We start from the raw sequence: 57,671 nt of genomic DNA, 5'->3' as shown, positions 1-57,671 counted from the left end.
ATTAACGGCGTGGGCTTGCGCTCGATGAAGGCGCCGGGAACGGCCTATGACGACCCGCGGATCGGCAAGGACCCACAGCCTGCGTCGATGACCGACTACCAAGACCTGCCGCACGATGAGGAGCACGACAACGGCGGAGTGCACATCAACTCCGGCATCCCGAACCGTGCGTTCTATCTCGCAGCGACCGCGATCGGCGGACACGCATGGGAGCGCGCCGGCCAGATCTGGTACGACGTCCTGACCTCTCGAACTCTCCCCAAAGACTCCGACTTCGCCACCTTCGCTCGCGCCACCATCACCGCCGCTGGCGACCGCTTCGGGCAGGGAAGCACCGAGCAGCAGGCCGTCGAACAGGGTTGGGCCGGGGTTCAGGTCCTCTAACGCTCAGGGCTAGCGGCGCTTGCGGCGGGCGAGATCGGGATGCCGCCGGATCGCGAGGTAGCGCTCGTCGATCTCCTCGATGCCGAACGCGCCAACGGGGATCTCATCGACAATGCGGTCCTCGCCCAGGCCGTACGGCGTGATCCGGGTCTCCTCATCACGCACGACTTCACCGTCGCGCAGCACCTGGAACTGGTTGATGATCTCCACACGCCCGTCGCCAAGGGCGTGTGAGGCATACCAGCGTTGGTATTCGTGGCGACCGACCGTGCCAGAACTGACCAGTTTGCGTTCAACATCGACCTCGCCAGCACCGCCGTAGGACCGGCTCATCAGCACCGACGCGCCTGGCACGAGTACGTCGGCCATCCGATGCCAGAAACGCTCGCGCTCGCGTTCGCCAAGGAAGTAGATGACGTTGAACAGCAGTGCTCCCCCACACTCGGCCGGCAACCAAGTCTCCTGAATTACGCCAGGCAACACCGTAGTTCGCTCCCGAACGCCGGAGCGCTCGGCCAGCCGGGTCATGAGCAGCGACCGCATCAACAGGTCGGGCTCGACGGCCACGATCTCCGCGTCAGGGAAGGTCTCGGCCAGCACGACGGTCGTCACACCGCTGCCTGGTCCGACGTCGATCAACGGCAGGTGTGCTTGGAAGCCAGCCTGCTCCCACGGAATGGACGCAGCGACATCGCGTTCTGGGTCGATCGGTAGTCGCAGTACATCGCCGAACTCCGCCCATGCTTCATAGTCACGCATCAGAATCCCAACTTGCTCAACTGGTTCGGGTCGCGCTGCCAGTCTTTGGCGATCTTGACGTGTAGGTCGAGGTAGACCTTCTGGCCGAGGAGCTCTTCGATCTGCCGACGGGCATTGGTCCCGACTTCCCGCAGTCGCGACCCACCCCGACCGATGACGATGGCCTTCTGCGATGACCTCTCAACGAACACGTTGACTCGTACATCCAGAAGTGGCTTGTCTGCCGGTCGGTCCTCGCGTGGAACCATCTCCTCCACGACCACGGCCAAGCTGTGCGGCAACTCGTCTCGCACGCCTTCGAGCGCTGCCTCCCGCACCAACTCTGCGATGCGTACCGTGTCGGTTTCTTCGGTGAGCATGTCATCGGGGTAAAGCTTCGGTGAGGCCGGAAGATGCCCCGTGAGCACGCGCGCCACGACGTCAACTTGGACGTCTGCGGTCGCCGAGCACGGCACGATGTCGTCGAACGCCGCGAACTTGTTGCCGAGCTGGTCGATGGCCATGAGATGTTGGGCGACTCGATCTTTGGAGACCGTGTCGGTCTTCGTCGCGATCGCGACGATCGGGACCTTCTTGCCCTGCCTGATCTCGGCCAGTTCGGCGGCGATGAAGGCATCACCCGGGCCGATCTTCTGGTCCGCGGGAAGGCAGAATCCGACGACATCGACCTCGAGCAGGGTCTCGCGTACGAGGTGGTTGAGGCGTTCGCCTAGCAAGGTCCGCGGCTTGTGCAGCCCCGGCGTGTCCACCAGAACCAACTGGGACTCATCGTTGGTGATGATCGCTCGAATGGTGTGGCGGGTGGTCTGTGGCTTGCTTGAGGTAATCGCCACCTTGCTGCCGATGAGCGCGTTGGTCAGCGTCGACTTTCCGGCATTGGGTCGCCCCACCAAGCATGCGAATCCAGCACGGTAGTCACTCATTCCGATGTCTCATTTCTGGGTGTCCGAGTCCTCAGTATGGTCCTGCGGGTCCTCGCCTTCGAGTGCCTCGTCATCGAGGTCTCCGACTCGTTCCACGACCACGGTCGCCAACTGGTGTCGTCGTCCCGCGACACGGTCGGCGGTCAACCGCAGACCACTGATCTCCCCAGCGGCTCCGGGGATCGGGACTCGACCGACCAACTTGGACAGCAAGCCACCCACGGTCTCGACGTCTTCCTCTTCGATCGTGACGTCCAGCAGTTCGCACAGGTCATCGATCTCGAGGCGGGCAGGAACGCGCACAGAACCATCGTCAAGGTGCGCGACCTGCGGACTGATCGTGTCGTACTCGTCATCGATCTCGCCAACGATCTCTTCGACGATGTCTTCCATCGTCACTAGGCCCGCGGTACCGCCGTATTCGTCGATGACGACCGAGAAGTGTCGGCGCTCGACCTGCATCTCGCGCAACAAGTCGTCGGCAGGCTTGGTGTCGGGGATGAACGCGACCGGCCGCATCACGTCCGTCACCGGACGACTTTCGTTGCGATGGTCGGCGAACACTCGCCGAGACACATCCTTGAAATAGACCAAGCCCTCGACATCGTCCGGACCGCCGTCGACTACAGGGAGGCGCGAAAAGCCTGATCGCACAAAGAGATTCATGGCTTGTCGAAGGTTTTTGGTTCCGTCGATAAAGATCATGTCGGTACGCGGGACCATCACTTCACGCGCCAGCGTGTCGCCCAAGTCGAAGACCGAGTGCAGCATCTTGCGCTCGTCGTCCTCAATGAGCAGAGACTCACCGGCGAAATCAACGAACTCGCGCAGTTCGGCTTCGGTTTCGAATGGTCCGTCCCGGTAGCCACGGCCCGGGGTCACCGCATTGCCCACCAGCACCAGAAGGCGAACGACGGGAGCGAGCAACTTGCGCAAAGCCCCCACGGCTGGCGCTGCCGCCAGCGCCACGCTGTCAGCGTGCTGGCGCCCGAGCGTGCGCGGTGAGACGCCGACGAGCAGGAAGCTCGCGAGCCCCATGATGCTGATCGCGAGCAACAACTCAACCCAGAAACCATCCACGATCTGCTGGACCGCCAACGTGACGAGTACGGCGGTCGCAGCTTCCGATAGCACCCGCAAGAACGTCAGGACCATCACGACCGCGCTACGGTCGGCTACGACAGATTGCAGGGCCAGGCCTCCGCTTCGGCCGGACTCCGCGAGTTCTTCGGCGTGGCCGGTTCCGACCCGGGAAATCGCGGACTCGATCAACGCGAAGGCAAAGGCGATGACGACGCTGAGAACGGCGCACAACACGAGTAAAGTCATCGCCCGACCTCCCGCGTGCTCGAACGCGCCAGGCTAGTCATGAGCCGCTCGGTGGGTTGATGCGCGGCTGACCGTCGCCGCGGCGAGCAAGGAAACTCAGCAACAAGCGCCGTTGCAGATCAAACATTTCGTCCCGCTCCTGGGGCTCCGCATGGTCGTAGCCCAGCAGGTGCAGCACCCCGTGCACGGTGAGCAACAAGAGTTCTTCTTGGGTGGTGTGGCCTGCGGCAGCAGCCTGCGCCGCCGCGACGGTCGGACACAGCACGATGTCACCAAGAACGCCCTCCTCGGAGGGCTCGCCCTCGCTACCTGGCCGCAGTTCGTCCATGGGAAAACTCATGACGTCCGTCGGACCGGGAAGGTCCATCCACCGAACGTGCAGGATCTCCATCGCGGCTTCGTCGATGACCCGTACGCACAGATCAGCCTGCGGATGGACGTGCAGTTCGTCCATGGTGAAGCGCGCACACTCGTGGAGTTCTTCGAGGTCGACCTCGATCTCGGTCTCGTTCAGCACATCAATACTCATGGCGCATCACTGATCGAGGTGCCCGCGGCACGGCCCGTCGCCCGTGCATCCCATCGCCCATAAGCCTCGACGATGTCGCTCACCAATCGATGGCGGACAACATCCTGGGCGCTCAACCGGGCGAAGTGCACGTCCTCAACATCGCCCAGGATGTCCTGCACGATCCGCAGTCCTGAGGTGGTTCCGGTCGGCAGATCGACCTGGGTGGTATCACCGGTAACGACCATCTTCGAGCCGAACCCGAGCCGGGTGAGGAACATCTTCATCTGCTCGGGCGAGGTGTTCTGCGCTTCGTCGAGGATGACAAAGGAATCATTGAGGGAACGCCCTCGCATAAACGCCAACGGCGCCACTTCCACGGTGCCGGAGGCCATGAGGCGCGGGATCGAGTCGGGGTCGACCATGTCGTGCAGCGCGTCATACAGCGGGCGCAGATAGGGGTCGATCTTGTCGTTGAGTGAACCGGGCAGGAATCCCAATCGCTCTCCGGCCTCGACCGCCGGGCGCGTCAGGATGATCCGATTGACCTGCTTGGCCTGCAATGCGGCGACCGCCTTCGCCATCGCGAGGTAGGTCTTGCCCGTGCCGGCTGGTCCGATACCGAACACGATGGTGTGCCCATCAATCGAGTCGATGTATTGCTTCTGCCCCAACGTCTTTGGCCGGATGGTTCGCCCGCGGCTACTGATGATGTTGGTCGTCAGGACGTCCGCAGGGCGTTCGCGCGTGCTGGCCTGAAGCATGCCGATCGAGCGCTCGACCGCATCCCGATTAAGTGGGTGCCCGGCCTGGATGATGGTGAGCAATTCGGCGATCAGATCATCGAGAATGGCGAGGTCGGCGGCCGGGCCTTCGGCGCTGAACTCATTGCCCCGCACATGCAATTGAACGCGTGGAAGTGCCCTCTCCATGGTTCTCAGCAGTTCGTCGCGGGGGCCTAGCAGGGTCACCATCTGCACTTCAGGTGGAATCGTGAAGGTTCGACGGTCGCCGCCAGCAGGCGTAGAAGGAACGTGGGTGGCGCTTGCGCCTTGGGAGTCGTCTGTCATCTCGCCGTCCAGTGTACGGAGGTGCTGCGACAGTGCGAACGCGTTTACCAACGGGATCGCGACGCGAGGACGGCGAGCGCTGCCGGGCCAGCGGTAGAGGCCCGCAGCACGTTCGGCCCGAGCCCCACGCAATGGCCCCCTGCCGCCTGCAAGTCCGCCACCTCCTCGGGCGAGATCCCGCCCTCCGGCCCCACGATGACCACCACGTCGCCCGTGGCGGGGAGTTCAATGCCCGCCAGGGAAGTGTCGGCGTCCTCGTGAAGGATCAGGGTGAGCGCGGACTCGGCGACGCGTGCCAGTAGTTCCGTGCGTCGGGTCAATTCGGCGACCTGCGGAACTCGAGCCCGCCGGGACTGTTTTGCGGCGGCGCGAACCGTGCCCTCCCACTTGGCGTGCGCCTTGGTGGCGCGCTCTTCGCGCCACTGCACGATGGATCGCTGCGCCTGCCAGGGCACCACCACATCGACGCCCAGCTCGGTGGCCGATTCGATGGCCTGAAGGTCCCGTCCGTCCTTGGCCAGAGCCTGCACCAGGACGAAGCGCGGCTGTTCGACTGGGTGTTGAGTGAGCGCGTCGACCACGAAGGTGACCTCCGCCTTGGTCACCTCGGTCGCGGTGCAGTGCGCGAGGCGTCCTGACCCGTCGGCCAAGAGTGCGGGTTCACCGACCGTGAGGCGGCGTACCGCCGCGGCATGTCGCCCTTCCGGACCGTCCAGCAGAACCCGGGCGCCGACCGCGAGCCCTGCGAGCGCGTCCGGTGCAGTGTGAAAAAGCGGCGCGGTCACACCGGTTACCGTCCGGCGAAAGCGTCCCGCAGACGCCCGAAGATGCCCTGGTTCACAGGTTGGAGGCGCCCGTCGGGAGTTTCTTCACCGCGCTCCTTGGCCAATTGGCGCAGCAACTCTTCCTGTTGATGGTCGACCTTGGTCGGCGTCCGCACATTGGCGTGAACATGCAGGTCACCGCGCGCGGAGGAGCGCAGATGTGTCACGCCCTGCCCGCGCAGGGTCAGCACCTCACCGGGCTGGGTGCCCGCCTTGATCTCTAGTTCGCGCTCGCCGTCAAAGGTGTCAAGAGTAAGCGTGGTACCGAGCGCCGCCGCAGTCATGGGTACCTCGACCGAGCAATGCAGGTCATCAGCCTGGCGCTGGAAGACCGAGTGCTTGCGAACGTGGATCTCGACATAAAGGTCGCCGCTCGGGCCACCACCAGGGCCAGCCTCGCCCTCGCCGCCCAGCTGGATACGGGTGCCGGTGTCCACTCCTGCCGGAACCTTCAACGAGATCGTGCGGCGGTCGCGTACGCGCCCCTCACCCGAGCAGTCGAAGCACGGGTCGGTGATGACTTCGCCGAATCCACGGCATGATCCGCAGGGCCGCGTCGTGCGTACCTGGCCCAGGAAGGAGTTTTGAATCTCTTGCACCTGGCCCACGCCATTGCAGACACCACAGGTGCGCTTGCCCGTGCCCGGACGGGAGCCCTCACCGGAACAGACTTGACAGGTCACTGCGGTATCGAAGGTCAGGTCGGACTCGCCGCCAAAGACTGCGTCCCGCAGGTCGATCTCCAGCGGGACCAGGGCATCTTGGCCACGCTGCTCCCGGCTGCGCGGACCGCGCCCGCCGGTCGGTGAGCCGCCGCCGAAGAAGGCGTCCATGATGTCGGTGAAGGAGAAACCCTGACCCTGACCAGCGCCACCGCGGGCGCCGAACGGGTCCACGCCCATGTCGTACTGCTGGCGCTTCTGCGGGTCGGACAGCACTTCATAGGCCTGCGACAGCGCCTTGAACTGTTCGGCGGCTTCTTCGCTGGGGTTGACATCTGGGTGAAGCTTGCGCGCCTGCTTTCGGTAGGCCCGCTTGATCTCCTCCGCGCTTGCCTCACGGGAGACGCCGATCGTCGCGTAGTAGTCGTTCACTGGTCGAGGATCTCCGAAACATATCGGGCAACGGCACGTACCGCAGCCATGGTTGAGGGGTAGTCCATCCGGGTCGGTCCGAGCACTCCGAGTCCGGCGACGCCGCCGGCTCCGTAGGTCGTGGTGACGACGGATGAGTGATGAAGTCCTTCGTGGCTATTCTCGGCACCAATCCGGACCGCGATGTGGTCGTCACGGTCGACATTGAGTGATTCGAGCAACCGAAGCAGGACGACGTGTTGCTCCAGTGCATCAAGCACTGGGCCGAGGTTTGCGGTGTCGTGGTCAGTCCGCGCCAGATTGGCCGTGCCGGCCAGCACTACTCGTTCCTCGCGTTGCTCCTTGAGCATGTCGGTCAGCGAGGCGACGACGGCTTGCCCGGTCGAGCGGTCATCGGGGGCCAGCGCTTCAGGAACAGGCACGAGTTTGGCTGCGGCCTCGACAAGGGTCTGACCGTTGGCGAGCGCATTGATTCGCGCGCGCAGGTCGCCCATCACCGTTTGACCGTCATCGGTCGTGTGGTCCCGGCTTACGTCGATGACGCGCTGCTCAATGCGGCCGTTGGACAGGATGAGCACCACCATCAGACGGTCCGCCGACAAGGCCACCAGTTCGACGTGGCGCACCGTGGATCGGGTGAGCGATGGGTACTGCATCACAGCGACCTGGTTGGTCAGCGATGCGAGCAACTGGGCCGTACGGTCGACGACATCATCTAAGTCGACTGAGGCGTCCAAGAACCGCTGAATGGCGACTCTTTCGCTACGGCTGAGCGGTTTGATGCGGCTGATCTCATCGACAAACAAGCGGTAGCCGGCGTCCGTCGGAATACGACCGGCGGACGTATGCGGCGCCGCGATATATCCGTCCTCCTCGAGGGCGGCCATGTCATTGCGAACGGTCGCCGCGGACACCCCGAGTTGGTGGCGCTCCAGGAGCGCCTTGGACCCCACCGGCTCAGACGTTGCGACGTAGTCCTGCACGATGGCGCGCAGGACATGCAGCCTCCGCTCGTCGGACATCAGTCACCACCCTTCGTCAGCACGACCCAACCTTGGTTGTCACTTGGCACTCGTTTGGCACTCGTCAGGCCTGAGTGCCAGTCTACCGACGCTCCCGGGTGCGGCGAAAACGTGCGGCGGCCGCCCCCGTTGCCGAGGGCGGCCGCCGCACGTGCGAGTTCAGGTCGAACTAGAGCCCGCCGGTGAACAACAGCCGGTTGACGGTGCCTCCGGTGCCTCCGCCGTTGACTACGTCAGGGGTGGCAGTGTCTTCGATCCACTGCTTGACCTGCGCTGGAGTCGCGTTCGGGTTTTTCTCCAAGTAAAGCGCCGCCACCCCTGCCACGTGCGGCGATGCCATCGAGGTACCGGTCCTGGGCGCGGTACCGGCACCGTCATAGTCCAGGCTGGTGATGTCGGTGCCCGGCGCGTACACATCGACGCAGGCTCCGGTGCTGGAGAACGCGTTGCGGTCGTCGGTCTTCGTGGAGTTCCCCACGACAATCGGCAGCTCGCTGTGTCGCGGAGCTGTGCTGCAGTTGTCTCCGCCGGAGTTTCCCGACGCGGTCGCGTGGGTGATGCCGGCGGCGTTCATCCGCTCGGTGGCCGCCTTCAGCACACCGTCGGGGTCTTCGAACTGCCAGGAAGTGTTGACCACCGCGGGCTTCTGGGCATTCTCGGTCACCCAGTCCAAACTGCTGAGCAAGATCTCCAGCGACGTGTCGCCGGCGCAGGTGAACGCCTTCACGCCCACGATCTTCGCTGCCTTCGCAACGCCGTACGTCGTCGAACCGACTGTGCCACCGACGTGGGTGCCATGTCCGTTGCAATCCTTGTTGAGGCCATCCCCTGCGAAGTTGACCTTCTGCGTGGCGCGACCGCCGAAGTCCGGGTGCGCGGCGTTGACGCCGGTGTCGATGACATAGGCGGTCACCCCAGCGCCCTTGCTGGTCGTGGAGTAGGCGGAGTTCAAGGGGAGTTGTCGCTGGTCGATCCGGTCCAGGCCCCAGGTCGCGCCCGCAGCCGCCTTCCGTTGGCTGTCCCGCTTGGGCGGGGTCCCAATGACGTTCGCGCGGAAGTCGCTGCGCACCACCCGAACCACGTCGCTTCGCTGCTCTAACGCCGCCGCCTGCTGCGGAGTCATGGAGGCACTAAACCCGGACATCGCCGACCGGAAGGTCCGTCGCGGGGTCACTTCGAAGGTGGACCGCACCGCTTCAGCGCGCTCTGCCGAACGAGTGGACACGGCGGCACGGCTAGCCCCGGCGACCTCGACGACGTATACGTGCTTCGCATCACTGGTCGGCGCGGCATCGGCGGCACTCGCAAACGGCGCCATCGTGCCCGCGGCGGCAACGGCGAATGCTGCCGCAGCAGTTCGACGTGAACGGTGGTTCATGGCAACTCTCCTGGCCTTCGTGGATTGGTGGTGGCCGCGAAGGTAGCAACGCAAAGGCATGGTGTGGGTCTGGCGGCTCTATGGATTCGGTCAAAAATGAGCGCGCGTGTCCCCTAGCGCGTTGCGCACCGCCAGAACGGCTGACATTGCCTACCCTGGCGATCGTGACCGACCGCTACGGGCAGGATGTCCTGTCAACTGATTGGCGCGCGCCCAAGCGCGGCCGTTCCCGACCCGTCGAGGCCACCATCGACCTGGTCGTCGAAGAAGTGCAGACCGGATGGTGTGGCGCGGTCGTCAGTGTGGAGAAGGCTGGCGGTATGCACGTGGTCCACCTCGAGGACCGGCGCGGCAAGACCAAGGCCTTCCCCCTCGGCACGGGCTTCTTGCTCGAGGGCAAGCCGGTCGAGCTCACCGCGCCGACCGCCGCAGCCAAGGCCGCTCTCGCCGAGCAGCGGCAGGCCTCCTCGCGCACGGCGTCGGGCTCGGTCGCCGTCGCCAACGCACCGGCCCGAGTCGCCTTGGGCTCGCGCATCCTGGTCGAGGGGCGCCACGACGCCGAACTTGTCGAGAAGGTCTGGGGTGAGGATCTTCGCGTCGAAGGCGTCGTAGTCGAGATGTTGGACGGTGTCGATGACCTCTCGGCGGTCATCCGCGATTTCCATCCCGAGCCCGGCCGTCGACTCGGCATCCTGGTCGACCATCTGGTCCCCGGGACCAAGGAGACGCGGATCGTGGAGGAAGCCCGCCGCGCTGCGCGAAGTGAGCATGTCCTCATCGTGGGGCATCCCTACGTCGACGTCTGGCAATCGGTACGCCCCGAACGCCTCGGATGGACCCAATGGCCGGTCATCCCCCGCGGAACCTCCTGGAAGCACGGCATCTTGGCCGAGCTCGGGTGGCCGCATGCCCGCCAGGCCGACGTCGCGCACGGATGGAAGCGCATCCTGTCGACCGTTCGGACCTACGCCGACCTCGAGCCAGAGTTGCTCGGCCGAGTGGAGGAACTCATCGACTTCGTCACGGCGCCAACATGACCCTCACAGGCGAGACTGAGCTTGTCGCAGTGGTGATCACCGTCGATGACGGGGTGCCTGCCGTCCTGGCGTCCAGTACCCCGCGGCAACTTCCTGCAGGCCCGCTCGCGCCCACCGAACGCTCCCTCCAGACCGGAGTGCGCTCATTTGTCGCGGAGCAGACGGGCCACAGTCTCGGCTTCATCCAGCAGCTCTACACCTTCGCCGACCTGGGGCGCGGCGACGGCGAAGACCGCGTTGTGTCGATTTCGTACCTGGGGCTCACCCGCGCCGCGACCGACCCGGCTGGCTGGTTGGCGGCATACGAAGCTCTGCCGTGGGAGGACCGACGGCCAGGCGTGCCGGCGTGGAGTGAGTTGAGTGAACGCCTCGACCCGTGGATCGGGCGCGGGCCTGGATCCACGGAGCGCCGTGAGCGCCGTGACCACCTGTTCGGTCTCGGCGTTCATCGTTGGCAACCAGACCTTGCACTCCAACGCTATGAGTTGCTGTGGGAAGCAGGTCTGGTCGCGGAATCTCCACAGCACCAACCGATTTCGCCTGAACTGGGCACCTCGATGTTGCACGACCATCGGCGTATTGTCGCCACCGGGCTATCCCGACTCAGAGCGATGTTGCAATACCGTCCGGTGGTCTTCGAACTCATGCCGGAATCGTTCACACTCGGGCAATTGCAGGACGTTGCCGAGGCCCTCGCCGGACAAGAAGTCCACAAACAGAACTTCCGCCGACTCGTGGAGCACCAGCACCAACTCGTGGAGCCCACTGGCGAGAGCACCCATGCCACCGGCGGACGACCAGCCCGGCTCTACCGCTATCGCCGAGAGATTTTTGCCGAGCGCCAGCAAGTCGGCACCAAACTGCCGATCCCCCGCGCCCGCTAGCCGCCCTAACTGCGTTAGGTGCCCTTGACCGGGAAATTTTCGAGTCAAGGGCACCTAACGCAGTTAGACCCTGGGTATGGGTTATGCTCAGTGTTAGCATTTGCTCAATTTGAGCAGAAAGGATGGTCACGATGACGACCACCACTCGGCCTAGCGATCTGGCCTACGCCGCCGTCCGGCACGTCATTCCTGAGGTGGAGTGGGCCACCTTTGCCGATGACATCGATGCGATTCACGCGCTCAAGCGCGAGCACGACGCGGTGATCCTGGCCCACAACTACATGACTCCGGAGATCTTCCACGGCGTGGCCGACATCATGGGCGACTCGCTCGCCCTCGCCCGGGAGGCTCAAACGGTCGAGGCGGGCACCATCGTCCTCGCCGGGGTGCGCTTCATGGCCGAGACCGCCAAACTGCTCAACCCAGGCAAACGAGTGCTCCTTCCTGATCTGCGGTCAGGTTGTTCCCTCGCCGAGTCGATCACGCCGCAGCAGGTCCGCGATCTTCGCGCGGCGCACCCTGGCGCACCCGTGGTGACGTACGTCAACACCAGTGCCGCCATCAAGGCTGAGTCCGACATCTGCTGCACCAGTGGAAACGCACTGAAGGTGATCGAGGCGCTCGGCGTGCCTGAGGTCATCATGATTCCCGATCAGTACCTCGCACGAAACATCGCTGCGCAGACCGGAGTTCGGGTCATCACTCACCCTGGCGCATGTGAGGTGCACGAGCGCTTCACACCGCTCGACATTATTCAGATCCGGCAGGGTCACCCGGGTGTCACCATCCTCGCTCACCCCGAGTGCCCCCCAAACGTCGTGGCCGAAGCCGACTATGCCGGCTCGACTGCCCAGATGCAGGACTACGTCGAGCGCGAGAAACCAGCGCGCGTCGCCCTGATCACGGAGTGTTCGATGAGTGACAACGTCGCCGCGGCGCATCCCGATGTGGACTTCGTTCGCCCGTGCAATCTGTGCCCCCACATGAAACGCAACACTCTGCAGAGCATTCGGGCCGCGCTCGAACACGGACAGCACGAGGTGACCCTCGACCCGGCAACCTCCGACGCCGCACGCCGCAGCATCGAGCGCATGCTCGAGGTCTCCTGATGCGCCCGGTCGTGATCGGCTCCGGCCTTGCGGGGTTGACCGCTGCCTTGGACATCGCCGCCGAGCGCGACTGCGTCCTGGTCACGGCCGGCGACCTCACGGACGGCACCGCGAGCAAATGGGCTCAAGGCGGAATCGCTGCGGCACTCAGCGAGGAGGACTCCCCGGCCCATCACGCCCGCGACACGTGGCGCGCCGGTGCGGAGTACGGCGACCCCACCGCCATCGCTCGGATCACCGCAGCGGCGCCCGAGGTCGTCGCTTCACTCGCCGCGCTCGGAGTCGTCTTCGATCGACGGCCAAGCGGCGCCTATGACCTTGCCCTGGAAGGCGGCCACGGCCACCACCGCATCGCGCACGCCGGCGATCGCACGGGCGAGGCCATCACCCTGGCTGTCGCGCGCCATGTCGCGGACCACCCTCGGATCGAGGTCCACCCGCATGACAAGGCGACGCGCCTCCACCTTCGCGATGGACATATCTGCGGGGTGACCATCGAAGGCGCCTGCGGCAGCGTTCTGCTCGAGACGGACTCCGTGGTCCTGGCAACGGGCGGACTTGGCGCCCTCTACCCTCACACCACCAACCCTCTTGGCGCGGTGGGGTCCGGAATTGCGCTCGCGGCTCGCGTCGGGGCACGGATCGATGACCTGCACCTGGTGCAGTTCCACCCGACGGCCCTGGACGTCGGCGCCGACCCAGCACCTCTCCTCACCGAGGCCCTGCGCGGTGCCGGTGCATTGCTGCGGTCTGACGGCAAACGTTTCGTCGACGAACTCCAGCCGCGTGATGTCGTCGCAGCCGCCGTCTGGGATCAGTTGGAACGGGGCCGACAGGTGCACCTAGATGCAACTCAGATTCCCGAAGTCGAAAGCCGGTTCCCCGCTGTCACAGCGCTTCTCGCGTCCCACGGGTTGTCTTTACACCAACCACTACCGATCCGCCCCGCGGCCCACTACGCCATGGGTGGAGTGACCGTCGATGAGTCAGCGCGGTCGACAGTCCCCGGCCTGTACGCCGTCGGCGAGGTTGGCCGTACCGGTCTCCACGGCGCGAACCGGCTCGCGTCCAACTCCTTGCTGGAGGCGGTTGTCACGGGACGTGCGGCGGGCCGCTCGATCCGTTCCGGCGAGCGCTCCCAAGGCATCGACCTTCCAGCAGCCGACCCCGCCCAGATGACGGCCCACGGAACGGCCGCCATGGACCGCGCCGAAGTGCGTTCGATCCTGGGGAAGACGTGCGGCGTGCTTCGCGACCGAGACGGTCTCAGCAGTGCTGTTGCTCGCCTCGCTGCAGCGGTTGATCAGGATGACGCCTACGTCGCGTGGCTCCTTGCGCGCTCCGCGCTAGCCCATCCCATGAGCGTCGGCGCACACCGTCGAACAGACGAACCCGCCCTGCAGGAGGCAACATCGTGAGTTCCAGCCGTGCACTTCAACGAGTGGTGTCTACCGCACTGGCCGAGGACCTCGGGGAGGTTGGCGACCTCACCGGCATCACCGTCCTCCCCGACCGCGAGGGACAAGCCGAAGTCGTCTTCAGAGAACCCGGCGTCATCAGTGGAATTGACTGTGTCAGAGAGACGTTCGCACAACTCGACGACTCCGTGAACGTGACCGCCCGCCTGTCGGACGGTGACACGATCGCGCCCGGCTCCGTCGCCATCGAGCTGAGTGGACCGCTCCCCTCACTGCTGGCCGGCGAGCGCGTTGCGCTCAATCTTCTGGGAAGACTGTCAGGCGTGGCCACCGGCACCAGGCAGGCTGTGGAGCAAGTCGCCGGAACTGGCGTCCAGGTCACCGACACCCGCAAAACTACGCCAGGTCTGCGCGCGTTAGAGAAGCGCGCGGTGCTCGACGGCGGAGGGGTCAACCACCGATTCGGGCTGCACGACGCCATCATGGTGAAGGACAACCACATCGCGCTCGCTGGTGGACTGGATGCCGTTCACGAGCGGTTGGCACGTCGACGTCGCCACATGGTTGCCGTCGAGGTCGAGGTCGACACGTTGGCGCAACTCACCCGCCTGCTGACGTTGGAGCGCGACCATCCGTCCTGCCACGCAGTCTTGCTCGACAACTTCACCCCCGATCAAGTACGCGAAGCCGTATCCCTTGTTCGCAAACACCCGGCGCCACTGACCGTGGAGGTGTCCGGGGGTATCACCGCAGAGTCGATCCGCTCCTACGCCGAGGCTGGGCCAGACCTCATTTCTGTTGGCGCGCTCACCCACAGTGCGCGCTGCCTAGACGTGGGCCTCGATGCCCGCACTCTCCAGGGGTCACCCTGATTCGACCCTGAGAAGTCGAAATCGGGGAACGGGCACGCGACAACATTGGTTGTTCTGAGTACGTACCCATTGGGAGGAAACCATGTCCGCACCGCCGCCGTACTCACAGCAGCCACCCCTTTCCCAGCAGAACACCGGCAGCGACCGCAGCATCGCGATTCTGGCCCATCTCTCGGCTCCTATCGCTGCCCTCCTCAGCGTGGGCACCTTGAGCCTTTTAGGCCCGTTGGCGATGTGGGCCATCTACAAAGACAAGAGCTCGTATGTCCGTCGCGCGGCCGCGGGTGCGTTCAACTTCAACCTGTCCTTCTGGGTGTTGCTGGTCGTGTCTTTGCTGCTCACCTTCACCGTGATCGGCGCGATTATCGGCATCCCCCTGATGATCGTGATCTTCGTGGTCTCGCTGTGGTGCCACATCAAGGGCGCGATCCGTGCCAGCAACGGTGAAATCTACGACTATCCGTTCCAGATCAAGGTGTTGTCCTGACCCAGGTCACCAGCCCAGCAGTCGACGTACGACGGTGTCTGCGAGCAGGCGCCCACGCCGGGTGAGCACCACTCGCCCGCGCAACGCCATGGCACCGTCGATGAGTCCGTCTGCGATCAGCCCCGCCACCGCTCCGCGGCCGGCGGGGCTGAGCACGTCACGATCCAGGCCGTAAACACGACGGATTCCTAGGAGGACTTTCTCGTCATGGCGTTGCTCTTCGGTCAGCACCTCCCGCGCCTGGGCCGGCGACTCACCCGCTGCGAGTTTGGCGGCAAAAGCGTTGGGATGCTTGACATTCCACCACCGCACGCCCCCAATATGGCTGTGCGCTCCCGGGCCGATGCCCCACCAATCCGCGCCCTGCCAATAGAGCTCGTTGTGGTGGCAGCGTGACGCGTCGTCGCGGGACCAGTTGCTGATTTCGTACCACCCAAGGCCTGCGGCCGAGAGCAATTCATCGGCAAGTTCGTACTTATCGGCCTCGTCATCGTCGTCCGGCATCGTGACCTCACCACGACGCACCTGGGCGGCCAGTTTGGTGCCCTGCTCGACGACCAGCGCATAGGCGCTGACGTGATCAGGGTCCAGTGCCGTTGCCTCCTGAAGACTCCTCCGCCAATCCTCTAGTGCCTCCCCAGGAGTGCCATAGATCAAGTCCACGCTGACCTGCATCCCGGCCTCCCGCACACCCTCAACCGCCCGCGCCACGTTCGCTGGGTCATGCGTCCGGTCGAGGGTCCGCAGCACGTGAGGAACCGCCGACTGCATCCCGAGGCTAACGCGCGTGAATCCGCCGTCGGCAAGTATCCGGAGAGACTCAGGCGTCACCGAGTCCGGGTTCGCTTCTGTGGTGATCTCCGCAGCGTCGCTCAGCCCAAACCGCTCGCGGGCCGCCGACACGACGCGCACCAGGTCTTGAGGCGCCAGCATCGTGGGAGTGCCACCACCCACGAAGATGGTATCGATCTGGGGTCGCTCATCGCCCAAAACCCTTGTGGCCACGTCAAGTTCGGCGACCGCTGCCTCCGCAAAAGAGTCAACGCTCGCACCGTGCTCACCTAGCTCGCGCAGCGTGTAGGTGTTGAAGTCGCAATAGCCACAGCGCACCGAACAGAAAGGCACATGGACGTATAGCCCAAAGGGGCGTTCCCCAAGCCCTTGCAACGCCGACGACGGCAACTCACCATCACGTGGCGCGGGTTCTCCATCGGGCAGCGCACTCGGCATGTGTGCCATTGTCCGGGGTCAGCCAACCGCCCGTAGCATCGGGGCGTGACGTATGAAACCCGCCTGGCGACCGCCGACGATGGCGAGGCCCTGGCCGCGTTCAGTGCAGAGAGCTTCGGCTATCCGGCCGCGCAGAGCCCGTTTCCGCACCCGCAAGAAGGTGGCCGGAAGACGTACGTCACCACCGAAGGCGACCGCATCCTCGCGACCGTTCGGCTCCGAGACTACGAGTCGTGGTTCTGGGGCGCACGCATTCCCACGGTGGGCATCGCCAGCGTCAAGGTGCGTGCCGAGGAACGCGGAAGCGGGTTGCTCACCACACTTTTCGAGCGTTCGCTCGCCGAAGCCGTGGAGCACGGCGCCGCCATCAGCACCCTGTATGCCACCGCTCCGGGTATCTATCGCAAGTTCGGCTATGAGACGTTCGCGAGCTACGACCAGACAGTCATCCCGACCACAGCCCTCGCGCGGGTACGGCCAACCGTCGGCAGCGTCCGCCGCGCGGCGGTGGACGACATTCCCCTCGTGCGACGGCTCTACTCCGAGTGGGCCCAAGCCCACAACGGTCCACTCACCAGGGACGGGGCGAGCTTCCCGGTCTCGGATGCGGACCTTCTGGACGCCTTTCAGGCCATCACGATCGCCTACGACGAGGACGGCACCGCGGCTGGCTATGCCCTATGGGACCGCGCCGATGGCTACGACTCCGGCGGGATCCTCAAGATCCACGACCTGGTCGCCCTCAGCGATCACGCGATGCGGCAGTTGCTGTCGATGTTTGGAACCTTCGCGCCGGTCGCCCCCAGAACTCTGCTCGACACCTCCCAGCCAGACCTCGCTCAAATCGTGCTTACCGGCGACGACTGGACGGTGCAGCGCGCACTGCCTTATGGCATCGCCATCCTTGACGTCGCGCGCGCACTCGCCCTGCGCACCTACCCCAACTGGCTCGACCTCGACCTGACCTTTGCTGTGCACGGCCTGCCGGTGCCAGACCAGGACGGGGCATACCGGTTGCAGGTGAACTCCGGTGCGGCTCAAATAGATTCAGTCGAGCACGCACACACGAATTTCACCGCGCGGGGACTGGCACTGCGCTTTGCAGGAACGCACAACCAGACCGACCTGCGCCGCGCCGGGCTGCTCACCGGCGACACCGGCGATGACTCCCATTGGGACGCAACGTTCTCAGGCCGGCAGCCACACATTCGCGACTACTTCTGAGCCCGTCACTCAGACTGTGTGCAGTTGGCGTTGATCGGGTCGGACTGCGGCACTGGGAATGATGTCCTTGCCGAAGGGCACCAGGGTCACCGGGATCAACTTGACGTTGGCGATCGCCAGCGGGATACCGATGATCGTGATCGCCTGCGCGACGGCGGTGATGAGATGTCCAATAGCCAGCCACCAGCCCGCAAGAACGAACCAGATGATGTTGAGCAGGACTGACCCAGCACCGGCTCCTGGCTTTTCGACAATCGTGCGCCCGAACGGCCACAGCACGTAGGACGCGACCCGGAAGGACGCCACCCCGAATGGGATCGTGATGATCAGGATGCACATGATCAGCCCGGCCAGCGCGTAGGCGATGGCCAACCACAAGCCACCAAAGACGAACCAAATGATGTTCAGTAGCAACCTCATATGTGCAACCCCTCCGTGGACTTAGGCCGCGGCCCGCGCCTGGCGCTTGGCCTGTGCGTCCATCAACTTGAGCATCTTGCGTCGCGTACGCGGGTCGGCCGTCGACACCTTCTTGAGGACACCGAGCTGCTGGACGAAGTTCTTGCGGTTGGTCAGTTCCATCCACCCATTGGGCAGCGACAGCCGGACCACCTTGTGCCACGCGGAGAAGACCTGCTTGGGCAACGGGTCGGTGTGGTAGTTGAGGTCGTACTTTTCGAAGAGCGCCTTAACCTTCGGCGCGATCTCGGCATAGCGGTTGGACGGCAAGTCGGGAAAAAGGTGGTGCTCGATCTGGTGCGACAGGTTGCCCGACATGAAGTGCACGGCTTGGGAGCCGGAGATGTTGGCCGCGCCGAGCATCTGCCGCAGGTACCACTCGCCACGGGTCTCGCTTTCCGGGATTGCGGCCTTCTCGTAGGTCTCCACACCCTCAGGGAAGTGCCCGCACATGATGACCGAGTGGGTCCACACGTTGCGTGCCACGTTGGCAGTGAGGTTGGCGGCCAGCGTCGTCAAGAAAGACCCAGTGGCCAAGGAGAGCGCCGGGTGCACCAGGTAATCCTTGGTCGCCTGCCCGCGAATCTTGTTCACCGTGGCCTTGAGATTGCGCTGGAACGACGCGGGGCGGCGCTCCTTCGGCAACCGAAGATTACGGCCGAGTTCGAGGTCGTACGCCGCGATGCCGTATTCGAACACCAGCATGTTGAGGAAGTTGTAGACCGGCTGCCCGAACAGTGCCGGCGTCCATTGCTGGTCCTCATCGACGCGCATGATGCCGTAGCCGAGGTCGTTGTCCTTGCCGATGATGTTGGTGTGGGTGTGGTGCACCTCATTGTGGCTGTGCTTCCAGCCTTCAGCGGTTGAGGCGTTGTCCCACTCCCAGGTTGAGGAGTGGATCTTCGGGTCACGCATCCAGTCCCACTGGCCGTGCATGATGTTGTGGCCGATCTCCATATTGTCGATGATCTTGGCGACCGTCAGACCGGCCGTGCCCACCACCCATGCCGGCGGCAGGGCACTGAACAACAGCACTGCCCGGCTGCCCAGCTCGAGGGACCGCTGGGCCTTGATGACCTTGCGGATATAGGCAGCGTCCTCGGCTCCGCGGGAGTCGATGATGTCCTGCCGGATGGCGTCGAGCTCGACGCCGATCTGCTCGATGTCCTCAGGGGTGAGGTGCTCGGTCGGGTTCTCGGACTTCTTCGTCATGGCCGTCATCGGATGATTCCTCTCGATGGTCTCGACAAGCTCGACCGGCGTTTGTCGGTTGAGCGGCGTTTGTCGGTTGAGCGGCGTTTGCCGGTCAGTGGTTGAAAGTGCAGGGTCCGGCGGCCGCCGAGATGCAGGTTTGCACCTTGACGCCACCGCTGGCGGTCTCGCCGGGGCGAGCGACGGTCAATTCGCCGTTGCGAAGGTCGCGTACTGCGCCTTCGGTCATCGGTAAGACACAGCCCATGCAGATACCCATTCGGCACCCACTCGGCATGAGCACACCGGCGTTCTCAGCGGCATCGAGAATCGGTTGGTCGCCAGTTGCTTCGACGACCGCACTGGAGAACGTGACCGTGCCGCCCTCAGCCGGGACGACATCGGCGAGCCGGAACTGCTCAGTGAACAACGGCAAGTCGCGCATCTCGTGGTGCTCGCTCAGCCCTCTGAGCAAGCCGGCGGGACCGCAGGCGTAGGTCGTGCGATCAGCGAGATCGGGCACGAGCCCGTCGAGGAAGTCGACGTTGAGCACGCCATGGACGTCGTCCATCCGCGCGATCAAGCGAATCGCGCCAGCGGCGTTGAGTTCGCGCAGGTGGTCGATGAAGATCGACTCAGACTCGGTCCGAGCAAGGTGAACGACGGTGATGTCGAGACCGCGGCTACGCGGAAGCTGGAGCACGCCCTCGTCAGTGACCGGGAACAAGTTGCGCAGCATCCCGACGACCGGGGTAATCCCCGACCCCGCGGTGACAAACAGCATCTTGTGTCCAGCCAACTCGGTCGGCAGCACGAACTCACCCGCCGCTTGCTCCAGATGGACCAGGGTGCCGGGCTTGGCTTCGTGGACCAGGTGAGAGGAGACAATGCCGCCGGGCACGGCCTTGACGGTGATGGAGATCAGACCGTCCTGACGCGGGCCGTGAGTGAGTGAGTACGCGCGCCACTGGCGGACTCCCTTCACGTCGATCCCGATCCGGATGAACTGGCCGGGCACGTGACCTGCCCAGTCAGCGCCGGGCTGGAGCACGATCGTCGCTGCGTCAGCGGTCTCTGGCTGCACGGACACGATGCGCGCCCGCAGCTCGGCACCGGCGCGCAGCGGGTGGAAGAGGTCGAGGAAGTCCGCCGGGTCGTATGGCGTCACCGCGGCCTCGGCGACCTTGACCGCGCGGTCGCGCAGAGCGCGGCTCCATCCGCTATCGCGGCGTGGGCGCCCGGAGCTGCCGGGGGTCAAAACAGCCGAACTTCTCATGACACCTACTCTGCTACATCGGAAAGCGAATATCCTGTGCCTCAGACGTGAATCGGCCCCACTAGTTTGTTCGGAGGGAACAAAGATGGCACCCGGATCGGCCTCACATCCCTCACGACGCGCCCGGCGACTACCTGAGGAGGTCGTCAGCGCGCTTCGCGCGGAGCTCCCACGGGTCGCCGATGACGTCGTCGCCGATGTCGTGGCCGGCGTCGAGTCCTATCGTGACGCGCTGCGCGGTCAGATGGGCGCCACGATTCGGCAGGCCGTGCAAGTCGCCCTCGACGGCTTCATCATCATCGCTTCTCGTGAGAGCGGGCCGACCACGCCGCGCGCGCCCGCGCTGGATGGTGCCTACCAACTCGGTCGCGGCGAGGCCCGCGGCGGACGCACCCCAGAAGCGCTACTGGCCGCCTACCGGATCGGGGCCCGCACCGCATGGCGGCATCTGTCCGCCAGTGCCCTCGATGCCGGAATCGGGCCACGTGAGCTGGCCGAGTTCGCTGAACTGGTCTTCCTCTATATCGATGAGCTCTCCGATTCCTCCGCAGCCGGTCACGCGGACGAACTTGCGAGTGCAGGTCGCGCTCGGCAGCGACTGCTCCATCAGGTCGCCCGACACCTCATCCGGGGCGCCTCAGCTGAGGTGCTTGACGATGCCTGCGCGCGAGCAGACTGGACCCCGCCCACCACGCTGACCGCCGTCCTATGCCCGGTGGCACAGTTGCGCGCACTGCGGGCGCTGCTCCCTTCCACCACACTCGTGCTGGACGATCTCGCCGACGTCGTCGACGCCACGGACACGCTCAATGAACGATCGCTTCTTCTCGTCCCCGACATGCATGACAAGGGCAGACCCGCTCTTCGCCGAGCCACCCAGGGCCGGGGCGCTGTGGTCGGCCCGGCCCGCCCCTGGCGGGAGGTACGCGCCTCGTGCGACCGCACGCTGCGTACGGCCCAGCTTGGGCTCACCGGCGATACCGACGAACACCTTGTGCCGTTGATACTCACCGCGGACCAGCAGGCCCTGAACGACCTACGCGCGGCTGTCCTGCGCCCCTTGAATGACATGCGACCTGGCACAGCGGACAAGCTGGCGGAAACCCTGCGCTCCTGGGTGCTTCACCACGGTCGACGGGAGGCCGTTGCTGCCGAACTGTTCGTCCACCCGCAGACGGTGCGTTATCGCATGACCCAACTTCGCGAGGCCTACGGCGACCAACTGGATGATCCGAAGACGATGCTTGCCCTCACGGTGGCGTTGGGGCACCCGGTCAATCCGGAGGCAGCGAAAGCCGACGGCGGCTCCTGAACTCCCGTGCCGCGCCGGTGAGCGGGTCGGTGAAGCGCACCGACTCGGCCAACAACTGCATCGGTCGGGTGAAGTCGCCCGGCGCCCTGTCCACGACTCGCGGATAGAGCGGGTCGTTGAGGATCGGGACGCCGAGCGAAGCCAAGTGCGCCCGAATCTGGTGGGTCTTCCCGGTGTGCGGCACGCACCGATAGAGCGCCGAATTGCCATATCCAGCAACGTATTTCACGGTGGTATGAGCGTTAGGCGTCGCGCCGTCGACCTCCTGGACCTGCAACACCCCGCGGTGCTTCACCAGATGACTCCGGACCTCGACCGTCTCGGCCAGGCCGTCGCGGTGGGGCGCCACCGCGAGATAGCTTTTAGCGACCTGGCGCTCCTGGAACAGTCGCTGATATGCACCACGAACCGCCGGATCAGCCGCCAGCAGAAGAACCCCAGCGGTATCGCGGTCAAGCCGGTGCAGCGGCGAGAGGTCGGGTAGGTCCAGTTGCTCGCGCAGTCTGATCAGAACGGTCTGCCGCACATGCCGGCCACGTGGCATCGTCGCCAGGAAGTGTGGCTTATCGACCACGACTAGGTGGTCGTCGGCGTACAACACATCGACGTCGAAAGGCACGTCAATCTCGTCGGGGAGGTCGCGGTGGAACCAGATCGTCAGTCCGGGCCGGTAGGGAGTTTCTGGCGCGATGGCTGCTCCGGCATCGTCGACGTACTCCCCCGTGGCAAACATCTGCGCCACTCGCTCGCGCTGACGCTCAGGAACCCGGGCATTGACGAAATCACCGACCGTTGACCACGGCCCGCCGGGAGGTAAGCGCACCCACGAGGGGTCCAGTCCAAGACGGCGCGGGAGCGGTGGCCTCACGAGGCGAGGGTGACCCACACGGGGATGACGCCCGAGACGACCTCGGTGCCACCCTCCACCCGCGCGGTGCAGCGCACGTCCACCTGGAACGGCGGCTCGCGATCCCAATCGGCAGGATCTGTCTGGGCGATGCACTCAACATCACTAGGCACCTTGGCGAGGTAGTCGAGCCGAATGCCCTTGGGAATCCAGCGCATCCCCTTTGGCGTCGTGGCCTCGCAGAGCAAGCCCATTGCAGCCTCCAGCCCGTTGGCCACCGCGATCGCGTGAATCGTTCCGATGTGGTTCTGCACGGCCCGCCGCTTGCGAATACTCACCACCCCGCGATGAGGCGCCATCTCGCGAACCTGTGGACGCACCGAGGCGAAGTAGGGCGCCTTCAACATGTACCCCAGGCTGAAGGCGCGCTGGCCGAGCGGCCGACCATGGAGTCGACGATAGAGCCCATAGGAAGAGGTCATGGGATGACGTTACTTGAGAGTAAGTTGTGCCGCCAGGTCTCGCACGGGGCGGTCTGCTCGATTCCCACGCCGCTCAAACCGGGTCTCGACTCGCCCCTCAAACCGTGGGGCGAAGCCGTCCCCGGCGCCATACAGGTTGGCGAACTGGTCGCTGCCGTTGACCACCTCAAGCATCTGCCAGGCGTACTCTTCCCAGTCTGTTGCTAGGCGGAGAACCCCTTGTGGCTCAAGGACATTCGCCACAACCTGGGCGAACTCAGGCGTCACGAGGCGCCGCTTGTGATGCTTCTTCTTCGGCCACGGGTCGGGGAAGAAGATCCACACCTCGCTCAGTTCATCCGGTCCGATCAACAGCGGTAACGCTTGCGCTGCGTCGGCCTCCACGAGGCGGATATTCTCGACTCCGGCGTGGACGGCCTTAGAAATGGTTTGTGCTAGCCCGGGGCGCCAGACCTCCATCGCCAAGAAGTCGAGTTCTGGGTGCTGGCGTGCCGCTGCGACGACGCAGTCCCCCGCACCGGAGCCGATCTCCAGGACGACCGGCGCCTGGCGACCAAAGGCCGCCCCGAGGTCGAGCCGTGAATCGGCCACGACAGACCCGCCATCGCCTTCCCGGGGTACGTCCAACACAAATGTCTCGGCATGGCGGTCTAAAGCGCGCTGATGACGTGAGGGCATCCGGCCACCACGGCGGGTGTATGACCTAATGCGAGCCGGGTGCTCGATACCCGGAATGTCCTGCGCCACCTACTTTTTGGCCTTCTCTGCGCCAGCGTCCTGGGACAGCGCGGCAATGAAAGCTTCCTGGGGAACCTCAACGGAACCCACCATCTTCATGCGCTTCTTGCCTTCCTTCTGCTTCTCCAGCAGCTTGCGCTTACGACTGATGTCACCGCCGTAACACTTGGCGAGCACGTCCTTGCGGATGGCCCGGACGTTTTCGCGGGCGATGACCCGCGCCCCGATCGCCGCCTGGATCGGCACCTCGAACTGCTGACGTGGGATGAGTGCCTTGAGCTTGCTGGCCATCATCGTGCCGTAGGGGTAGGCCTTGTCGCGGTGGACGATTGAACTAAAGGCGTCGACCTTGTCACCCTGCAACAGGATGTCGACCTTGACCAGGTCGGCAACCTGCTCGCCATCGGGCTCGTAGTCCAGCGAGGCATACCCCTTGGTCTTGGACTTCAACGCATCAAAGAAGTCGAACACGATCTCGGCCAACGGGAGGGTGTAGCGCATCTCGACGCGCTCCTCGGAGAGGTAGTCCATCCCGCGCAGGGTGCCGCGTCGTGTCTGACACAGCTCCATGATCGATCCCACGAACTCCGACGGCGCCAGCAAGGTGGCGCGTACGACCGGCTCCGTGATCGAGGCGATCTTTCCTTCGGGGAACTCCGAGGGGTTGGTCACCTCAACGTGCGTTCCGTCGTCGAGTTCAACGTCGTAGACGACGTTGGGCAGGGTCGAGATCAGCGACAGGTCGTATTCCCGCTCCAGCCGCTCCCGCACGATCTCCAGATGCAACATCCCCAGGAACCCGACCCGGAAGCCAAAGCCCAAAGCCACCGAAGTCTCCGGCTCATAGACCAGCGCCGCGTCGTTGAGTTTGAGCTTGTCAAGGGCGTCGCGAAGGATCGGGTAGTCCGAGCCGTCGATCGGATAGAGCCCTGAGAACACCATCGGCTTGGGGTCGCGATATCCGCCGAGCGCGTCGGGCGCGGGTTTGGCGGCGTTGGTCACGGTGTCGCCAACTCGGCTTTGCCGCACGTCCTTCACACCGGTGATGAGGTAGCCGACCTCGCCGACTCCGAGACCCTTGCTGGGCTTGGGCTCCGGTGAGCTCACCCCGATTTCGAGGAGTTCGTGGGTCGCCTTGGTCGACATCATCGCGATCTTCTCGCGCGGGCTCAGCTGACCATCAATCACTCGGACATAGGTGACGACGCCGCGGTATGTGTCGTAGACCGAGTCGAAGATCATCGCTCGAGCCGGAGCATCGGCGTCACCGACCGGCGGCGGGAGCTGCGCGACGATCTCATCCAGCAGCGCCTCCACGCCGTCTCCGGTCTTGCCAGACACCTTCATGACTTCGGAGGGGTCACACCCGATCAGGCCAGCCAACTCCTCGGCATACTTCTCTGGCTGTGCCGCAGGCAGGTCGATCTTGTTGAGGACCGGGATGATGGCCAGATCGTTCTCCATCGCGAGATAGAGATTGGCGAGCGTCTGCGCCTCGATGCCTTGTGCCGCGTCGACCAGCAGGACCGCTCCCTCGCACGCCGCGAGCGATCGAGACACCTCATAGGTGAAGTCGACGTGCCCAGGAGTGTCAATCATGTTGAGGCAGAAGGTTTCCGCCCCGTCACCGAGATCCGCGGCCCACGGCATGCGTACCGCCTGGCTTTTGATCGTGATGCCCCGCTCCCGCTCAATGTCCATCCGGTCGAGGTACTGGGCACGCATGGCGCGTGCGTCGACGACGCCGGTGATCTGGAGCATGCGGTCGGCCAGCGTGGATTTTCCATGGTCGATATGCGCGATGATGCAGAAGTTGCGGATCTGCTCCGGTGGCGTAGCAGCCGGTGGAAGGCCGGTGGGGGCCATCGGTGACACAGGTTTACCTCTGGACGATGGGGCGGGTACCCCTGCAGTGTCCCACGATTGCGCGCGCAGCCCGCATCGAGCGATTAGAGGCGGGCTCGTTCGCGCTCTCTCCACCCGACGAGCACCGACAGCCCGACGATGAACAGTCCGGCAACGGCCAGGAGAGCGCCAACTCGGCTGGGCCACTCATAGCCGTAGCCGGCGCCCAGAACGACGCTGCCCAGCCAGGCGCCCAGCGCGTTGGCCATGTTGAGGGTGGAGTGGTTCAACGCGGCAGCGAGCGATTGGCCCTCTTCGGCCACGTCCATGAGTCGGGTCTGCAACATGGGCACCAGCAGGGTCGGCACCAGGCCGAGCAAGAAAACCGCTGGAACCGCAGTCCACACCGAGTGCAGCGCGAACCCGAATACGCCCAGGAGCACGGCGATCGCGGCCAGGCTCATGAAGATTCCCCGCATGATGCCGCGCTGCGCGACTCGGCCGGCCAGGCTTGCGCCAACCGTCATGCCCACGCCGTAGACCACCAAGATCAGGGGAATCGCACCCTCGGAAATGCCGGTCACCTCGGTCACGCTCGGAGCGATATAGCTGAACGTGGCGAACATGCCGCCGAAGCCCACGACGCCGATGCCCAACGCAAGCCACACTTGCAACTTCTTCAGGCTGCGCAACTCTGCACCAATAGAGGAATCCTCATCGGGCTGTTGCCAGGGCACCCAGGTCAGGACCGCGAGCACGGTGAGCGCCGCGATGCCGGCGACGAGGGCATACGGCCATTGCCATCCGGCACGCTGACCGAGCAAGGTGGCGCCGGGGACGCCGAGCACGTTGGCCACCGTCAGGCCCGCGAGCACCATCGCCACGGCCCACGTGCGCTTCGCCTTGGGCACCAGCGAGGCGGCGACAATCGAGGCGATGCCGAAGTAGGCGCCGTGCGGAAGCCCGGAGACGAACCGTGCGGCGAGCAGCGGCAGGTATGAAGGCGCCAACGCTGAGGCCGCGTTGCCGATCGCGAACGCCACCATGAGCCAAACCAGCACGGTCTTGCGTGGCGCCTTAGCGGCCAGTGCCGCGATGGTCGGCGCGCCGATGACGACGCCGAGCGCATACGCCGACACCACATGTCCAGCCGTGGGGATGGAGATATTGACGCCGTCGGCGATCTGCGGAAGCAGACCCATCGTCACGAACTCTGTCGTACCGATCGCGAATCCACCGAGGGCCAGCGCGAACAAGGCAAGGTAGAGAGGGACGGCCGAAATTGGCTGCTCCTGGACACCCTCATCGTCAACGATGTCCTGCAGTGCGGTGGTTTCGGTCACCCGTCAACGGTGGGGCATAGCGGCAGAACACGCCAACTGCGCGCGGCGAGACGTTGGTCACCTCACCCCCGCCCCACACTTGACTGATACGGTTTCCACAAAGCGATTGATTCTTTCCATCATTCGGAAACTGTGGAGGTCTGTATGCCTGCTCTCACCACGCCTGACGGAGTCGAGATCACCGGCCCGGTCGAGGAACGCTACGACGAGATCCTGTCGCCAACGGCATTGGAACTCATCGCCAAGCTTCATCGCGAACTCAACCCGCGGCGGCTCGAACTGCTCGCCAAGCGCGCTGAGCGCGTGCAGCAGGTTGCCGATGGCGTCGACCTGGGTTTCCTGGAGGAGACCCAGCAGATCCGTGCGGACGACTCCTGGCAGGTCGCGCCGCTCGCCCCGGGCCTGGAGGATCGCCGCGTTGAGATGACCGGCCCCACGGACCGCAAGATGGTGATCAATGCGCTGAACTCCGGCGCCAAGGCCTGGCTCGCCGACCAAGAGGACGCCAACACCCCGCTGTGGGGCAACGTGGTTACCGGACCCCTGAATCTCATGGACTCCCTCGACGGAACCTTGGAGTTCACCAGCCCCGAGGGCAAGGAATACACGCCGGTCCCGTTCGAGCAGCGGCCCACAATCATCGTACGTCCGCGCGGCTGGCACCTTCCCGAAAAGCACATCACTGTCGATGGCGAGCAGACCTCGGGCTCGCTGGTGGACTTTGCGCTCTACCTCGTGGCGTGCGGCCAGAAGCAGATCGACGCGGGCAAGGGCCCCTACTTCTATCTCCCCAAGATGGAGAGCCACCTCGAGGCGCGCCTGTGGAACGATGCGTTCGTGACCGGCCAGGAACACGTCGGCATTGCGCGCGGCACGATCCGGGCGACCTGCCTGATCGAGACGCTCCCGGCGGCCTTCGAGATGGAAGAGATCCTGTACGAACTGCGCGAGCACTCCTCGGGCCTCAACGCCGGCCGTTGGGACTACATCTTCAGCGCCATCAAGACCTACCGCACGCGAGGTGAGGACTATGTCCTGCCCGACCGTGCTGCCGTGACGATGACGGTGCCCTTCATGCGCGCCTACACCGAACTCCTGGTGCGCACCTGCCATAAGCGGGGCGCCTCTGCGATCGGTGGCATGGCGGCGTTCATCCCGAGCAAGGACGAGGCGGTCAACAAGAACGCCTACGAGAAGCTCGACGCCGACAAGACACGTGAGGCCGGCAACGGCTTCGACGGATCGTGGGTCGCTCACCCCGGCATGGTCCAGGCCTGCAGCGACGCTTTCACCCAGGTGCTGGGCGAGCGCCCCAACCAGATCGACAACAAGCGCGAAGACGTCAGCGTCAGCGCTGACCAGTTGCTCGATATCAAGTCCACGCCCGGGAAGGTCACCTCAGCCGGGCTCCGCGCCAACATCGATGTGGGCCTGCAGTACCTGCGTTGGTGGCTGCAGGGCCGCGGTGCCGTCGGCATCCACAACCTGATGGAGGACGCCGCGACCGCCGAGATCTCCCGCTCCCAGATCTGGCAGTGGATCACGCTCGGCGTCAAGACCGAGGACGGCGAAGTGATCACCAAGCAGCGTGTTCTGGATCTGGTCGAGGACGTCATCGCCGGGCTTCCCGGCGAGCCATCCGACTACGACGACGCCAAGGCGACCTTCCTCGAGGTTGCCGTCGCTGAGAACTACGCGGACTTCCTGACCGTTCCGGCGTACGCCCGGATGCCCTGAGCACGCGTGGTTGGCCCCGTTCTGCGGCGGGGCCAACCACCCACCCGTGGAGCCACCAATGTCGAACTCGTCCACCCCCGCCTCTGCCCGCTTGGTCCCTGAGGTCGGCCTCGGTTCTGTCGATGTCGTGCGCGCGCGGCTCGCCCGGGAACTGCCGCCCGGAGCCCTGATCACCGACCGAACCCGGCTGCGCACCTACGAATGCGATGGCCTCCTGCTCTATCGGGTGACCCCAGCGCTGGTCGTCCTCGCTCAGGATGCCGACATGATTCAACGGGCGGTCCGCGCCTGCTCTGACGCCCGGGTCCCGTTCGTCGCCCGCGGGTCGGGAACCGGGCTTTCCGGTGGCGCACTCCCCCATGCCGACGGCGTCCTCATCGTCACCTCCCAACTTCGCACCATCCGGGAGATCTCACCCGACGACCAGCGCGCCGTCGTCGATCCAGGGGTGATCAATCTTCAAGTCAGTGAGGCAACCCGACCCGGGGGCTATTACTTCGCTCCGGACCCGTCCAGCCAGCAGATCTGCTCGGTCGGTGGCAACGTTGCGGAGAATTCTGGGGGCGCGCACTGCCTGAAGTACGGCTTCACCACAACCCATGTGACCTCCGTGAATATGGTGACGCCGCAAGGGGATTCGATCACTCTTGGCACGCGAGCTCCCGACGCGCCCGGCTACGACCTGTTGGGAACCTTTGTGGGCTCAGAAGGAACGCTGGGGGTCGCCACCGAAATCACCGTCCGCCTCACCCGGTCGCCCGAAAGCGTGCAGACCCTCCTGGCCGGTTTCCGCAGCACGGACGACGCGGGCGCTGCGACTTCCGCGATTATCGGAGCCGGGATCGTTCCGGCCGCGATCGAGATGATGGACGCGTTAGCAATCGAAGCGGCTGAAGCGGCCGTGGCATGTGGCTATCCCGATGGCGCCGGCGCAGTCCTCGTGGTCGAGCTCGATGGCCCGCGCGAGGAGGTGGAGCACGAGTTCGCGCAGGTCCAGCAGATGTGCCAGGAGCACGGCTCCTTCGAGATCCGGGTTGCCGCCGATGACGAGGATCGCGCAGCCATCTGGCGCGGACGCAAGTCAGCTTTCGCTGCGGTGGGCCGCATTAGCCCGGATTACATCGTCCAAGACGGCGTCATACCGCGAACGGCGCTGGCCGCAGTGCTGCGAGAAATGAACGAGCTCGCCGAGCGGCGCGGGGTGCGGGTCGCCAACGTGTTCCACGCCGGTGACGGCAATCTGCATCCCCTCGTGCTTTTCGATGAGTCCATTCCGGGCCAGGGCGACACCGCCGAAGAGGTAAGCGGTGCGATCATCGACCTCTGCCTCGAGCACGGTGGCTCCATCACCGGCGAACATGGTGTGGGGTCGGACAAGGCCCATCACATGCCCAAGATGTTCACCGCGGACGACCTGGACACGATGCAACTGGTCCGGTGCGCCTTCGACCCTGCCGGAATTGCCAACCCCGGCAAGATCTATCCCACCCCCCGGCTATGCGGCGAGCGGCCCGGCAAACGTACCGAGCCGCACCCGGCACAACTCGCTGGTCAGGCGGAGGTCTTCTAATGCTCGCGCTCACGACCCTGTCCGACGTCGACGTTCGCGATGCCGCGGAGTCGGATGTCGTCGCCGGGCTCCCAGCCCGATTGGTGGCCCGACCGACGTCACCTGAGCAGGTCTCCGCACTCATGCGCGCCGCGTATGAAGACGACCTCGTGGTGGTGCCGCGCGCCGCCGCGACCATGCTCCATTGGGCCCCGCGCCCGACGGCGTGTGACGTCATCCTCGACCTGTCCGCGATGGACCGCGTGCTTGAGCACCAGGCGGGCGACCTCATTGTCTCGGCGGAGGCCGGTACTCCTCTCTCCAGAGTCCAGGAGGCCGTCCGGGCGTCCGGCCAACGGCTCGCCATCGATGAGGTCGTCCCCGGCTCGACCATTGGCGGTCTCATCGCGACCAACCTCAGCGGTCCCCGTCGCGTGGCGTACGGCACCGCGCGCGACCTGGTCATCGGCGTCTCCACCGTTCGGGCTGATGGAGTCATGGCCAAGTCAGGGGGCAAGGTCGTCAAGAATGTCGCCGGTTATGACCTCGGCAAGCTGATGGTGGGGTCTCACGGGACGCTCGCGATTGTCACGTCCGCCTACTTTCGATTGCATCCGATCCCCGAAGCCGCCGTGTGGCTGAGGGCCACCGCCCCCAGCCCACGGTCCGCTCAATCCCTGGTCCACCAGGCCGTGCACTCCCAAGTCGTGCCCGCCGCTGTGGAGATTGATGCTCACCCCACGGGAGAGACCACCATCAGCGTCCTCCTTGAGGGAACCTCCGTCGGCGTCGCCGCTCGCGTTGACCGCATGGCCACCGCGCTTGGTGCCACCACCGCGGAGTCCCCAATTGGAGACCTCGGCCTACCAGGAACCGATGCGCAGCCACTTCTGAAGATCACCAGCCAGCTGTCGGCCGTGACTGAAATCGCCCAAACAGCAGTCGATCTCGGTCTGCACGTGCGCGGGAGCGCAGGTGCAGGAGTGCTTTTTGCCGCCGTGCCTGACTCGGTCGATATCGTCCGTGCCGTCGACATACTCCGTGCCGAATCCACCGCCGCCGGCGGCGCGACCGTCGTGCTACGGGGTGCTCCCGATCACCTTGACGCCTGGGGACCAGTGCCCGCACTCGACCTCATGCGTTCGGTAAAGAACCGCTTCGACCCCCAACACTTGCTGTCGCCCGGACGCTTCGTGGGAGGACTCTAATGACGAGCCAGAACATTTCGACACCTTCGGCCTTCGACGGTCATCGACCACCCAGCAGTGATCTCCTGAGCGACTGCGTTCATTGCGGCTTCTGCCTCACCACCTGCCCGACGTATGCCCTCTGGGGCGAGGAAATGGACTCGCCGCGTGGCCGAATTCACTTGATGAAGAACGGACTTGAAGGCGCACCGCTCAGCGAAGAAATGGTCGGCCACTTCGACGCCTGCCTGGGATGCATGGCGTGTGTGACTTCCTGCCCCTCGGGTGTGCAATACGACCGCCTGATCGAACAGACGCGCGCCCAGGTCGAGCGCCGTCACACCCGCCCCCGCTCGGAGCGTGCCCTGCGGAGCGCGATCTTTAGCCTCTTTCCCTATCCCTCGCGGCTACGCGCTCTCCGCGGGCCGCTGCGTCTTGCGCAGCGACTCGGCATCGAGAAGGCGCTACGCAACTCCACTCTCCTGCAACGCATTTCACCCCAGTTAGCGGCAATGCAACGCCTGACGCCACAGCTCGGGCCACGTGAACCACTGCCCGAGCGCATCCCCGCGACCGGCACGAAGCGGGCCACCGTCGCCATCCTCACTGGGTGCGTCCAACGCGAGTTCTTTTCCGGCGTGAATGCGGCCACCGCACGTGTGCTCGCGGCAGAAGGATGCGAGGTCTTAGTGCCTTCGGCCCAAGGATGTTGTGGCGCGCTGTCCGGGCACAGCGGACGCGAGCCTGAAGCGCAGGATTTTGCGCGCTCCACGATCGAGACATTCGAGCAGTTCCAGGTCGATTACATCGTGGTGAATGCGGCTGGCTGCGGATCAGCGATGAAGGAATACGACTTCTTACTCGCTGAGGATGCCGACCTGCCGGGAGGCATCGACCCCAGCCGGGTGAGCGCTTTCACCGCCAAGGTGCGGGACCTGTCGGAGATCCTCGTCGACTTGGGACCACGCGCCACCTACCACCCGCTTCAGGCGACGGCGGCATACCACGATGCCTGCCATTTGGGCCACGCCCAGGGCATCCGCACTCAGCCCCGTGACCTTCTCCGAGGCATACCGGGGCTGACCGTGAAAGAGATTCCCGAAGGCTCGCTGTGCTGTGGATCGGCCGGGGTCTACAACATCCTCAACCCCAAGCCCGCCGCCGAACTCGGCGATCGCAAGCTGCGCAACATTCGATCCACGGGCGCCGAATTGCTGATCACCGCGAACCCCGGATGCCTGATGCAAATTGCCCAGGCGATGGAGCGGGATGCCACGCCTATCGCGATGGCGCATACCGCCGTCGTGCTTGATGCTTCGCAACGCGGGCTCCCAGTCGAAGAACTACTCAGCGCGGCGCCGTGAATGACTCCGGGACTCCTCGGCGCGGGGGCGTGCAATCGGTCGACCGTGCGCTCGACCTCCTCGAGGCGCTCAGCGAAGGTGGCCCGATGGGCGTCAGTGAACTCGTTCGAGCCACCGGCCTCCCCCTCGGAACGGTGCACCGCATCCTCGCCACACTGACCGAGCGCGACTACGTACGTCAGGACCCTGAACGCAAGTATGCGGTCGGCGCCGCAGCCCTCGGCCTCTCCGATGCAGGCGAGCAGTCTCTCGCGGCCCTTGGGCGGCCGTACCTCGCGCGCCTGACCGCCCTCACCGGTGAGTCGTCCAATCTCGCGATCCTTCAAGGCCACGAGATGGTCTACATCGCCCAAAGCCCATCGCCGCATTCGCTCCGAATCTTTGCGGAGGTTGGGCGCCGAGTTCCCTTGCACAACACAGCAGTTGGCAAGGCTGTTCTGGCACAACTCGGACGCGATCATGCGTTGAGGCTCCTGCCCCAAGGTTCGCTCAACCCCGCGACGCCCTACACCATCACCACCCCAGAGCACCTCGTACGCGAGCTTGACCACATTCACTCCGTTGGCTATTCCGTGGACGAGCAAGAACGCGAACTCGGCGTGCGGTGCATCGCGGCGGCGGTGCCTTCGCCAGGACCATTACGGGTGGCGATCTCCGTCTCCGGCCCCTCTGAGCGGTTCTCGAAGACTGATCTGGTCGAGGTTGCTCCCGCCGTACGCACTGCAGCAAGAGACTTTGCCCACGCCCTCACTCGCTAAACGTCTTCGCCGGTTAAGTATCCGATACCGAAAGTTACTGATACCTTGGGTATCGAGAAGCTGACCGCTCACGACGTATAGGCATGGAGAGGCGACGATGACCAACGCCGGACGTAAGCCCAATGTGGCTGACCGCGGCCAAGCGCTCGGGCTGCGACTTGTCACCCGGGCCGGCGGACTCGGTGCACTGCAAAATCCTGCCGTGCGCCGCCGCATCGAACGCGTGCTCTACCGGGGCGCTCGGAACGGATTCCGAGTCCAGACTGCCGCGACCACAGCATTCGCCCGCCGCTCTGGCAGTGGGGCGCCGATCCGGACCGGACCATCCCGCCCTCGCCGAGCCTTCGACCTGACGCCCACCGAAGATCAGGACATGATGCGCGGTGTCGCGCGCGAATTCGCCGATGAGGTGCTGCGTCCCGCAGGCGCCAAAGCCGATAGCGATCGCTCGGTGCCCGACGCCATCCGCGAGCAAGCCCAAGAACTAGGCCTCGGATCGCTCGGCGTGCCAGCCGATCTCGGCGGCGTCGCCGAGGAACGCTCCACCACCGCGGCCGTCCTGGTGCTTGAGGAGTTGGCCCGCGGAGATCTGGGTCTGGCAACCTCGATCCTGACCAGCGGAAGCGTCGCGACCGCGCTCGCGGATTACGGCACTGCCGAGCAGCAGCAGACCTACCTGCCCCCGCTCGTCGCCGAAACCGACTCGGCCATCGGCGCGCTGGCACTCATGGAGCCGCAGCCCCTCTTCGACCCGCTTGAGGCACAGACCACCGCCACCCGCGAGGGTGACGAATTGATCGTAAACGGAGTGAAATCCCTGGTCCCGGTCGCCGCGACAGCCCAGGTGTTCATCGTCTCGGCAATGCTCGACGGCGAGCCCCGACTCGTCATCGTCGAGTCAGGCACGCCTGGCCTTGAAGTAGCCGACGACCCAGCGATGGGCCTTCGGGCGGCAGCAACTGGTCGACTTCACTTGCAGAACGTACGAATCAGCCAGGCACAGATCCTTGGCACCACCGACGACCACCGCCAGGTCGTACGCCGCGCCCGCCTCGCCTGGGCCGCTGCGGCCGTGGGCGTCGGGCAAGCCGTCCTCGATCAGGTCAAGACCTACGTCGTGGAACGCCAGGCCTTTGGGGAGCCCATCGCGCACCGCCAGGCCGTGGCCTTCACGGTGGCCAATATCGCGACCGAACTGGACGCGCTCCGGTTGGTCGTGTGGCGGGCAGCAGCCTTGCTTGATGCCGGCGGTGACGCCGGCGCACAGATTGCGCACGCACGCCACCTGGCGGCGACGCAGGGCGCACAGATCGGTTCAGATGGCGTCCAACTCCTGGGCGGCCATGGCTTCGTCAAAGAATTCGACAACGAGCGGTGGTTCCGCGATCTGCGCGCCACCGGCATTCTTGAAGGTGGGCTGTTGGTGTGATTGACCTTGAGATTCCCAAGCGCTTGGCACCCTTGGTGACGCAGGCCGCGTCCCTGGCCGACGAGGTCTTCCGGCCAGTGAGTCGCAAGTATGACCTCGCAGAGCACTCCTATCCGGCTGAGTTGGACCTTGTCTCGGCGCTCATCGATGGCTTCTCGGACTCCGGCTCCAGCCAGGGTGCGGGGGCGGCTGGCTCCACCCGCGCCCAGTCCGCGGAGCCCCGCGCCGAGGACAGCAATGACCGCCCCGGTAATCGCAACGGCACCAATATGGCCTCGGTCCTTTCGGTCATGCAGACATGCCGCGGCGATGTCGGACTGACGTTGAGCCTTCCGCGTCAGGGCCTCGGCAATGCCGCGATTGCCGCTGTCGCCAACACCGCCCAGAAGGAGCGCTATGCGGGGCGGTGGGCCGCGATGGCCATCACCGAGCCCGACACGGGCTCCGACTCAGGCGCAATCCGCACCACGGCTGTGCTCGACGGCGATGAGTATGTCCTCAACGGCGAGAAGATCTTCGTCACCTCGGGTGAGCGTGCCGACCTCGTCGTGGTGTGGGCGACGCTCGACCCGGCGCAAGGCAAGCGCGCGATCAAGAGCTTCGTGGTCGAACGCAGCAATCCGGGCCTCAAGCTGGTTCGCCTGGAGCACAAGCTCGGCATCCGTGCCAGCGACACCGCGGCCTTTCACCTGGAGGACTGCCGCGTCCCTGCCGATGACCTACTCGGCGACCCAGAGATCCGCACTGAGGGCGGCTTCGGCGGGGCGATGCAGACCTTCGACAACACGCGTCCGCTCGTCGCGGCCATGGCCTGCGGGCTTGCGCGCGCCTGCCTCGACACCACCACCGAACTCCTCGCCGATGCGGGTGTCACCGTCGACGTCGACGCGGCGCCAGCTCGCCAGTCGCACGCTGCCGTACGCCTCCTGCAGTTGGAAGCGGAGTTTGAGGCGGCATACCTACTGACCTTGCGCGCCGCGTGGATGGCCGACAACGGGCGGCCGAACTCCATGGAAGCCTCCATGGCCAAGGCGCGTGCCGGGCGGACCTGCGTGCAGGTCGCCCTGGCGTGTGTCGAACTCACCGGGGCCACCGGCTACGCCGAGACCGAGTTGCTGGAGAAGTGGGCTCGCGATTCTAAGATTCTCGACATCTTCGAGGGCACCCAGCAGATCCAGTTGCTCGTCATCGCGCGCCGCCTCCTGGGACTCACCTCGGCACAGTTGCGCTAGACCAACCCGCGCTCGCCCGTCCTAGAGATCATTTTCTGGCACCAGTTCGGGCGAGTCCGTTGCGCTCCCTCCCTGTGGAAACTATTTTCATGACTGTCCTCATCTATGTGAGGATCGATCATTCGCGGCGTCGCCCGCGACCATGGAAGAGGGAGACCGGGATGCGCTCGACACGGATGTCAGGGATTGCCGCCGTTGCGGCCGCGGGAATTCTGCTTGCAGGGTGCGGAGACGATGGCACCACGGGCGGTTCCGAAGGCGGTGGCGACAAGGACATCACCTGGTGGGTGATGAAGGGAACCAACGCCAACGCCAAAACCTTCTACGACGATGTCAAAGCGGCCTACAAGAAGAAGACTGGCGGCACGCTGACGGTGAGCGAGGTCGAGTGGGCTGATGCCCACGACCGCCTGGTGCGCGCCTTCGCCGGCGGGGATGGTCCCGATGTCTCCGAGATCGGCACCACGTGGACGCCAGAGTTTGCCGCTGCTGGTGGATTGACCGACCTCACCGACAAGATCAACAAGAGCAAGTTGGGCGACGACCTGCTGCCCGCGCTGAAGGATTCAGCGACCCACGAGAACAAGCAGTACGGCGTCGGCTGGTACGCCGGAACCCGCGGCATCGTCTACCGCAAGGATGTCTTCGCCAAGCACAAGATCACCGCGCCCAAGAACTGGGCCGAGTTGCAGCAGGCCGTCAAGACGCTGAAGGCCAAAGAGCCCAAGATGCTCCCGATGCCCATTGCCGGTGCCAGTTCGTACGCCGCGGCGCCGTTCATCTGGGGTGCGGGCGGAGGCTTTGCCGAAGAAAGCGGCGGCGCTTGGAAGGGCACCCTCGATTCGCCGAAGTCCCAGGAGGGCCTGAAGTTCTACACCGAATTGGCGACCAAGCACGGCTCGTCCAGCACGGGCGCCTCCACCTGGAAGGAGACCCAACTGCTGGACTCCTTCGCTCAAGGCAAAGCCGCCATGGTGATCCAAGGCAACTGGACGCCGAAGACCGCGCTCGAGCAGAACCCCAGCCTTAAGGGCAAGATCGGGGCCATGCCGGTGCCCGGCAAGGACAGCGGAATGGCTCCGACCTTCCTTGGCGGCTCCAACCTCGCCGTGCTGAAGACCTCCAAGAAGCCGGACGCCGCGTGGCAGTTGGTTCAACTGCTCACGACGGGCGAACTTGCCAAGAAGTGGGCCTCCCAGACCGGATACTTCCCAAGCACCAAGTCCGGAATGAAGCCGTTCGTGAACAGCAAGGACCCGCTGGTCAGCCCGTTCGCCAAGGCCATGATGGAGGCAGGCAAGAACGTTCCGAATGCTCCCGCGTGGGGCAAGGTGGAAAGCGACAAGACGATCACCAAGATGCTGCAGTCGACCCTCACCGGCACCCCGGTCGACAAGGCCACCGGCACAGCGTCCAAGGAAATCACCACCACGTTGAACGCCAAGTAGACGTAGTCCCGGCCCGCCCGAACCCAGGAGTTCATTCCCCCATGCCGGTCTCACGTCGACGGCCGTGGCTGCTGCTTGCCGCACCGCTCACGGTCATCGCGGCCCTGCTGCTGTGGCCCATCATCCGGGTCACCTACTTGGCCTTCCAGGCGTATGGCCTCGAGGAGGTCATCGCTGGCAAACCGCGGTTCATCGGCCTGGACAATTTCCGCGAGATCCTGGGCGGGGACTACCTGTGGAAGGTCGTCTTTCCCAACACGCTGGTCTTCGCGTTTGTTGCAGTCGTCGGAACGATCGTGCTCGGTACGCTCGTCGCCCTTTTGCTCCAGCGGCTCGGCACGGTCGGACGCGCGATCGTCATCGGGAGCGCCCTGCTGGCCTGGGCCCTTCCGGCAGTCACGGGAACCTACATCTGGGTCTGGATCTTTGATCCAGATGCGGGGGTCATGCGGACTGCGCTGGAGGGCATCGGGCTCATCGGCCCAGAGGGTTACAACTGGTTCACCGAACGCTTGTCGTTCTATGCGATCGCGGTCACCAACGTCATCCACCACTCCTATCCCTTTGTGGCAATCACGATTTTCGCCGGGCTGGCGACCGTGCCTGACGAGCTTCATGAAGCTGCCATGCTCGACGGTGCAAGTGGCTGGCGCCGGTTCTGGTCAATCACCGTGCCGATCATGCGCCCGGTCTTTGCGGTCGTCACGATTCTGTCGACGATCTGGGATTTCAAGGTGTTCGCCCAGATCTACTTGATGCCCGGCGGCGACGGCGGTAATCCGGACATCTTCAACCTCGGGGTCTGGTCGTACATCACGGCGATGGCCAAGACCAACTACGGCCTTGGCTCCGCTATCGCGGTGCTCCTCACCGTCCTGCTGTTGCTCATCACCCTGATCTACGTCAGAGCCCTGTTCCGAGAGGATGAGCTGCGATGATCCATCGGACATCTCCCCTTGGTCGCGTAGGGATCTGGTGTGCCACCGTCGTTCTCGTCGCGTTCACTCTGTTCCCGATCTATTTCATGCTCACGACCGCCTTCAATGGTCAGGCAACCTCGGGAACCGACGCGTTGTTGCCAAAGAACCTGACCTTCGACAACTTCTCGCGAGCGCTCGGTGACGGCAATTTCGGTCGCTTCATGATGAATTCGGCGATCGTCACGGTGGTCACCGTCCTGTTTTCGTGCGGCATTGCGCTGCTTGGAGCGGTGGCGATGGCACGGTTCCAATTTCGTTTCCGGACAACGGTCTTGATCATGATCTTGGTCGTGCAGATGCTCCCGGCAGAGGCTCTGCTGATTCCGCTGTTCCTTCAGATGAAGGACCTGCAGATGCTCAACTCCCTCTTCGGTTTGATCCTGGTCTACGTCGCGTTCTCCTTGCCGTTTGCGATCTGGAACCTTCGTGGGTTCGTCGCGGCCGTACCCCAGGAACTCGAGGAGGCTGCCTATCTCGACGGGTGCGGTTGGTGGCAGATGTTCCGTCACGTCCTGTTCCCGCTGGTGGTGCCCGGCCTCATCGCCACGAGCGCCTTCTCGTTCGTCATGGCGTGGGAGGAGTTCACCTTCGCTCGAACGTTCATCACGAACGAACCGACCATGACCGTCGGCATCGGTCTCTTCCGGTTCTTCGGTCAGAACACCAACGACTGGGGCGGACTCATGGCCGCCTCCTCGCTGGTAACCCTCCCGGTCATGGTGGTCTTCGTCCTCGCGCAGCGCCGCCTGGGAGCGGGCCTGGTCCAGGGAGCGGTGAAGTAGGTGACCGACCAGTCCGTACGCCGACTGGTCCACCGGGTGCTCATGCCCGGTTTCGCTGGCGAAACTGCGCCCGAATGGCTTCGGGAGGCTGCAGCACACGGGCTCGGTGGGGTCTGTCTCTTTGGGCACAACGTCGACTCGGTTCACCAACTGCGCGAACTGACAGACACGGTGCACGATCTCGGTGACCTCGTCGTGTCCATGGACGAGGAAGGCGGGATCGTGTCCCGGCTCAGCACGATGTCGACGACGCCGGGTTCTCGACACGTCGGTGCAGCCGCGCTGGGTCGGGCGGACGATGTTCGCCTCACCCGCGCGGTTGCCTCAGCGATCGGGAACGACCTGCGCGAAGTCGGGGTCGACCTCAACCTCGCGCCGGTCGCCGACGTCACGAGCAATCCGCACAACCCGGTCATCGGGGTTCGAGCATTCGGCACCGACACAGAACGAGTTGGCGCGCATGTGGGTGCCTACATCGAAGGACTCCACTCAGTCGGAATCTTGAGCTGTGCCAAGCATTTTCCCGGACACGGCGACACCAGCGTTGACTCGCACGTGGGCCTCCCACACATCGACGCCGACCTGGCTACCTTGCGCTCACGCGACCTGCTGCCATTCACGGCAGCAATCGCCGCGGAGGTCGACGTCATCATGACGGCGCACATCGTGTTTGCCGCGCTTGACGACCGACCCGCCACCACCAGCCGAACCGTACTGACCTTTCTCCGGGAAGAGCTGGGCTTCGACGGCCTCATCACCTCCGACGCGATGGACATGCGCGCCATGGTCGACACTGTCGGGCTCGCTGAAGGCTCGGTCCAGGCGCTTGTTGCCGGTGTCGACCTCGTCGCACTAGGCAATCCGGTTCTCAACAAGTCTGTGGGCGGAGACGCACAGATATTCCGCGAAGTTCGCGACGCGGTCCTGGCAGCTGTCGCGGACGGACGGCTGCCGCTCGACCGCCTGCGGGATGCCGCAGCACGGGTGGATCGCCTTGTCGCGCAAGCACGTTCCCGGTACGCGGCCGCCAACCCGGAGGCCAGTTCCGCAGCAGCCGATTCAGCGGTCGCCGAGAGTGCCCTGCGGGTGAGCGGTGACGTACGCCAACGCGATGCCGCGCCGGTCACCGTGGTGGATATCCGCCGTCACCGCAACGTGGCGGCGGGCGCGAACCGCGGACTCATTGTCGATGCCATCCTGGCGGCCCTGCCCGGGTCCGACGCCGTCACTGCCTTCGAAATTCGATCCACCGCTGAAGGTCACGCCGGGACATCCGGATCGGGGAAGGCTGCTCTTCCCGCCCATGCAGACATCGTCCTGACGGGCTCACCATGGCTGGACGAGCATGAATCTGACGCTCTCCGAAGGATTCTCGCGACCAATCCGGACGTGACGGTGATCTGCACGGGATGGGCGACCGACACCTCAGCCCTCACGCCAGCCAAGAACACCATCCTGACCGTTGGCGAGGACCTTCCGACCGCGCAGGCGGTCGCTCGCCTGCTGACTGACTCACCCGGAGCGATCCTCCGCTAACCGGTGGTGCGGGCAGGGTAGGTAGCGACCACCATGTCGGTGCCTGCAAAGTTCTGGAGTTGACTCGGAATCAGGTCCACTTTGGGTCCAGCATCGCCGAACCACCCGGCGGTCGCTCGGCCCGCATTCACGAATTCCCCGATATCGTCGCTCGGTGAGGTCACCACACCGAGGTGGCGCAACTGACCTTTGACCCATACGGGTTGGGCAATGACGGTTGCACCGAAGTTGTCGCCGGCCTCCAGAGTTCCGGGCACCCCAGGGCTGCCCTGGTGCCAGACGCGCGCGACCGTGGCGGTGGGTTTGACGCTGCCATTGGAGACGGAAACCGAGTTGACCGAAACCACTCCGACCCCGTTCACGGCACCGATTGCCTCACTACTAGCGCCAACAGCCAAGTGCTCGCCCCTGGATCCCGGATTCATTCTGCCCAGCGCTAGAGCGGCACCGAAACTGTCCGGGGTCTCGGGCGTACCAGCGATTCGAGGGGTGCTCTGGGTCAGATAGTCCTCGGTCATGACTGGCGGCGTCCCAGGGCCGCTGCTTGCGCCACCTCGGGCAACACCGACCATGCCCGCGCTCTGCGTGGATCCGATGTCCTCCCCTGGCGCGCCAATGAGCCAGACCTCTCGGCCGTCGCCGTCCTTGGTTGTCGCGATCGAGGCCCCAAAATTGTCGCGAGTTTCGGCGGTCCCAGCCGCGCCGGGAGAATCCTGGCTAAGCCAGGTCGTGGTGGGCGTGCCGTCGGTGAACGTGGTGAACGCGACCGCTCCGGCGTCCAGGGCCCCCTCTGGATTAGCGAGTGGGGCTCCGGCCGCCAACGTGGCCCCCTTATCAGCCTCGGCCCACACCAACGGCCCGCCGCCGAGATCGTCTCCGCCGTATTGTCCTGGAAGCCAGTGCGACACATGGCCGGTTCCCTCTTTGTCATTAATGGCGATCGTTGCGATGCCACCCTCATCCCCCATTCTGGAGTCCCAACCGGGAGCGCCCACGGCAACCTGGTGAATGCTCGCGGCGCCGAGGCGCGTGCCGAACCGTACGCTCGGCTGAGGTGGGCCGGCGCTCTCAGGAAGGTCGCTCTGGTCAAGGCTCCACGCGTGGCTGAGAGACCCATCAGCCCAACCATCGAGCAGGTGAACTTCCCCCGCCTCCGAGACCCCGTTGACGTCCTGACCGGGCGCGCCCACTAAGAGGTGGCCGCAGCCTTCGAAATCTGGCTCGCTCGGCGAGAACCCGACCACCGAAGAACCGAATTTGGCCCGGGTCTGAACCGGAATACCGAAATCTGCGGCGGTGTAGTAGGTCGTGGCGGTAGGCGGTTGGATCGCGCCATTGACGACCACGTTCGACAGGACCGCAATCATGCCCGCCTCCTGCATCGTCTCGCCCTCGGAAGTGATGTCCCACGACGGAAAGCCAAGCACGATGTCCGTACCCCCGCCATCGATGTCGAGCCCCCTGGCTCTGTCGCCGCACGGCGGGCCTTGTCCAGCCAGTGCCGCACCCGCTGGTGCGAGACCTGCCACCAAGACGCCTACCAGCGCCATCGCCTGCCACCGTGACGCCGTGCTCGTCCAGCCAATCATCGGATTCTCCCGTTCGTCATCTCCACAACATAGGGACGAACGAGCCGCCGCAGGGTTGTCGTGCACATCACATCGATGCGATTTGCACTGACGTGTAGTCAAGTGCAAAACTGCACTCCATGAAGATCAGTGCAACATCGGCAGCGGAGCGACGAGCTCTGGACCGCCAACTCGACGTCCAGCACGCCGCGTGCGAGTTGGTCATCGAGCACGGCTACGACGGCTTCACCATGGACCAGTTGGCCGAAAAAGTAGGCGTCAGTAGGCGCACGCTGTTCAATGCTGTCCGCGACAAAGAGTCCGCGGTGCTTGGCCCCAAGGACGACATCGACTGCCATCCTGCGCTGGCGACCTTCCAAGATGCCGAGCCCTCCCCCGAGCCGTTCCGGGACGTCATCGAGTTCGTCCGCGACATCATGGTCGACGTCGTCAGCGACCATCCCCGAGCGTTGGAGTGCCACCGGCTCGTCGAGCAGGCGATCGCTGCCGACCCCAAGATGCAGCAGCTCATCAACGACCGGTTCTCCATCATCACCGAACTCGCGGCGAAGTTGATCAGCGGTCGGCAGAACTGGTCGGAGGACGATCTTCGCGCTCGCGTGATGGCACGCACGCTGCTCGCGCTCATCCAGGTGTGTTTGGACGAGTTCGCCCAAGACGACCGCGCGATCAGCGAGGTCTTCGACGACGTCGTCGACGCGTACTGGGCAAGCGTTCGCCCCGCCTGACCCTCCCCCATCCCCGTCATTCACCAACTCTTACGCGCGTCTCGTATCCGACGCCACCACTGAAGGAGACATCGTGGCAACACTGCTTTACCGACTAGGCCGGACGGCATACCGCCGTTGGCCGATCGTGATGGTCGGCTGGCTCTTGGCCCTCCTCGCGGTGGGCGGATTTGCCGCTACCCAGGCGAAGCCGTTCACCACTTCGTTCGCCATCCCTGGCATCCCCTCAGTGGAGGCCGCCGAGACTCAGAAGGAACTGTTCCCACAAGCCAAGTCGGCCGACCAGGAAGTCTCAGGACGGATCGTCGTACAGGCGCCCGAGGGACACACGTTGGCGGAGCAGCCCTACCGCGGTCAGATCGACGCCCTGACGCAAAAACTGTCAACCACTCCGCAGGTCGCCGCGGAAACCCCGTTCCTCAACCCGGTCACTGCAGCACCGGCTCAGGAAAAGCAGGTTGTGACGGAATCGACGAAGAGCGGCACGCCTGAGGCCGTCGCCAAAGCCAACGCGCAAGCGCTGTCGCCACTCTCGGAGGATGGCCGCACCGGCACCATCAGTTGGACTTTCAATGTCACGAATGCGCTGGACGTCAAACCCGAGACCCAGGACTACGTCCGCGACGCGGTCAAAGACGCCTCCACGGGTGGCCTCACGGTTGCCGCGGGCGGCACCGGTATGGAGAAGTTTGAACTTCCCTCGGGCACTTCGGAACTGATCGGTATTGGTATCGCCCTGATCGTTCTCGTCATCACCTTTGGATCGTTTGTAGCGGCCGGTCTTCCGATTCTGAGCGCGGTGATCGGCGTCGGGGTCGGCCTGGCGGGCATCACCGGCGCGACAGCGTTCTTTGACCTTTCCGACACCACGACCGCCCTCGCGTCGATGATCGGCCTGGCGGTCGGTATCGACTACGCGCTCTTCATCCTGTCGCGATACCGAACTGAGTTGCGGCATACCGACGACCGAGAGCATGCCATGGGTCGCGCCCTCGGCACGGCCGGCTCGGCGGTGGTCTTCGCCGGCCTCACCGTCGTCATCGCTCTGAGTGCCTTTGCCCTGCTTGGCATTTCGCTGCTCACCGCCATGGGACTCGCCGCCGCGGCAACCGTGGTCATGGCCGTTCTGATCGCACTCACCTTCCTCCCAGCGCTGATGGGCATGCTCAAGGGCAAGGCTTTCGCCGGACGTTTCCGCAAAGAGGTCGTCACTGACGACCGCGATCACGCGGCAGTGAATGGATCGGTACGCCTCGCGTCCGGTATACGTAAGGCCCCGTGGCTCGCAGCCATCGCGGTCGTCGCGGCCCTCGCGGCGTTGGCCGTACCGGTGAAAGACATCCACCTTGGCCTCCCGTCAGACTCCACGGCTTCCGTGGGGACTGAGGCCCGGACATCGGCCGACCTCATGTCCGAGGGATTCGGCCCCGGCCGCGGTGCGCCGATGGTGGCCGTTGTTGACTCTCGCGACCTCAACAACAGCACCCGTCAGCAAGCCGCGACTGGTGAGGTGGTCAAGTGGGCCAGTAGCGACCCAGGTGTCGCGAACGCCCAAGTCGTGCAATCAAATTCGTCGGGCGACGGCGCGGTGGTTCTGATCACGCCCAAGACCGGACCGGCGGACGTCGAGACCGACGATCTGCTGGAGCGTCTGCGGGCCGAACAACCTGACGTCGAAGAGCGGACCGGTGCGTCCATTGGCATCACCGGACAGACAGCGATCCAGGCCGACGTCTCCAAGATGCTCAATGACGCCCTGCCGGTTTATCTGGCCATTGTGGTCGGGTTGGCATTCCTTCTGCTCGTGCTGGTGTTCCGGTCAATCGTGGTGCCACTGTTGGCTACCGGAGGGTTCCTCCTGTCGGTGCTGGCAACGCTGGGAGTCACCGTCAAGGTGGTACAGGACGGCCTGTTTGGGATCTTTGACCCGCAGCCGATCATGAGCTTTATGCCGACGTTGCTGATTGGCATCGTCTTCGGGCTGGCCATGGACTACCAGGTATTCCTCACCACCCGGATGCGCGAGGCGTACAGCCACGGCATGGAAGCGCGTGACGCGGTCATCGACGGATTCCGACACTCGGGCCGCGTCGTCGTGGCCGCAGCGCTCATCATGATCTCGGTGTTCGCCGCCTTCGCCTTCCAGGACAACGCGCTGATCAAGTCGATCGGCGTCGCGCTGGCGACCGCTGTCTTCTTGGATGCCTTCCTGGTGCGCATGGTGCTAGTGCCGGCCGTCATGTTGATGCTCGGCGACCGCGCCTGGTGGATTCCAAGCTGGCTCAACCGAATTCTGCCCAACATTGACGTCGAGGGCGAAAGCCTCGCGGCCCAGGGTTCGGCTGAATCTCATGATGACCATGACCTGGTCACAGCGGGCTCAGCAAGGGACTGATTTCCCCATCCGGAGGGCTGGCGGCGCATCTGCGCTGCCAGCCCTTTCGGGTCTCAAATAGCAACCTCCTGCGCGAGGTCCAGTGTCTTAGATAGCGTCCTTCCATGACGGACGAGAGAGTCATCCAGGAACAGGGCGAATACGACGAGCGCGCTGGCGAGCAGGGCAGCGTTCCCCCGGCCGGGCGGACGTGGATGTTCCGCGCGCTTGGCCTGGCGCTGGCCGCGCTGGTCTACCTAGCCCTCGGTTCTGCCGACATCTCCGCAGATGGTCGATGGGTCGCGGCTATCGGCACCCTGATGGCGGTCTGGTGGATGACCGAAGCGATCCCGCTGTCAGCCACGGCCTTGTTGCCGCTTGTCGTGATCCCACCGTTGACCAAACTCAACGTGGAAGAAGCGGCAGCGCCGTACGCCAACCCGATTGTCTTCCTGTTTCTTGGCGGCTTCCTCATTGCCATCGCGATGCAGAAGTGGAATCTCCACCGGCGCATCGCGCTGTTGACACTCCGCCGGGTGGGCACGAGCCCGCGTCAGATCATCCTCGGCATGATGATCTCGACTGCGTTCTTGTCGATGTGGGTGTCGAATACCGCAACCACCTTGATGATGCTGCCCATCGGTATCTCCATCCTGGCCCTCGTCATCGAAAACGTCTCGCGCGGTGAGACGTCCGAGACCTCCGACGAAGTCCACGCAGGTGGCCGAATCAGCGATGTCGTCGCTGACCCTGACGTGCGCACCTTCGGCGTGGCGCTCATGCTGTCCATCGCCTGGGCAGCCTCGATCGGCGGCCTGGGCACCCTGCTCGGCAGCCCTCCTAACGCCATCGTCGCCGGCTACGTCAGCGACGAGCTCGACAAGGAGATTGGCTTTGTCGACTGGATGATCCTCGGCGTTCCGCTCGTGGTGATCTTCATCGCGCTGGCCTGGTTCCTGATCACCCGGGTGATGTTCCGCTTCTCGCTCAGCGAGATCCCGGGCGGCCGTGAGCTCATCGATGCCGAAATCCGCGAGCTTGGCCCGATGAGTCAAGGCGAGAAGGTCGTGCTCGCGGTGTTCTCCGGCGCAGCGTTCATGTGGGTCGTTCCCAGCATCCTGTCCAACATTGACACGATTGCCGAATCTGCTTCATGGCTGGGCGAATTCGACGACACCGCGATCGCGATCGCTGCTGGCTTGATCCTGTTCCTCATTCCCGCCGACAAAGACCACCGGATGGCGCTGGAATGGAAGGACGCTGAGGAAGGCCTTCCGTGGGGGGTGCTCCTGCTCTTCGGAGGTGGTCTCAGCCTCGCTGCCGCGGTCGCGGCCAGCGGACTGGACAAGTGGTTCGGGCAGCAGGTTCGCGGGCTGGAAGCATTGCCCGTCGTCGCGTTGATCTTGGCTGTGGTCGCACTGGTACTCCTCCTCACCGAGGTCACCAGCAATACCGCCACAGCGGCGACCTTCATTCCCGTCCTGGGCGGCGTCGCGGTCGGCATCGGCATCGATCCCATGGTCCTGCTCATCCCCGCAGCATTGGCCGCGACCTGTGCGTTCATGTTGCCGGTCGGTACGCCACCTAATGCGATCGTCTTTGGTACCGGCGCGGTGAAGATCAGCGAGATGGCCCGAGGCGGCGCGGTTCTCAACGTGGTCGGCGTCATTCTCATCACCTTGCTGACCGTCATCATCGGACCGTTCGCACTCGACCTCGCGATCTAGCGTTTTCGGCGCCTCGGGGCTGACGGCTAGCGCAGCCCGCGCAACGGGCGGGTTGGCGTGACCTCACGACGCAGGAGGTGGACCACGTATTCGAAGAACGCTTCGGAGTCGACCGACTCGATCACGGTCGCGTTTGGCGCCAGCCCATGCACACCCCAGGACATGGCCGCATACCCGCGGGTGAGATCTGAGTTCGTCTCCACGGCAACGTGGTAGCGCCCTGCCGCCGTGACGAGTTCTGGGTGGAGCAGCACCGCGGCAGAGAGCGAATCCGGATGCGTGGTGCCCGGGATCCCCACGGCTTCGTCAAACGCCAACGTCGCAGCACAGACCTGGAGGAAGAACCGGGACAGCGGCGACCCGATCGCCTCGATCTCGGCGAGCCGGGCCCTACTGAACACGGCGTCCCGAAGCGTCAACGGAGCCCACGGAACAATCGTGATGTCGAACCCCGCCTCGAGCACCACCTGCGCTGCCTCTGGATCAACAAAGAAGTTGAACTCCGCTGCGGCAGTGATGTTCCCGCGACCGTTGTTCGACCCGCCCATGACCGTGAGTGACCGCACCTTCGAGGCGAAGGACGGGTCTTTCGCCTGTGCGACAGCGAGGTTGGTCAGCGGACCGATCGCCACAATGTCGATTTCGCCAGGGCTGTCGCGCACCACCCGAATCAGTGCATCGACACCGTGTTCCCGATCCGGCTCACAGTCACTGAAGTCCATGTCCAGGCCACCCACGCCATCGCCGTGAACGTCCTCGGCTGAAACCCACTCGCGCACCATCGGTCGGGAACAACCCAGGTGCACCGGCACTTCTCCCAACCGGCCAGCTGCGTTCAAGGTGAGGAAAGCGTTGCGCACCTGGCGATCGAAGGCGACGTTGCCCGCGACCGCGGTGACTGCTTCGAGGTGCACTGCCGGATCGAGCAACCCGACGAGCAGGGCCACGCAATCATCCTGTGCGGTGTCAGTGTCGATGATGATCCGTCTGGTCATGGTCCGATCCTTCCGTAGTCGAATGGGTGGCACGGCACACAGGCGCCGCCACATCCTCACCTTGCGGCCATCTCCCGTTTACCCTGGGCGCAATGTCACCGTCACAACCCGCCAGCACCTCGCCAGCCAAGGCGCCCGCACGTGTCGCGCTGTGGGACCACGCTCGCTACCTGCTGCTCTTCTTCATCGTCACCGCGCACACTCTGGAAACGCTCCGCCAAAGCTCGGACGCGGCATACCTGATCTACCTGTACTTCTACCTGTTCCACGTCGCCGCGCTGCTGACGATCAGCGGCTACTTCTCCAAGCCCGAGATCAACGTCAAAGCCGTCCGGTCGGTCATCCAACTGATCGTGATCTGGCTGATTTGGGAGGTGATTTTTGCGCTGGTGCACTTCTACATCGACGACGAGAAAATCACCGAGAACAACATCATCGTGCCGTCCTGGGGACTGTGGTTCCTGCTGACGCTGGCCAGCCTGCGCATCCTGCTGCCCATCATCATGAGGCTGCGCCGACCGATGCTGGTCTCTATCCTGCTGGCCCTTGGCGCGGGTCTTGTCCCCGCAATCGGGACCGACTACTCCGCGGCACGTACCCTTTTCTTCCTCCCCTTCTTCGTCGCCGGATACCTTGCCAAGGACCGCGGATGGTCCACGCAGGAATGGTTCGCCCGCCCCTCGGTGGCCGTACGCGCCGCTGCCGGTGGAGTATTCGTGATCATCGCGGCGGTGCTGCTGGCTTTCCCCAACCTGGAGGAACGTTGGCGCATCGACCGGTGGGCGCTCGGTCGCAACTCCTACCAAGATCTCCTGAAGCCCGGATCCGAGGCAGCGCTCGAAGGATTGCGCTCGTTCGGTGTCGGCGAAAAGGAACTCATCACCGAAGTTGCCGGTGTCCTGCTCCGGGCCAGCGTGATGGGAGTCGGTGCGGCCATGACGCTGGCGCTCCTCCTGCTGGTGCCACGACGTTCGCTTGGATTCCAACGGCAGCTTTCCCGCACGCTCTACATCTACCTGATCCACCTGCTGATCCTGGTGCTGATGCGCAACTACGGGATCATCTCCGACATCGGTGACTGGGGCCTACTGGGCATCCTGACCCTCGTGGTGTTCGCGGGATTCCTGACCGTGATCTTGTCGACGGACCTGGTCGCCAAGGTCGCTCGGCCCATCATCGAGCCCAACGTCGACTGGCTCATTCGCCGTGACGAACTGCCAACCCAGAAGAAGCCGAGCCCTGCGCCAGACGCGAAGACCTGAGTCGAGCAGTCCACCGGTCAAGTGGATTCGACACGATTTCGTATCGTCATAGGCACACACACGACGAGTCAGCTCGGCGTGGCCCGCGCGAGTGGAAGAATGCCGTCATGACACGTCGGCGTGCTCTCATCGCGGCGCTGCTGTGTATTGCGCTCTTCGCCGCTGGAATCGCCGCGGTGATCATTGGCATGCAGGACCGCCCGCCGGAGCCCACTCCCACGCCGAGCGCCGACTCATCCTTGTCGCCGGAGGACGCGCGGAAGATTCCGAGGCCTGCTGCCGACAAGCCGGTGACCATTCCTGACGGAGACCATGGGCCGTACGTCCGCACTAAGGCAGTCGACAAGCAGTGGACGGACCTCGTGGATTCACCCGACAGCACGGGCAACGGCGCCACCTCGGCGAGCAAGCCTCCCTCGAATTACCTCGCCATCCCGTCGCTGTATGTCCAAGCTCGGGTTGTCTCAGAAGGCGTCAGTGAAGGGTCGATGCTGCTTCCAAATGACCTGCGGACGGTGGGCCATCTGCGCTCCACCGCGTCTCTCGGTGCGAAGGAAGGCACCTCCCTCGTCGCGGGTCACGTGACTCACGGCGGCACACCCGGAGCCCTCTTCCTCCTCGGCATGGTCAAGCCCGGAGCGTCCGTCGTGACCACTGATGCCAAAGGCAAACCGACGACATGGGTCGTCAACGCGGTGAAGTCCTATCGCAAGACCGCGCTTCCGGACAACATCTTCCGGGCCGATGGCCCGCGACAGTTAGCGATCGTGACGTGTGGGGGACGCGTGATTCGTACGAACGACGGTCGATATACCCACGAAGACAACATCGTGGTCACCGCCGTGCCGCGATGACCGAGCGCTCGCGATAGGGACTGATGATTCTCCCCAAAATCCGTGATCCACGGCTCGTGACTATCCGCCGCGGCGGGACGCTCACTGATGAAGACCATCGGCACTTAGGGCGGTGGGCAGCACAGTGCGCTGAGCGTGTCCTTCCGCTGTTCGAGGATGCACACCCCGAGGATGCTCGACCGCGGGAGGCGATTGCTGCGGTCCGGTCCTGGACCCATGGCGACATGGCGATGATGGAGTCCCGCGCCAGGGGCGGCCATGCGATGGGTGCGGCCAGGCCGCTGCGCGGGGCCGCGCGATTCGCCGCCTTCTCCGCCGGTCAAGCCGCCTGCGTTGCCCATGTGGCCGAGCATGACCTAGGCGCCGCGGCGTACGCCATCAAGGCTGTTCAAGCCGCTGCACCGCCGGGCCACGAGGAAGCCGCTCGGGTTGCCGAACGTGACTGGCAGCGCGACCACCTTCCAGTCGAGGTGCGCGACCTGGTGCTTGAAAACCAGGAACGGCGCAACGCCATCTGCTGGTCGGTGTTCGACGACATTAGGTCGTGACTTCGCAGAACCGCAGCACTTTTTCGCTTCCTCTGCGCTCTACGGCAGGCAAGAACCAATGGCGAAGTCAATGTCCATGTACACGACTTCCTGACCCAAATCCTTCAAGGTATGGTCAAGGTCCAACTCAAAGACATCCATAATGGGGCTGGATTCGACCTGTACCTGGAGACGGTCGATCATTGTCGTAATGTCGAGGTCACCGTACGTGGCATCCGAAACCGCGATTTTACGCACGTCATCGAAATACTCTATGGAGGCGGAACTGCTCTTGGTGATCGTGCGGTTAATCGTTGGCGGGTCCGCAGTTTCAATGGCGAGGTCCGTTGCCGGATTTTTCGAAGGAAGTATGTAGTAGAGCCCAGCTAGATCTGCCGACAGTGCACCGCTGTCCCCCGCAAACCGCGCAGCCATGAACAGCGGCTTGTCGGCAGCATCCGGGTCAAGAGTCTGGTAGCTCCCGCCTGACATCAACACCCAGAGGGAATCACCCGGCCCGGCAATAACCCAGATATCCTCGATTTTGTGGAGGTCCGGATCCAGGATCGGATAAATCAGAGGGGTGGTGGCGCCCCAGAACTGGCCTTCCATGAGTCCGCACCCGGTGTTTGGCGAGATGCCTACGCGATGTCCGTCACCGTCGGGACCGTCGTAGTCGATCGAAAGCGCTGGGCCGTCGTCGCTCTCTACGACGATCTGATTCTCGACGACATCGATCGCGACGTCCCAACTCGAGGACGGCAGCGTCATCACACGCACGTTCGCTGGATCGGAATCCACTAATTCTTCGCTGGACGCACTGAACGTCCTAAGTTCGCTGAAGCCGTCGAGGGCACTGAACTCGTCGAGGCCCTGTGACTCTGTGGCCATGGATGGTGATATCGGTCCCGCTGCCATAAAAATAGCGATGCTGGCTATTACGCCTATTGTTGAGATTTTTCTCATACGAGCATCCTCATTCTGTACATTGCGCCGTCCCCGAAGATGCGGGCGTAGACGCTCAGGCTCGGCAGCGGGTTCGGTTCCAACGCGGAATGCAACACGTGGGCGGCTGAACAGGAGCGGCGCAACGCCATCTGCTGGTCCTCTTCGATCCGCTCAGGTCGTGACTTCACAGAACCGCAGGACGTTTCCAGACGGATCGGTGAGTTCGACTGTTGGACCCCCGGGCGCCTCGCGGTCGATCCCGGGGCGCAGCCGCGGGTGCGGGCGATGCGAGAGGTCCGCAAGGAAAGCGTCCACACCACGAATGGGGATCCAGAGCACCGAACCAGGCGTGCCATCACCGTAGTGCTCGGACAGATCAAGAACGGTCTCGTCGCGGCGAATCCGCAGATACAGCGGAAATCCCGGCTCGAATCGGTGTTCCCACTCGACTTCAAAGCCTAGGTAGGTCACATAGAACTCTCGCGCCTGTGTCTCGTCGAACATGCGGAGAACCGGAACTGCTGGGCCTGACTCGCCGCGGGAGGTTGGCAACATGGCTGTTAACTTACGCCAGGCGGCATGCCGAAGGATGCCCGTCTACCTCTACTGTCGACCCATCACCCTCGACCCCACCAAGGACTACCAACCCCAAAACCAACAAGGCCCGAACCCTCAATGAGGGTTCGGGCCTTGCAGATGTCGTGAGACATCACAGCGTGGAGCTGAGGGGATTCGAACCCCTGACCCCTTCCATGCCATGGAAGTGCGCTACCAACTGCGCCACAGCCCCGCGAGTCGAAACTCGGGTTGTTCACCGCGTCAGGCGCGGCGACCTCCGTACTCTAACGGTCCGCTTTGGTGGCGGCCAAATCGGGCTTGGACTTCTTCCGGCGGATGTAGACCTGTCGCTTTGCGCGGGCCACGACCGTGCCATCTCGCAGGGTCAGGTCGGTCTCGAACCACCGCAAGACCTTCTCCCCCGAGGCTGCCTCGCGGCGCACCTCGTCGGCCTCCTCCGCCGTCACGCGAAATGTCCCGTAGACCGTTCCGGCGCCGGGACTGACGTACTCAACCCGCGACTCCGTGTCCCACACGTGGTAATCCTGGCCGAGCTGTCCGATGAGCAGCAGCGCGTTGAAGGCATCGGTCATCGCGCCGATCGAGCCACCGAACGCGGTGCCGTGGGTGTTTCGGTTGATTGGCGTGAGTAGCAGTTTGACCTTGACCTCGGTCCAGTCCTCGGTCCAGTCATAAACCCGCAGTCCGATCCCGAGAAAGGGCGGATAGAAGTTCATGATTCGCCACTGCCTCGACGGCGGCAGGTTGAGGGTACGCGGGCGGTTGACATGCCGTCGCGATTTCACCATCCGAGTGATGAACGGGAACCTCGCTGTTGGCTCACTCACGATGGCGCTCCTGCGTTCCACCTGCTGATGCGCCAGCCAAAGCGATGCTCCACCAACTCGGCCCAGTGCGCGTTGTGCAGGCCGGCCAATGACATCCACGCAACACGCTGGTCAATCTGCGCCAAGTCAGCGACGATCGCCCGCCCGGTCACCCCGTGCGTGGCGATGACTCCGGTCCCACCTGGCGCAAGGTGCTCGACGAACTCGGCGACCGCCTCGCGGGTACGCAACACAACCTGCGCCACGGTCTCACCGGTCACCCCGCGCGCCGGGTCCTCACCACGCGCGATCTTCTCCTGAATGTCCGGGGACCGCTCGGCGACATCGCCTGCGGTGAGCCCCTGCCACTCCCCCACATGAATTTCCCGAAGGCGTTCGTCGGTGCGCACTGACAACTCGGTCACGTCGGCGAGTGCCTCAGCCGTGGCGCGAGCACGCCGCAGATCAGAACTCCACAGCAGGACGGGCGTCTGCGAACGCAGCGCGTGCGCGGCGACCCGCACCTGGTCGCGCCCTCGATCGGACAACTCGGTGTCCAGCTGGCCCTGCCAGATTCCGGCCGCGTTGTGCGTGGTCTCCCCATGCCGCCACACGATCAATCGTCGCGGAGTCTGCGAGCCGCGCATCAACCGCTCGCTCGGCCCAGGAACCGGAGCGCCTGCCGTCATTCTGCGGAGCTCACATCGATGGTGGGGCAGTCACTCCACAACCGCTCGAGGGCGTAATACTCCCGCTCCTCCTCGTGCTGAACGTGGACGACAATGTCGCCGAAGTCGAGCAGGACCCAGCGACCGTCGCGCTTGCCCTCGCGTCGTACCGGCTTGCTGTCCAAGTCCCGCAGACCATCCTCGATGGCCTCCACGATCGCCGACACCTGCGGCTCATTGTCGCCGGCCACCACCAGGAACACATCAGTCAGCGCAAGGTGGTCGCTCACGTCAATGGCCATGATCGAGGTCGCGAGTTTGTCCTCGGCGGCCGCAGCAGCAGCGCGGGCCAGTTCGGTCGCTCGGTCGGTGGCTGTCATGAGTCCTCCTGGAGGCCACCGGCACCCGGCCGGTAGAGCCCATATTTGGCGATGTACTGAACGACACCGTCGGGCACGAGATACCACACGGGCTCTCCCCCGCCGACTCGTCCGCGGCAGTCCGTCGAGGAGATCGCCATCGCGGGAACCTCTTCGAGAGTCACCCGGTCAGCGGGCAGGCCCTCGTCGGTAAGTACGTGGCCGGGACGGGTGACACCAATGAACTGGGCGAGGTCCCAGAGTTGGTCGACACCCTTCCAACTCAGGATCTGTGCCAAAGCGTCCGCGCCGGTGATGAAGAACAGCTCGGAGTCCGGCCGCTGGGTGCCCAGATCTCGCAACGTGTCCAAGGTGTACGTGGGCCCAGGCCGATCAATGTCGACCCGGCTCACGGTGAACCGCGGGTTTGAAGCGGTCGCGATGACCGTCATCAGATAGCGGTGTTCGGCTGAGGTGACGGCCTTGCCCGCCTTCTGCCACGGCTGGCCCGTCGGGACGAACACGACCTCGTCGAGGTCGTGTCGTGCCTGCACCTCACTGGCGGCGACAAGGTGGCCGTGATGGATCGGGTCGAAGGTCCCGCCCATCACCCCGATGCGCGCGCTCAGTGCTCCGACTTCTGGTCGGTGCTGTGCTCGCTGCTCTTGGCAGCGGTGTTGCGGAAGGACCACAGCACGAGGAGGCACAGGGCGAAGAACGCGAGGGCCACCAGGCCGTATCCCAGCGCGGGCATCGGCAATTCTTGACCGTGCTCGCCGGCGGCTTCTTCCCCAGATGCAGCCCAGGTGATGAGCGATGACTTCATAGGCCCAGCGTACTGGCTAGGTCTGACGGTCGCTCACCTGCCCGGATACCATCTCCGCATCATGGTTACGGAGATGTCGGTCGTCGTCCCGATCTTTAACGAGGAGGACGTGCTCCCCCTGTTCGTCGGGCGTCTTCGACCCGTGTTGGACCGTCTTGGTGTCCCGTACGAGGTCGTCGCAGTCGACGACGGCTCCACGGACACCAGCCCCATACTGCTGCAGCGCTTTCACCGAGATTGGCCGGAACTTCGGATTGTGCGCTTGCGCGCGAACGCTGGTCACCAGGCCGCCATGTCGGCCGGCCTTCAACTCGCCCGTGGCGCGTGGATCGCCAGCATCGACGCCGATCTGCAGGACCCGCCCGAGGTACTCGCGGACATGCTGTCGATGGCAACGTCCGAACAGGCAGACGTCGTCTACGGCGTGCGTAACGACCGCAGCAGCGACACGAGGTTCAAGCGGCTCACCGCCCGGGCCTTCTATCGCACGATGCGGGCAGTCGGCACCGTGGATGCACCCCTGGATGCGGGTGACTTCCGACTGATTTCGAGGGCAACTGCCGACGCTGTCAACGCGCTGCCCGAACATGGCCGGGTGCTGCGCCTGGTCATCCCGTCATTGGGGTTCCCCTCGGCGGAGGTGCACTACCGACGCGATGAGCGCGCCGCCGGGGTGTCGAAATATCCGTTGTCGAAGATGATTCGCCTGACGCTCGACAGCCTGACCGGTTTTTCTCAAGCACCGCTGCGGCTGGCTACGTGGTTCGGCTTGTTCGGGTTCGTCGTGGCCTCTGGTCTGTTGCTGTATGCCCTGGCCGTCAACATCACCGGCCACGCCCTGCCCGGTTGGACCTCCACTGTCGTGGTGGTCGCCGCTTTCGCGGGTCTGCAACTGTTGTGCCTTGGCATCCTGGGCGAGTATGTCGGGCGCATCTATTCGGCTCAGCAAGGGCGACCGACGCACTACATCGCGTACGACTCCCTCGCTAGCGACGAAAACCCACCATCAGCGCCCTGAGGGTGTGATCCCCGCTCAGGCCCGCGAACGCGAAAGCCGGGCAGGAAACTCGAGGTTTCCTGCCCGGCTTCGCTGACTCAGCGAGAACCTATGCGGTTCTAGCGACGTGAGCGGCGGATGAAGAACGCTCCGCCAAGCAGCGCCAGCAACGCGGCCAGGAGGCCGCCTGCCACCAGAGTCGTGTTCGGGCCCTGCGACACCGGATCGCCCGTCGGAACCTGCGGGTTATCCGGCTTGCCGGGTCCGCCTGGGTCACCGGGTCCGCCTGGGTCACCAGGTCCGCCCGGGTTACCGGGATTGCCCGGGTCACCAGGACCACCTGGGTCGGTCACCGTCACCGTGATCGTGGAGTCAGCTGAGTCGCCGTCCTCATCGAAGATCCGGTAGTCCACCGGCGGTGTCGTACCCGTGTAACCATCCACCGGCGTGAACGTGATCTCACCGTTGTCTTCAACAGTGAACGTCCCCACATCCGGGATCGTGATCTTGTCCACCGGGTTTCCGTCCTTGTCCAACAACGTGGTCTTGGACGGATCAATCGGTGTGTCACCAGGGGTGTCGTTATCGGTCGGGTCAAACGTCACCGGAGTCCCCGGCTTGGTTGTCTCCTTGTCGGGGTTGGCCACCGGCGGCACCGGATCACCTGGGTCCGACCCAGGTGTCACCGTCACCGTGATCGTCGAGTCAGCTGAATCGCCATCCTCATCGAAAACCCGGTAGTCCACCGGCGGTGTCGTACCCGTGTAACCATCCTCCGGCGTGAAGGTGATCTCACCGTTGTCTTCAACAGTGAACGTCCCCACATCCGGAATTGTCACCTCATTGGTGGGGTTACCGTCCTCATCCAACAGCGTGGTCTTGGACGGATCAATCGGCGTGTCACCAGGGGTGTCGTTCTCGGTCGGGTCAAACGTCACCGGAGTATCCAGCGGCGTCGTTTCCTTATCCGGGTTCGCCACCGGCGGCACCGGGTCACCGGGATCGCCCGGCTCGACCGTCACCGTCACCGTCGAATCAGCCGAATCCCCATCCTCATCAAAAATCCGATAAGGAACAGCAGGAGTCTCACCCGTAAACCCATCCACCGGCGTAAACGTCACCACACCCTCATCGTTGACCGTGAACGTCCCCACATCCGGGACCGTCACCTCATCGGTGGGATTACCGTCCCCATCCAACAACGTGGTCTCACCAGGAACAATCGGCGTATCACCAGCAGTGTCATTATCCAACAACGGCACATCCACCGGCGTATTCAACGGCGTCGTACCCTCATCCGGATTCGCCACCGGCGGAACCTGACCCGCAGGAGTCACCGTCACCGTGCCAGTCGACTCAGCAGTATCGCCGTCCTCAGTGGTGAT

55 protein-coding genes and 1 tRNA gene (1 of these 56 running past the window's edge) are annotated in these 57,671 nt (G+C 64.4%); 27 read left to right on the top strand and 29 right to left on the bottom strand.

The genetic code is table 11. The features are described from left to right. Positions 1–384, top strand: partial view of a M4 family metallopeptidase gene (locus tag F562_RS0101135; protein ID WP_018155077.1) — the final stretch only. It extends 762 nt beyond the left edge of the window; 384 of the gene's 1,146 nt are visible here — the last part of the coding sequence; its start codon lies beyond the left edge, outside the window; its stop codon occupies positions 382–384. A 9-nt stretch (positions 385–393) separates the two neighbouring features. On the opposite strand, the gene F562_RS0101130 is transcribed toward F562_RS0101135, so the two are convergent. The 9 genes from F562_RS0101130 to F562_RS0101090 all read right to left on the bottom strand — a co-directional run bounded on the left by F562_RS0101130 (position 394) and on the right by F562_RS0101090 (position 9,291). Next, positions 394–1,143, bottom strand: a complete 750-nt coding sequence (locus tag F562_RS0101130) for a class I SAM-dependent methyltransferase (protein ID WP_018155076.1) — start codon at positions 1,141–1,143, stop codon at positions 394–396. Further along, positions 1,143–2,066 (bottom strand): GTPase Era, encoded by a 924-nt coding sequence (era, locus tag F562_RS0101125; protein ID WP_018155075.1) that lies wholly within the window; start codon positions 2,064–2,066, stop codon positions 1,143–1,145. The genes F562_RS0101130 and era overlap by 1 nt, the downstream gene beginning before the upstream one ends. Positions 2,067–2,075: 9 nt before the next feature. Next, positions 2,076–3,395 (bottom strand): hemolysin family protein, encoded by a 1,320-nt coding sequence (locus F562_RS17620; protein ID WP_040385119.1) that lies wholly within the window; start codon positions 3,393–3,395, stop codon positions 2,076–2,078. A gap of 37 nt (positions 3,396–3,432) precedes the next feature. Further along, a complete protein-coding gene (gene ybeY / locus F562_RS0101115) occupies positions 3,433–3,924 on the bottom strand; it encodes an rRNA maturation RNase YbeY (RefSeq protein WP_026180900.1) in 492 nt (163 codons plus the stop codon). Continuing rightward, positions 3,921–4,973, bottom strand: coding sequence for a PhoH family protein (locus F562_RS17615; protein WP_018155072.1), 1,053 nt, complete (start codon positions 4,971–4,973; stop codon positions 3,921–3,923). The genes ybeY and F562_RS17615 overlap by 4 nt, the downstream gene beginning before the upstream one ends. Positions 4,974–5,017: 44 nt before the next feature. Continuing rightward, on the bottom strand, positions 5,018–5,758 hold the full coding sequence (locus F562_RS0101105; protein WP_018155071.1) for a 16S rRNA (uracil(1498)-N(3))-methyltransferase: 741 nt from the start codon (positions 5,756–5,758) through the stop codon (positions 5,018–5,020). Positions 5,759–5,763: 5 nt separating this feature from the next. Further along, a complete protein-coding gene (gene dnaJ / locus F562_RS0101100; protein ID WP_018155070.1) occupies positions 5,764–6,891 on the bottom strand; it encodes a molecular chaperone DnaJ in 1,128 nt (375 codons plus the stop codon). Then, positions 6,888–7,913 carry a heat-inducible transcriptional repressor HrcA gene (hrcA, locus tag F562_RS0101095; protein WP_018155069.1) on the bottom strand — a complete coding sequence of 342 codons (1,026 nt, stop codon included), beginning with the start codon at positions 7,911–7,913 and terminating at the stop codon, positions 6,888–6,890. Before hrcA ends, dnaJ begins: the two co-directional genes overlap by 4 nt. Before the next feature lie 169 nt (positions 7,914–8,082). Next, the gene (locus tag F562_RS0101090) at positions 8,083–9,291 is read right to left on the bottom strand and encodes a S8 family peptidase (RefSeq protein ID WP_018155068.1); all 1,209 of its coding nucleotides are present in this window, start codon (positions 9,289–9,291) and stop codon (positions 8,083–8,085) included. 164 nt (positions 9,292–9,455) lie between these two features. Between F562_RS0101090 and F562_RS0101085 the strand changes: the two genes are divergently transcribed. The 6 genes from F562_RS0101085 to F562_RS0101060 all read left to right on the top strand — a co-directional run bounded on the left by F562_RS0101085 (position 9,456) and on the right by F562_RS0101060 (position 15,098). Further along, a complete protein-coding gene (locus F562_RS0101085; protein ID WP_018155067.1) occupies positions 9,456–10,328 on the top strand; it encodes a DUF3097 domain-containing protein in 873 nt (290 codons plus the stop codon). After that, positions 10,325–11,212: an NUDIX hydrolase gene (locus F562_RS0101080; RefSeq protein ID WP_018155066.1), complete on the top strand. Its 888-nt coding sequence runs from the start codon at positions 10,325–10,327 to the stop codon at positions 11,210–11,212. Before F562_RS0101085 ends, F562_RS0101080 begins: the two co-directional genes overlap by 4 nt. Positions 11,213–11,343: 131 nt before the next feature. Next, a complete protein-coding gene (gene nadA / locus F562_RS0101075; protein WP_156822459.1) occupies positions 11,344–12,321 on the top strand; it encodes a quinolinate synthase NadA in 978 nt (325 codons plus the stop codon). Then, positions 12,321–13,739, top strand: coding sequence for an L-aspartate oxidase (locus tag F562_RS17610; RefSeq protein ID WP_018155064.1), 1,419 nt, complete (start codon positions 12,321–12,323; stop codon positions 13,737–13,739). The genes nadA and F562_RS17610 overlap by 1 nt, the downstream gene beginning before the upstream one ends. Further along, a complete protein-coding gene (gene nadC, locus F562_RS0101065; protein ID WP_018155063.1) occupies positions 13,736–14,611 on the top strand; it encodes a carboxylating nicotinate-nucleotide diphosphorylase in 876 nt (291 codons plus the stop codon). Before F562_RS17610 ends, nadC begins: the two co-directional genes overlap by 4 nt. Before the next feature lie 82 nt (positions 14,612–14,693). Continuing rightward, positions 14,694–15,098: a DUF4870 domain-containing protein gene (locus F562_RS0101060; RefSeq protein WP_018155062.1), complete on the top strand. Its 405-nt coding sequence runs from the start codon at positions 14,694–14,696 to the stop codon at positions 15,096–15,098. A gap of 6 nt (positions 15,099–15,104) precedes the next feature. Here F562_RS0101060 and hemW read toward each other — a convergent pair whose 3' ends face one another. Beyond that, complete coding sequence (gene hemW / locus F562_RS0101055) at positions 15,105–16,328, bottom strand: radical SAM family heme chaperone HemW (RefSeq protein WP_018155061.1); 1,224 nt, start codon at positions 16,326–16,328, stop codon at positions 15,105–15,107. Between the two features lie 45 nt (positions 16,329–16,373). Between hemW and F562_RS0101050 the strand changes: the two genes are divergently transcribed. After that, positions 16,374–17,552, top strand: a complete 1,179-nt coding sequence (locus tag F562_RS0101050; RefSeq protein WP_018155060.1) for a GNAT family N-acetyltransferase — start codon at positions 16,374–16,376, stop codon at positions 17,550–17,552. A 9-nt stretch (positions 17,553–17,561) separates the two neighbouring features. Here F562_RS0101050 and F562_RS17605 read toward each other — a convergent pair whose 3' ends face one another. The 3 genes from F562_RS17605 to F562_RS0101035 form a co-directional block, all read right to left on the bottom strand. Further along, positions 17,562–17,972, bottom strand: a complete 411-nt coding sequence (locus F562_RS17605; protein ID WP_018155059.1) for a YccF domain-containing protein — start codon at positions 17,970–17,972, stop codon at positions 17,562–17,564. 21 nt (positions 17,973–17,993) lie between these two features. Further along, positions 17,994–19,232 (bottom strand): fatty acid desaturase family protein, encoded by a 1,239-nt coding sequence (locus F562_RS0101040; protein WP_018155058.1) that lies wholly within the window; start codon positions 19,230–19,232, stop codon positions 17,994–17,996. Between the two features lie 85 nt (positions 19,233–19,317). Continuing rightward, complete coding sequence (locus F562_RS0101035) at positions 19,318–20,478, bottom strand: ferredoxin reductase (protein ID WP_026180898.1); 1,161 nt, start codon at positions 20,476–20,478, stop codon at positions 19,318–19,320. 85 nt (positions 20,479–20,563) lie between these two features. Here F562_RS0101035 and F562_RS0101030 point away from each other — a divergent pair, with 85 nt between their 5' ends. Beyond that, a complete protein-coding gene (locus F562_RS0101030) occupies positions 20,564–21,790 on the top strand; it encodes a PucR family transcriptional regulator (RefSeq protein WP_018155056.1) in 1,227 nt (408 codons plus the stop codon). Here F562_RS0101030 and F562_RS0101025 read toward each other — a convergent pair. The 5 genes from F562_RS0101025 to F562_RS0101005 all read right to left on the bottom strand — a co-directional run bounded on the left by F562_RS0101025 (position 21,753) and on the right by F562_RS0101005 (position 27,045). After that, a complete protein-coding gene (locus F562_RS0101025; protein ID WP_026180897.1) occupies positions 21,753–22,658 on the bottom strand; it encodes a pseudouridine synthase in 906 nt (301 codons plus the stop codon). The genes F562_RS0101030 and F562_RS0101025 overlap by 38 nt on opposite strands. Continuing rightward, positions 22,655–23,119, bottom strand: a complete 465-nt coding sequence (locus F562_RS0101020) for a hotdog fold domain-containing protein (protein WP_018155054.1) — start codon at positions 23,117–23,119, stop codon at positions 22,655–22,657. Before F562_RS0101020 ends, F562_RS0101025 begins: the two co-directional genes overlap by 4 nt. A 9-nt stretch (positions 23,120–23,128) precedes the next feature. Then, entirely contained in the window at positions 23,129–23,797 is a 669-nt protein-coding gene (gene trmB / locus F562_RS0101015; RefSeq protein WP_051080114.1) for a tRNA (guanosine(46)-N7)-methyltransferase TrmB, read from the bottom strand. A 69-nt stretch (positions 23,798–23,866) separates the two neighbouring features. Then, positions 23,867–25,723, bottom strand: a complete 1,857-nt coding sequence (gene lepA, locus F562_RS0101010) for a translation elongation factor 4 (protein WP_018155052.1) — start codon at positions 25,721–25,723, stop codon at positions 23,867–23,869. An 83-nt stretch (positions 25,724–25,806) separates the two neighbouring features. Next, on the bottom strand, positions 25,807–27,045 hold the full coding sequence (locus F562_RS0101005; protein WP_018155051.1) for an MFS transporter: 1,239 nt from the start codon (positions 27,043–27,045) through the stop codon (positions 25,807–25,809). 144 nt (positions 27,046–27,189) lie between these two features. Between F562_RS0101005 and aceB the strand changes: the two genes are divergently transcribed. The 11 genes from aceB to F562_RS0100950 all read left to right on the top strand — a co-directional run bounded on the left by aceB (position 27,190) and on the right by F562_RS0100950 (position 41,047). Beyond that, positions 27,190–28,782, top strand: a complete 1,593-nt coding sequence (gene aceB / locus F562_RS0101000) for a malate synthase A (RefSeq protein WP_018155050.1) — start codon at positions 27,190–27,192, stop codon at positions 28,780–28,782. A 58-nt stretch (positions 28,783–28,840) separates the two neighbouring features. Then, entirely contained in the window at positions 28,841–30,352 is a 1,512-nt protein-coding gene (locus F562_RS0100995; protein ID WP_018155049.1) for an FAD-linked oxidase C-terminal domain-containing protein, read from the top strand. Continuing rightward, positions 30,352–31,539, top strand: a complete 1,188-nt coding sequence (locus F562_RS0100990) for an FAD-binding oxidoreductase (protein ID WP_018155048.1) — start codon at positions 30,352–30,354, stop codon at positions 31,537–31,539. The genes F562_RS0100995 and F562_RS0100990 overlap by 1 nt, the downstream gene beginning before the upstream one ends. Beyond that, positions 31,539–32,882, top strand: coding sequence for a (Fe-S)-binding protein (locus F562_RS0100985; RefSeq protein WP_018155047.1), 1,344 nt, complete (start codon positions 31,539–31,541; stop codon positions 32,880–32,882). The genes F562_RS0100990 and F562_RS0100985 overlap by 1 nt, the downstream gene beginning before the upstream one ends. Before the next feature lie 29 nt (positions 32,883–32,911). Beyond that, the gene (locus F562_RS0100980; RefSeq protein ID WP_018155046.1) at positions 32,912–33,640 is read left to right on the top strand and encodes an IclR family transcriptional regulator; all 729 of its coding nucleotides are present in this window, start codon (positions 32,912–32,914) and stop codon (positions 33,638–33,640) included. Positions 33,641–33,737: 97 nt separating this feature from the next. Then, complete coding sequence (locus F562_RS0100975; protein WP_018155045.1) at positions 33,738–35,069, top strand: acyl-CoA dehydrogenase family protein; 1,332 nt, start codon at positions 33,738–33,740, stop codon at positions 35,067–35,069. Then, a complete protein-coding gene (locus F562_RS0100970; protein WP_018155044.1) occupies positions 35,066–36,301 on the top strand; it encodes an acyl-CoA dehydrogenase family protein in 1,236 nt (411 codons plus the stop codon). Before F562_RS0100975 ends, F562_RS0100970 begins: the two co-directional genes overlap by 4 nt. Before the next feature lie 161 nt (positions 36,302–36,462). After that, on the top strand, positions 36,463–37,749 hold the full coding sequence (locus F562_RS0100965; protein ID WP_026180892.1) for a sugar ABC transporter substrate-binding protein: 1,287 nt from the start codon (positions 36,463–36,465) through the stop codon (positions 37,747–37,749). A 41-nt stretch (positions 37,750–37,790) separates the two neighbouring features. Continuing rightward, positions 37,791–38,687: a carbohydrate ABC transporter permease gene (locus tag F562_RS0100960; protein ID WP_018155042.1), complete on the top strand. Its 897-nt coding sequence runs from the start codon at positions 37,791–37,793 to the stop codon at positions 38,685–38,687. Beyond that, positions 38,684–39,511 carry a carbohydrate ABC transporter permease gene (locus F562_RS0100955; protein WP_018155041.1) on the top strand — a complete coding sequence of 276 codons (828 nt, stop codon included), beginning with the start codon at positions 38,684–38,686 and terminating at the stop codon, positions 39,509–39,511. The genes F562_RS0100960 and F562_RS0100955 overlap by 4 nt, the downstream gene beginning before the upstream one ends. Then, entirely contained in the window at positions 39,512–41,047 is a 1,536-nt protein-coding gene (locus F562_RS0100950) for a glycoside hydrolase family 3 N-terminal domain-containing protein (RefSeq protein ID WP_018155040.1), read from the top strand. Here F562_RS0100950 and F562_RS0100945 read toward each other — a convergent pair. Further along, positions 41,044–42,636, bottom strand: coding sequence for a hypothetical protein (locus tag F562_RS0100945; RefSeq protein ID WP_018155039.1), 1,593 nt, complete (start codon positions 42,634–42,636; stop codon positions 41,044–41,046). The two genes, F562_RS0100950 and F562_RS0100945, sit on opposite strands and share 4 nt — an antisense overlap. 119 nt (positions 42,637–42,755) lie before the next feature. On the opposite strand from F562_RS0100945, the gene F562_RS19945 reads away from it, so the two are divergent. From F562_RS19945 to F562_RS0100930, 3 genes are all read left to right on the top strand, one after another. After that, positions 42,756–43,364, top strand: a complete 609-nt coding sequence (locus F562_RS19945) for a TetR/AcrR family transcriptional regulator (protein WP_018155038.1) — start codon at positions 42,756–42,758, stop codon at positions 43,362–43,364. Between the two features lie 73 nt (positions 43,365–43,437). After that, a complete protein-coding gene (locus tag F562_RS0100935; RefSeq protein WP_018155037.1) occupies positions 43,438–45,759 on the top strand; it encodes an MMPL family transporter in 2,322 nt (773 codons plus the stop codon). Positions 45,760–45,863: 104 nt separating this feature from the next. Then, on the top strand, positions 45,864–47,465 hold the full coding sequence (locus F562_RS0100930; RefSeq protein WP_018155036.1) for an SLC13 family permease: 1,602 nt from the start codon (positions 45,864–45,866) through the stop codon (positions 47,463–47,465). 26 nt (positions 47,466–47,491) lie between these two features. Here F562_RS0100930 and F562_RS0100925 read toward each other — a convergent pair whose 3' ends face one another. Further along, a complete protein-coding gene (locus tag F562_RS0100925) occupies positions 47,492–48,460 on the bottom strand; it encodes a nucleoside hydrolase (RefSeq protein ID WP_018155035.1) in 969 nt (322 codons plus the stop codon). 92 nt (positions 48,461–48,552) lie between these two features. Between F562_RS0100925 and F562_RS17595 the strand changes: the two genes are divergently transcribed. From F562_RS17595 to F562_RS0100910, 3 genes are all read left to right on the top strand, one after another. Beyond that, entirely contained in the window at positions 48,553–49,722 is a 1,170-nt protein-coding gene (locus F562_RS17595; RefSeq protein WP_018155034.1) for an acyltransferase family protein, read from the top strand. Positions 49,723–49,829: 107 nt separating this feature from the next. Then, positions 49,830–50,576, top strand: coding sequence for a class F sortase (locus F562_RS19940; protein ID WP_018155033.1), 747 nt, complete (start codon positions 49,830–49,832; stop codon positions 50,574–50,576). Positions 50,577–50,599: 23 nt separating this feature from the next. Then, positions 50,600–51,124, top strand: coding sequence for a putative immunity protein (locus F562_RS0100910; protein ID WP_018155032.1), 525 nt, complete (start codon positions 50,600–50,602; stop codon positions 51,122–51,124). A gap of 39 nt (positions 51,125–51,163) precedes the next feature. Here F562_RS0100910 and F562_RS0100905 read toward each other — a convergent pair whose 3' ends face one another. The 8 genes from F562_RS0100905 to F562_RS0100865 form a co-directional block, all read right to left on the bottom strand. Next, positions 51,164–52,069: a glycoside hydrolase family protein gene (locus F562_RS0100905; RefSeq protein WP_156822458.1), complete on the bottom strand. Its 906-nt coding sequence runs from the start codon at positions 52,067–52,069 to the stop codon at positions 51,164–51,166. Positions 52,070–52,222: 153 nt separating this feature from the next. Further along, positions 52,223–52,606: a glyoxalase superfamily protein gene (locus tag F562_RS17585; protein WP_040385114.1), complete on the bottom strand. Its 384-nt coding sequence runs from the start codon at positions 52,604–52,606 to the stop codon at positions 52,223–52,225. Between the two features lie 162 nt (positions 52,607–52,768). Continuing rightward, positions 52,769–52,841: transfer RNA gene (locus tag F562_RS0100890), tRNA-Ala, on the bottom strand. A gap of 52 nt (positions 52,842–52,893) precedes the next feature. Next, complete coding sequence (locus F562_RS0100885; protein ID WP_018155028.1) at positions 52,894–53,457, bottom strand: PaaI family thioesterase; 564 nt, start codon at positions 53,455–53,457, stop codon at positions 52,894–52,896. Further along, positions 53,454–54,125 carry a histidine phosphatase family protein gene (locus F562_RS0100880; protein ID WP_018155027.1) on the bottom strand — a complete coding sequence of 224 codons (672 nt, stop codon included), beginning with the start codon at positions 54,123–54,125 and terminating at the stop codon, positions 53,454–53,456. Before F562_RS0100880 ends, F562_RS0100885 begins: the two co-directional genes overlap by 4 nt. Next, on the bottom strand, positions 54,122–54,484 hold the full coding sequence (gene rsfS, locus F562_RS0100875) for a ribosome silencing factor (RefSeq protein ID WP_018155026.1): 363 nt from the start codon (positions 54,482–54,484) through the stop codon (positions 54,122–54,124). The genes F562_RS0100880 and rsfS overlap by 4 nt, the downstream gene beginning before the upstream one ends. Further along, positions 54,481–55,071, bottom strand: coding sequence for a nicotinate-nucleotide adenylyltransferase (gene nadD, locus F562_RS17580; protein WP_018155025.1), 591 nt, complete (start codon positions 55,069–55,071; stop codon positions 54,481–54,483). Before nadD ends, rsfS begins: the two co-directional genes overlap by 4 nt. Before the next feature lie 17 nt (positions 55,072–55,088). Beyond that, the gene (locus tag F562_RS0100865) at positions 55,089–55,289 is read right to left on the bottom strand and encodes a hypothetical protein (protein WP_018155024.1); all 201 of its coding nucleotides are present in this window, start codon (positions 55,287–55,289) and stop codon (positions 55,089–55,091) included. A 61-nt stretch (positions 55,290–55,350) separates the two neighbouring features. On the opposite strand from F562_RS0100865, the gene F562_RS0100860 reads away from it, so the two are divergent. After that, a complete protein-coding gene (locus tag F562_RS0100860; protein ID WP_040385112.1) occupies positions 55,351–56,307 on the top strand; it encodes a glycosyltransferase family 2 protein in 957 nt (318 codons plus the stop codon). 98 nt (positions 56,308–56,405) lie between these two features. On the opposite strand, the gene F562_RS17575 is transcribed toward F562_RS0100860, so the two are convergent. Continuing rightward, a partial coding sequence (locus tag F562_RS17575) for an Ig-like domain-containing protein (RefSeq protein WP_040385110.1) occupies positions 56,406–57,671 on the bottom strand: 1,266 nt, incomplete at its 5' end.

It is taken from the genome of Demetria terragena DSM 11295 (assembly GCF_000376825.1).
Classification (GTDB): domain Bacteria; phylum Actinomycetota; class Actinomycetes; order Actinomycetales; family Dermatophilaceae; genus Demetria; species Demetria terragena.
Note: the sequence above shows the minus strand (reverse complement) of the source record. Positions and strands in the feature narration are given on the sequence as shown.

Excerpts from the sequence above, each read along its gene's own strand:
- F562_RS0100865 (WP_018155024.1), bottom strand. The coding sequence starts at position 55,289 with ATGAAGTCATCGCTCATCACCTGGGCTGCATCTGGGGAAGAAGCCGCC.
- nadD (WP_018155025.1), bottom strand. The coding sequence starts at position 55,071 with ATGGGCGGGACCTTCGACCCGATCCATCACGGCCACCTTGTCGCCGCC.
- F562_RS0100965 (WP_026180892.1), top strand. The coding sequence starts at position 36,463 with ATGCGCTCGACACGGATGTCAGGGATTGCCGCCGTTGCGGCCGCGGGA.
- F562_RS0101040 (WP_018155058.1), bottom strand. The coding sequence starts at position 19,232 with ATGACGGCCATGACGAAGAAGTCCGAGAACCCGACCGAGCACCTCACC.
- F562_RS0100955 (WP_018155041.1), top strand. The coding sequence starts at position 38,684 with ATGATCCATCGGACATCTCCCCTTGGTCGCGTAGGGATCTGGTGTGCC.
- F562_RS0101020 (WP_018155054.1), bottom strand. The coding sequence starts at position 23,119 with ATGACCTCTTCCTATGGGCTCTATCGTCGACTCCATGGTCGGCCGCTC.
- F562_RS17610 (WP_018155064.1), top strand. The coding sequence starts at position 12,321 with ATGCGCCCGGTCGTGATCGGCTCCGGCCTTGCGGGGTTGACCGCTGCC.
- F562_RS19940 (WP_018155033.1), top strand. The coding sequence starts at position 49,830 with ATGACACGTCGGCGTGCTCTCATCGCGGCGCTGCTGTGTATTGCGCTC.
- F562_RS0101030 (WP_018155056.1), top strand. The coding sequence starts at position 20,564 with ATGGCACCCGGATCGGCCTCACATCCCTCACGACGCGCCCGGCGACTA.
- trmB (WP_051080114.1), bottom strand. The coding sequence starts at position 23,797 with ATGCCCTCACGTCATCAGCGCGCTTTAGACCGCCATGCCGAGACATTT.
- F562_RS0101080 (WP_018155066.1), top strand. The coding sequence starts at position 10,325 with ATGACCCTCACAGGCGAGACTGAGCTTGTCGCAGTGGTGATCACCGTC.
- F562_RS0100995 (WP_018155049.1), top strand. The coding sequence starts at position 28,841 with ATGTCGAACTCGTCCACCCCCGCCTCTGCCCGCTTGGTCCCTGAGGTC.
- ybeY (WP_026180900.1), bottom strand. The coding sequence starts at position 3,924 with ATGAGTATTGATGTGCTGAACGAGACCGAGATCGAGGTCGACCTCGAA.
- F562_RS0100930 (WP_018155036.1), top strand. The coding sequence starts at position 45,864 with ATGACGGACGAGAGAGTCATCCAGGAACAGGGCGAATACGACGAGCGC.
- F562_RS17620 (WP_040385119.1), bottom strand. The coding sequence starts at position 3,395 with ATGACTTTACTCGTGTTGTGCGCCGTTCTCAGCGTCGTCATCGCCTTT.
- F562_RS0100945 (WP_018155039.1), bottom strand. The coding sequence starts at position 42,636 with ATGATTGGCTGGACGAGCACGGCGTCACGGTGGCAGGCGATGGCGCTG.
- F562_RS0100880 (WP_018155027.1), bottom strand. The coding sequence starts at position 54,125 with ATGACGGCAGGCGCTCCGGTTCCTGGGCCGAGCGAGCGGTTGATGCGC.
- F562_RS0100985 (WP_018155047.1), top strand. The coding sequence starts at position 31,539 with ATGACGAGCCAGAACATTTCGACACCTTCGGCCTTCGACGGTCATCGA.
- era (WP_018155075.1), bottom strand. The coding sequence starts at position 2,066 with ATGAGTGACTACCGTGCTGGATTCGCATGCTTGGTGGGGCGACCCAAT.
- F562_RS0101130 (WP_018155076.1), bottom strand. The coding sequence starts at position 1,143 with ATGCGTGACTATGAAGCATGGGCGGAGTTCGGCGATGTACTGCGACTA.
- F562_RS17595 (WP_018155034.1), top strand. The coding sequence starts at position 48,553 with ATGTCACCGTCACAACCCGCCAGCACCTCGCCAGCCAAGGCGCCCGCA.
- aceB (WP_018155050.1), top strand. The coding sequence starts at position 27,190 with ATGCCTGCTCTCACCACGCCTGACGGAGTCGAGATCACCGGCCCGGTC.
- F562_RS0101060 (WP_018155062.1), top strand. The coding sequence starts at position 14,694 with ATGTCCGCACCGCCGCCGTACTCACAGCAGCCACCCCTTTCCCAGCAG.
- rsfS (WP_018155026.1), bottom strand. The coding sequence starts at position 54,484 with ATGACAGCCACCGACCGAGCGACCGAACTGGCCCGCGCTGCTGCTGCG.
- F562_RS0101090 (WP_018155068.1), bottom strand. The coding sequence starts at position 9,291 with ATGAACCACCGTTCACGTCGAACTGCTGCGGCAGCATTCGCCGTTGCC.
- F562_RS17615 (WP_018155072.1), bottom strand. The coding sequence starts at position 4,973 with ATGACAGACGACTCCCAAGGCGCAAGCGCCACCCACGTTCCTTCTACG.
- F562_RS0101035 (WP_026180898.1), bottom strand. The coding sequence starts at position 20,478 with ATGAGAAGTTCGGCTGTTTTGACCCCCGGCAGCTCCGGGCGCCCACGC.
- F562_RS0100905 (WP_156822458.1), bottom strand. The coding sequence starts at position 52,069 with ATGAGAAAAATCTCAACAATAGGCGTAATAGCCAGCATCGCTATTTTT.
- F562_RS17585 (WP_040385114.1), bottom strand. The coding sequence starts at position 52,606 with ATGTTGCCAACCTCCCGCGGCGAGTCAGGCCCAGCAGTTCCGGTTCTC.
- F562_RS19945 (WP_018155038.1), top strand. The coding sequence starts at position 42,756 with ATGAAGATCAGTGCAACATCGGCAGCGGAGCGACGAGCTCTGGACCGC.
- F562_RS17605 (WP_018155059.1), bottom strand. The coding sequence starts at position 17,972 with ATGAGGTTGCTACTGAACATCATTTGGTTCGTCTTTGGTGGCTTGTGG.
- hemW (WP_018155061.1), bottom strand. The coding sequence starts at position 16,328 with ATGCCGAGTGCGCTGCCCGATGGAGAACCCGCGCCACGTGATGGTGAG.
- nadA (WP_156822459.1), top strand. The coding sequence starts at position 11,344 with ATGACGACCACCACTCGGCCTAGCGATCTGGCCTACGCCGCCGTCCGG.
- F562_RS0100925 (WP_018155035.1), bottom strand. The coding sequence starts at position 48,460 with ATGACCAGACGGATCATCATCGACACTGACACCGCACAGGATGATTGC.
- F562_RS0100975 (WP_018155045.1), top strand. The coding sequence starts at position 33,738 with ATGACCAACGCCGGACGTAAGCCCAATGTGGCTGACCGCGGCCAAGCG.
- hrcA (WP_018155069.1), bottom strand. The coding sequence starts at position 7,913 with ATGTCCGACGAGCGGAGGCTGCATGTCCTGCGCGCCATCGTGCAGGAC.
- F562_RS0100910 (WP_018155032.1), top strand. The coding sequence starts at position 50,600 with ATGATTCTCCCCAAAATCCGTGATCCACGGCTCGTGACTATCCGCCGC.
- F562_RS0100990 (WP_018155048.1), top strand. The coding sequence starts at position 30,352 with ATGCTCGCGCTCACGACCCTGTCCGACGTCGACGTTCGCGATGCCGCG.
- F562_RS0100860 (WP_040385112.1), top strand. The coding sequence starts at position 55,351 with ATGGTTACGGAGATGTCGGTCGTCGTCCCGATCTTTAACGAGGAGGAC.
- lepA (WP_018155052.1), bottom strand. The coding sequence starts at position 25,723 with ATGGCCCCCACCGGCCTTCCACCGGCTGCTACGCCACCGGAGCAGATC.
- F562_RS0100960 (WP_018155042.1), top strand. The coding sequence starts at position 37,791 with ATGCCGGTCTCACGTCGACGGCCGTGGCTGCTGCTTGCCGCACCGCTC.